52 protein-coding genes (2 of these 52 cut by a window edge) are annotated in these 57671 nt (G+C 46.8%); 19 read left to right on the plus strand and 33 right to left on the minus strand.

The window, feature by feature from the left end; all coding sequences use genetic code 11:
• The 15 genes from Q1Q15_RS02035 to Q1Q15_RS02105 form a co-directional block, all read right to left on the minus strand.
• Window positions 1-3018: the 5' portion of a hypothetical protein gene (locus Q1Q15_RS02035; RefSeq protein WP_300455944.1), read on the minus strand. 513 nt of this gene lie to the left of the window's left edge; the window shows 3018 of its 3531 coding nt (coding positions 1-3018); it begins with the start codon at window positions 3016-3018; its stop codon lies off the left edge, out of view.
• Window positions 3018-3608 carry a hypothetical protein gene (locus Q1Q15_RS02040; protein WP_300455947.1) on the minus strand — a complete coding sequence of 197 codons (591 nt, stop codon included), beginning with the start codon at window positions 3606-3608 and terminating at the stop codon, window positions 3018-3020. Before Q1Q15_RS02040 ends, Q1Q15_RS02035 begins: the two co-directional genes overlap by 1 nt.
• 29 nt (window positions 3609-3637) lie before the next feature.
• Window positions 3638-5044 (minus strand): hypothetical protein, encoded by a 1407-nt coding sequence (locus tag Q1Q15_RS02045; RefSeq protein WP_300455949.1) that lies wholly within the window; start codon window positions 5042-5044, stop codon window positions 3638-3640.
• Window positions 5041-5532 (minus strand): hypothetical protein, encoded by a 492-nt coding sequence (locus Q1Q15_RS02050; RefSeq protein ID WP_300455952.1) that lies wholly within the window; start codon window positions 5530-5532, stop codon window positions 5041-5043. Before Q1Q15_RS02050 ends, Q1Q15_RS02045 begins: the two co-directional genes overlap by 4 nt.
• 3 nt (window positions 5533-5535) lie before the next feature.
• Window positions 5536-6033, minus strand: a complete 498-nt coding sequence (locus tag Q1Q15_RS02055; RefSeq protein WP_300455955.1) for a hypothetical protein — start codon at window positions 6031-6033, stop codon at window positions 5536-5538.
• Between the two features lie 48 nt (window positions 6034-6081).
• Entirely contained in the window at window positions 6082-7746 is a 1665-nt protein-coding gene (locus Q1Q15_RS02060; RefSeq protein ID WP_300455958.1) for a phage tail sheath subtilisin-like domain-containing protein, read from the minus strand.
• A 40-nt stretch (window positions 7747-7786) separates the two neighbouring features.
• On the minus strand, window positions 7787-8293 hold the full coding sequence (locus Q1Q15_RS02065) for a hypothetical protein (RefSeq protein ID WP_300455960.1): 507 nt from the start codon (window positions 8291-8293) through the stop codon (window positions 7787-7789).
• Window positions 8294-8792: 499 nt separating this feature from the next.
• A complete protein-coding gene (locus Q1Q15_RS02070; protein WP_300455963.1) occupies window positions 8793-9707 on the minus strand; it encodes a hypothetical protein in 915 nt (304 codons plus the stop codon).
• A gap of 41 nt (window positions 9708-9748) precedes the next feature.
• Window positions 9749-10693, minus strand: a complete 945-nt coding sequence (locus Q1Q15_RS02075; RefSeq protein WP_300455966.1) for a M6 family metalloprotease domain-containing protein — start codon at window positions 10691-10693, stop codon at window positions 9749-9751.
• 43 nt (window positions 10694-10736) lie between these two features.
• On the minus strand, window positions 10737-11843 hold the full coding sequence (locus tag Q1Q15_RS02080; RefSeq protein WP_300455969.1) for an endonuclease/exonuclease/phosphatase family protein: 1107 nt from the start codon (window positions 11841-11843) through the stop codon (window positions 10737-10739).
• 95 nt (window positions 11844-11938) lie between these two features.
• Window positions 11939-13678, minus strand: a complete 1740-nt coding sequence (locus tag Q1Q15_RS02085) for a peptidoglycan-binding protein (protein WP_300455972.1) — start codon at window positions 13676-13678, stop codon at window positions 11939-11941.
• An 81-nt stretch (window positions 13679-13759) separates the two neighbouring features.
• A complete protein-coding gene (locus Q1Q15_RS02090) occupies window positions 13760-14872 on the minus strand; it encodes a hypothetical protein (RefSeq protein WP_300455975.1) in 1113 nt (370 codons plus the stop codon).
• A 61-nt stretch (window positions 14873-14933) separates the two neighbouring features.
• Window positions 14934-16712, minus strand: a complete 1779-nt coding sequence (locus Q1Q15_RS02095; RefSeq protein ID WP_300455978.1) for a PASTA domain-containing protein — start codon at window positions 16710-16712, stop codon at window positions 14934-14936.
• A complete protein-coding gene (locus Q1Q15_RS02100) occupies window positions 16709-19201 on the minus strand; it encodes a CHAT domain-containing protein (protein WP_300455981.1) in 2493 nt (830 codons plus the stop codon). The genes Q1Q15_RS02095 and Q1Q15_RS02100 overlap by 4 nt, the downstream gene beginning before the upstream one ends.
• A 91-nt stretch (window positions 19202-19292) precedes the next feature.
• Window positions 19293-19625, minus strand: coding sequence for a hypothetical protein (locus tag Q1Q15_RS02105; protein ID WP_300455984.1), 333 nt, complete (start codon window positions 19623-19625; stop codon window positions 19293-19295).
• A gap of 49 nt (window positions 19626-19674) precedes the next feature.
• Here Q1Q15_RS02105 and Q1Q15_RS02110 point away from each other — a divergent pair, with 49 nt between their 5' ends.
• Entirely contained in the window at window positions 19675-19905 is a 231-nt protein-coding gene (locus tag Q1Q15_RS02110; RefSeq protein ID WP_300455986.1) for a hypothetical protein, read from the plus strand.
• Between the two features lie 56 nt (window positions 19906-19961).
• Here the strand turns inward: Q1Q15_RS02110 and Q1Q15_RS02115 are convergent, their stop codons facing one another.
• Both Q1Q15_RS02115 and Q1Q15_RS02120 read right to left on the minus strand, forming a co-directional pair.
• Window positions 19962-21587 (minus strand): thiamine pyrophosphate-binding protein, encoded by a 1626-nt coding sequence (locus Q1Q15_RS02115; RefSeq protein WP_300455989.1) that lies wholly within the window; start codon window positions 21585-21587, stop codon window positions 19962-19964.
• A gap of 46 nt (window positions 21588-21633) precedes the next feature.
• On the minus strand, window positions 21634-22449 hold the full coding sequence (locus Q1Q15_RS02120) for a ZIP family metal transporter (protein WP_300455992.1): 816 nt from the start codon (window positions 22447-22449) through the stop codon (window positions 21634-21636).
• A 265-nt stretch (window positions 22450-22714) separates the two neighbouring features.
• On the opposite strand from Q1Q15_RS02120, the gene Q1Q15_RS02125 reads away from it, so the two are divergent.
• Window positions 22715-23512 carry a sugar phosphate isomerase/epimerase gene (locus Q1Q15_RS02125; RefSeq protein ID WP_300455995.1) on the plus strand — a complete coding sequence of 266 codons (798 nt, stop codon included), beginning with the start codon at window positions 22715-22717 and terminating at the stop codon, window positions 23510-23512.
• Between the two features lie 20 nt (window positions 23513-23532).
• Here Q1Q15_RS02125 and Q1Q15_RS02130 read toward each other — a convergent pair whose 3' ends face one another.
• Genes Q1Q15_RS02130 through trmB form a run of 3 tightly spaced genes read right to left on the minus strand, consistent with a single transcriptional unit; the run spans window position 23533 to window position 29623 of the window.
• Complete coding sequence (locus Q1Q15_RS02130; RefSeq protein ID WP_300455998.1) at window positions 23533-27672, minus strand: hypothetical protein; 4140 nt, start codon at window positions 27670-27672, stop codon at window positions 23533-23535.
• 23 nt (window positions 27673-27695) lie between these two features.
• The gene (locus Q1Q15_RS02135) at window positions 27696-28913 is read right to left on the minus strand and encodes an NAD(P)/FAD-dependent oxidoreductase (RefSeq protein WP_300456000.1); all 1218 of its coding nucleotides are present in this window, start codon (window positions 28911-28913) and stop codon (window positions 27696-27698) included.
• Window positions 28914-28963: 50 nt separating this feature from the next.
• Window positions 28964-29623 (minus strand): tRNA (guanosine(46)-N7)-methyltransferase TrmB, encoded by a 660-nt coding sequence (gene trmB, locus Q1Q15_RS02140; protein WP_300456002.1) that lies wholly within the window; start codon window positions 29621-29623, stop codon window positions 28964-28966.
• A 260-nt stretch (window positions 29624-29883) separates the two neighbouring features.
• Between trmB and rarD the strand changes: the two genes are divergently transcribed.
• Window positions 29884-30759, plus strand: coding sequence for an EamA family transporter RarD (rarD, locus tag Q1Q15_RS02145; protein WP_300456005.1), 876 nt, complete (start codon window positions 29884-29886; stop codon window positions 30757-30759).
• A 104-nt stretch (window positions 30760-30863) separates the two neighbouring features.
• Here rarD and nqrF read toward each other — a convergent pair whose 3' ends face one another.
• From nqrF to Q1Q15_RS02180, 7 genes are read right to left on the minus strand one after another with little or no spacing between them, the layout of a single operon-like run.
• Entirely contained in the window at window positions 30864-32075 is a 1212-nt protein-coding gene (gene nqrF, locus Q1Q15_RS02150; protein WP_300456007.1) for an NADH:ubiquinone reductase (Na(+)-transporting) subunit F, read from the minus strand.
• A gap of 16 nt (window positions 32076-32091) precedes the next feature.
• A complete protein-coding gene (gene nqrE / locus Q1Q15_RS02155) occupies window positions 32092-32700 on the minus strand; it encodes an NADH:ubiquinone reductase (Na(+)-transporting) subunit E (RefSeq protein WP_363320850.1) in 609 nt (202 codons plus the stop codon).
• Between the two features lie 9 nt (window positions 32701-32709).
• A complete protein-coding gene (locus Q1Q15_RS02160) occupies window positions 32710-33342 on the minus strand; it encodes an NADH:ubiquinone reductase (Na(+)-transporting) subunit D (RefSeq protein ID WP_300456013.1) in 633 nt (210 codons plus the stop codon).
• 14 nt (window positions 33343-33356) lie between these two features.
• Window positions 33357-34109 (minus strand): FMN-binding protein, encoded by a 753-nt coding sequence (locus Q1Q15_RS02165; protein ID WP_300456016.1) that lies wholly within the window; start codon window positions 34107-34109, stop codon window positions 33357-33359.
• The gene (locus Q1Q15_RS02170; protein ID WP_300456018.1) at window positions 34102-35262 is read right to left on the minus strand and encodes an NADH:ubiquinone reductase (Na(+)-transporting) subunit B; all 1161 of its coding nucleotides are present in this window, start codon (window positions 35260-35262) and stop codon (window positions 34102-34104) included. Before Q1Q15_RS02170 ends, Q1Q15_RS02165 begins: the two co-directional genes overlap by 8 nt.
• Window positions 35263-35265: 3 nt before the next feature.
• Complete coding sequence (locus tag Q1Q15_RS02175; RefSeq protein ID WP_300456021.1) at window positions 35266-36597, minus strand: 4Fe-4S dicluster domain-containing protein; 1332 nt, start codon at window positions 36595-36597, stop codon at window positions 35266-35268.
• Window positions 36563-36856 carry a hypothetical protein gene (locus tag Q1Q15_RS02180; protein ID WP_300456024.1) on the minus strand — a complete coding sequence of 98 codons (294 nt, stop codon included), beginning with the start codon at window positions 36854-36856 and terminating at the stop codon, window positions 36563-36565. Before Q1Q15_RS02180 ends, Q1Q15_RS02175 begins: the two co-directional genes overlap by 35 nt.
• Here Q1Q15_RS02180 and Q1Q15_RS02185 point away from each other — a divergent pair.
• Entirely contained in the window at window positions 36855-37238 is a 384-nt protein-coding gene (locus tag Q1Q15_RS02185; RefSeq protein WP_300456026.1) for a pancreas/duodenum homeobox protein 1, read from the plus strand. The two genes, Q1Q15_RS02180 and Q1Q15_RS02185, sit on opposite strands and share 2 nt — an antisense overlap.
• An 89-nt stretch (window positions 37239-37327) precedes the next feature.
• Here Q1Q15_RS02185 and Q1Q15_RS02190 read toward each other — a convergent pair whose 3' ends face one another.
• The 3 genes from Q1Q15_RS02190 to Q1Q15_RS02200 all read right to left on the minus strand — a co-directional run bounded on the left by Q1Q15_RS02190 (window position 37328) and on the right by Q1Q15_RS02200 (window position 39512).
• Complete coding sequence (locus Q1Q15_RS02190; RefSeq protein ID WP_300456029.1) at window positions 37328-37858, minus strand: peptidylprolyl isomerase; 531 nt, start codon at window positions 37856-37858, stop codon at window positions 37328-37330.
• A gap of 166 nt (window positions 37859-38024) precedes the next feature.
• Entirely contained in the window at window positions 38025-39287 is a 1263-nt protein-coding gene (locus Q1Q15_RS02195) for a PP2C family protein-serine/threonine phosphatase (protein WP_300456031.1), read from the minus strand.
• 102 nt (window positions 39288-39389) lie between these two features.
• The gene (locus Q1Q15_RS02200; RefSeq protein WP_300456033.1) at window positions 39390-39512 is read right to left on the minus strand and encodes a hypothetical protein; all 123 of its coding nucleotides are present in this window, start codon (window positions 39510-39512) and stop codon (window positions 39390-39392) included.
• Between the two features lie 286 nt (window positions 39513-39798).
• Between Q1Q15_RS02200 and Q1Q15_RS02205 the strand changes: the two genes are divergently transcribed.
• Window positions 39799-41034, plus strand: coding sequence for a Xaa-Pro peptidase family protein (locus Q1Q15_RS02205; RefSeq protein WP_300456035.1), 1236 nt, complete (start codon window positions 39799-39801; stop codon window positions 41032-41034).
• Between the two features lie 171 nt (window positions 41035-41205).
• Here Q1Q15_RS02205 and vapC read toward each other — a convergent pair whose 3' ends face one another.
• Window positions 41206-41613, minus strand: a complete 408-nt coding sequence (gene vapC, locus Q1Q15_RS02210) for a tRNA(fMet)-specific endonuclease VapC (RefSeq protein WP_300456037.1) — start codon at window positions 41611-41613, stop codon at window positions 41206-41208.
• A complete protein-coding gene (gene vapB / locus Q1Q15_RS02215) occupies window positions 41613-41846 on the minus strand; it encodes a type II toxin-antitoxin system VapB family antitoxin (RefSeq protein WP_300456040.1) in 234 nt (77 codons plus the stop codon). The genes vapC and vapB overlap by 1 nt, the downstream gene beginning before the upstream one ends.
• 690 nt (window positions 41847-42536) lie before the next feature.
• Here vapB and Q1Q15_RS02220 point away from each other — a divergent pair.
• The 14 genes from Q1Q15_RS02220 (at window position 42537) to Q1Q15_RS02285 (ending at window position 57492) form a co-directional block, all read left to right on the plus strand.
• Window positions 42537-42944 carry a RidA family protein gene (locus tag Q1Q15_RS02220; protein WP_300456042.1) on the plus strand — a complete coding sequence of 136 codons (408 nt, stop codon included), beginning with the start codon at window positions 42537-42539 and terminating at the stop codon, window positions 42942-42944.
• Window positions 42945-43254: 310 nt separating this feature from the next.
• The gene (locus Q1Q15_RS02225) at window positions 43255-43902 is read left to right on the plus strand and encodes a GntR family transcriptional regulator (protein WP_300456044.1); all 648 of its coding nucleotides are present in this window, start codon (window positions 43255-43257) and stop codon (window positions 43900-43902) included.
• A gap of 143 nt (window positions 43903-44045) precedes the next feature.
• Window positions 44046-45029 carry a TRAP transporter substrate-binding protein DctP gene (gene dctP, locus Q1Q15_RS02230; RefSeq protein ID WP_300456047.1) on the plus strand — a complete coding sequence of 328 codons (984 nt, stop codon included), beginning with the start codon at window positions 44046-44048 and terminating at the stop codon, window positions 45027-45029.
• An 81-nt stretch (window positions 45030-45110) separates the two neighbouring features.
• Window positions 45111-45632 carry a TRAP transporter small permease gene (locus Q1Q15_RS02235; protein WP_300456050.1) on the plus strand — a complete coding sequence of 174 codons (522 nt, stop codon included), beginning with the start codon at window positions 45111-45113 and terminating at the stop codon, window positions 45630-45632.
• A gap of 23 nt (window positions 45633-45655) precedes the next feature.
• Entirely contained in the window at window positions 45656-46957 is a 1302-nt protein-coding gene (locus Q1Q15_RS02240; protein ID WP_300456051.1) for a TRAP transporter large permease subunit, read from the plus strand.
• A 21-nt stretch (window positions 46958-46978) separates the two neighbouring features.
• Window positions 46979-48223 (plus strand): 4Fe-4S binding protein, encoded by a 1245-nt coding sequence (locus Q1Q15_RS02245; RefSeq protein WP_300456053.1) that lies wholly within the window; start codon window positions 46979-46981, stop codon window positions 48221-48223.
• 74 nt (window positions 48224-48297) lie between these two features.
• Window positions 48298-49296 carry a response regulator gene (locus Q1Q15_RS02250; protein WP_300456057.1) on the plus strand — a complete coding sequence of 333 codons (999 nt, stop codon included), beginning with the start codon at window positions 48298-48300 and terminating at the stop codon, window positions 49294-49296.
• A 37-nt stretch (window positions 49297-49333) separates the two neighbouring features.
• On the plus strand, window positions 49334-50875 hold the full coding sequence (locus Q1Q15_RS02255) for an AMP-binding protein (RefSeq protein WP_300456060.1): 1542 nt from the start codon (window positions 49334-49336) through the stop codon (window positions 50873-50875).
• A 240-nt stretch (window positions 50876-51115) separates the two neighbouring features.
• Complete coding sequence (locus Q1Q15_RS02260) at window positions 51116-53191, plus strand: hydantoinase/oxoprolinase family protein (protein ID WP_300456063.1); 2076 nt, start codon at window positions 51116-51118, stop codon at window positions 53189-53191.
• A 13-nt stretch (window positions 53192-53204) separates the two neighbouring features.
• A complete protein-coding gene (locus Q1Q15_RS02265) occupies window positions 53205-54941 on the plus strand; it encodes a hydantoinase B/oxoprolinase family protein (protein ID WP_300456065.1) in 1737 nt (578 codons plus the stop codon).
• Entirely contained in the window at window positions 54931-55734 is an 804-nt protein-coding gene (locus Q1Q15_RS02270) for an aspartate/glutamate racemase family protein (RefSeq protein ID WP_300456068.1), read from the plus strand. Before Q1Q15_RS02265 ends, Q1Q15_RS02270 begins: the two co-directional genes overlap by 11 nt.
• A 111-nt stretch (window positions 55735-55845) precedes the next feature.
• The gene (locus Q1Q15_RS02275; RefSeq protein ID WP_300456071.1) at window positions 55846-56637 is read left to right on the plus strand and encodes an alpha/beta hydrolase; all 792 of its coding nucleotides are present in this window, start codon (window positions 55846-55848) and stop codon (window positions 56635-56637) included.
• Between the two features lie 97 nt (window positions 56638-56734).
• Window positions 56735-57262: a hypothetical protein gene (locus Q1Q15_RS02280; RefSeq protein ID WP_300456074.1), complete on the plus strand. Its 528-nt coding sequence runs from the start codon at window positions 56735-56737 to the stop codon at window positions 57260-57262.
• Complete coding sequence (locus Q1Q15_RS02285; protein ID WP_300456233.1) at window positions 57205-57492, plus strand: molybdopterin dinucleotide binding domain-containing protein; 288 nt, start codon at window positions 57205-57207, stop codon at window positions 57490-57492. The genes Q1Q15_RS02280 and Q1Q15_RS02285 overlap by 58 nt, the downstream gene beginning before the upstream one ends.
• 95 nt (window positions 57493-57587) lie before the next feature.
• On the opposite strand, the gene Q1Q15_RS02290 is transcribed toward Q1Q15_RS02285, so the two are convergent.
• Window positions 57588-57671, minus strand: the 3' portion of a protein-coding gene (locus tag Q1Q15_RS02290) for a helix-turn-helix domain-containing protein (RefSeq protein ID WP_300456077.1). 912 nt of this gene lie beyond the right edge of the window; 84 of the gene's 996 nt are visible here — the last part of the coding sequence; its start codon lies off the right edge, out of view; its stop codon occupies window positions 57588-57590.

The following is a 57671-nucleotide window of genomic DNA, read 5'->3' on the forward strand; positions in this document are numbered from 1 at the left end:
AACAAACCCCTGTAATCGATTAACCGGACCGTCAAATGCGCTGAACGCGGTTGTGATGCTGGAAAATAAGTTGCTTATCGGTTTAATGGTATGGTCCTGGATGCTTTGCTTCATCATATCTTTAACCGTTTGTGACGTTGGATTATCCAATTGCAGGGCCCTAAAGGAGGAGTCGGTCCCAAAAAAACGATCCTCCCAATCGGCCAGCAGATTCTCTGTGTTGCTGAGTGTGGTCTGTAAACCGGTTTGGGTTTCCCGAAGCTTGCCAAATACCAGATTCACGGGTGGAGAAACCGGATTAAACCGACCCCGTATGGATAACAAGGCCGTCTTTTGCGGGCCTGGGGGCAAGACGTCAATTGCAGATGGATTCAACCGCCCATAAGCGGCTAACAAACGAGGGTGTATGGTTTGTGGGTCCAGCGTATCCAGAGCCGTTTGCAACGGTGTGACGGCTTGACTGATTTGAGACATAATCCCCGTTTTTTTTAGGGTGTCGACATTTTGTGACATCTGATTCAGTGTGATGTCAATGCCGGGTATTTCCGGCAGGTTGTCAACCTGGTCCAGCACCGGTTGTAACCATTGGGTTAACTGGGCTTCCGGATTTGCCAATTCAGTTACCATGCCTGTCAATGTGTCCACCAGACTTTTTATTTCAGTCACAATCGCCCGGGCGCTTTCCAGACCTGAAACGATTTTTTCCAATATTTCAAACACTGATTCTTCGGGTAATATGTCAAGAAAACTGGTGGTCATTTCATTTATCTTGTTGTTTATCGGCTCAACAATGGCGCTGGGATCCAATTGGGTTAATTGCTGCGCCATGCCATCGTACAAATCTTCCACTGGTTTTAGCAAAGTAACAAGATCAATTTGCCTGGAAATTTCTTCTTTTAAATGGGTGAGGGCAGTCTGGATGGGGGTTAGCACCGTGCTGGGTGTAAAGTCTGCCAGATCTTTGAGTAGATTGTCGTATTCCTTGAACAAATCATTCCCGATGAGTTTATCCGGAGAAATTTCGTTAAGCTGCGCAGCTAATGATTTTACGGGTTCCTGAAGTTGTAAGAGGAGCGCTTTGGGACCCTCTTCTATGAGGTTGTCCAACTCTGATGTCAGCGTATGGATCGGTTGTTCAAGGTCCTGTGGCAACGCGTTAATGGCCGTCTGGATCTGCTGTTTTAAATCATCGCTCAACAACGATGATGGAACCAGTTGGAAGACGTCTTTGACACCATCAATACCCGTCACAACACCATCCACAACAGGGGTAAATGATGCGGCCTGTAGTTGCTCAGTTATTGTCTCAATAGTGGATTTAATCAGATGAATCGCATCCATTACTTCCTGGGATGAAAATATAGCGGTCATCTGATCAATCATATCCTGTATCGTTGCTTTTATTTGTTCAGGATGAAAGCTGTCAACGGCGGATTCTATCAAATCAACAGCAGAGGTTACGGCAGTTCGTATGGGGGTAAACAATTGATCGATAACGGACTTGATCGTGTCGTGTATTTCCTGCAGCGCGTTCTCTACACTCTCTTGAAAAGTAACCGTGTCAATGAGGTCCAGCGCATTTTGGACGTCATCGAAAACTGCCGACACAGTGCTGGTGACTTGCAACATGGCGCTGTCAAAGGTATCCAGCGCATCACCCAGGCTATTTGTCACAGCGCTTAACGCATCCTTCACCACCGAAGTGTTCAGCAATGCAAGCATATCGGTCATCTGTTTAAACAGGTTCTCTGCCGCTTTGGTTAACTCTTGAATACCGGATTGATGGATTCCCTGTTGAATGAGATCATCAATGATGACGAAAAAATCAGCTGTAGCAGGTGGTTTCAATAATCTTTGCAATTGCAGCATGGACTGATTCAACCCGCTGCTTAATTTTGACAGGGACTGATTCAACTGGACCAGTTCATTTTCTAGTACCGTGTCACGGAGACTATCCAACAGCGGTAATAATATATCCAGAGACGTATCAACAACACGTAATTGGTCATCCATGCCCGTGATATCATTTGCTTCCAGCCCAGTGGCAATCTCTTCCATTGCACTGGCCACTTGTATGCTTTGAGTCCCTAATTCATTAAAGTCTATTTTTACCAGGATATCATTGACCTGTTTTGATAGGTCATGCACGGGTTTTAATCCGTCCCGATCCAGGGCAGTTGTCAATGAGGTGAGTGTGTTCTGAATATGGGTCTGTATTCCGGACGAATCCATTTCAGAAAATCCAACGCCTGTATTTAATAATAGAAATACGTCGTCATAAACCGGGACGTGGGACATGTTGACATTATCACGGGGTATCCCTTTTAAAACGTCTCGGAAAAACCCAACCGCATTTTCAGCATTAAAAGGCGTTGGAAAAGCACCCACTAACGCTGAAATATTTTTTGTTGCGACAACAGCGCCACTCGCTGAAGCATCCACTGATGCGCCGGCATTTGCCTCAGCAGTGCCGGACCCCTGGCTGCCCGAGTCTTCGGCCCCACCTTCTGACCCGCCATTTCCTGTTGCCAGGGGTTCACTTGCCGCAGGCCCACCTGCAGCGCTTGAACTTGTTGGGCTTTCACTGGCTTCTGCCAAGCTTGCCGGGGGGCTGCCGCTGGCAGTAAACTGAAAACGACTAAAATCCATTTCGATCAATACTGACAACGTCTCAAGACACTGGATAAACGCCTGGATGGAAGTTAAAACATTGACATCCAGTACGTTATTTATCCCGGACAACACGCTGTCCAGGCCACCGGTGATGCTATTGAAGTCTGTGGGGATGACATCGGATATACCGGAAAATCCGCTGATAAAATTATCCGGCAAACGGATATTTGTCAGAGAAATATTCGACAACCCTTTGATAAGGTCATCAATCTCTTCGGGGGGACTGTTGATCAGATTGCTCAACGTGGATGCAGCACTGGTTATCGACCCTATTTGGCCATCGAGATCTGCTAAGATGCCGCTGGAAGAAATCAGGCTTTGCAATTGCTCGGGTAAACTTGCCATTAGCTGCCACTCCCAAAAAGCGACTCCAGGGCGCTGGAAGCCGCATCCAAGGCACCCATGCTTTTTTTAACACCATCCAGAGCGGTCGCCAGGGGCGGTGAGGGATCACCAAAATCAGGGATAGACAGCAAATCGGGTATTTCCATCATATCAAACAAATTTCCTGCATCTATATCAAGTCCCAAATCCAGATCCGGCCCCAAATCGTCTAAGCCGGGGAATCCTTCGCCAAAACCGTTGTCGGTTGTTGGCTCAGGTGGGGGAACATATTGCCTGAGTTTTAATTGGTATAGAAATGGACTGTCAGTGCCGGCGACTTCCTGAACACGAATGCTTTCGATCAGGATCTCAAACACTTCTGTAGCCGTGACGATATCGGCAACAAAGTCCACTGGTTCAGCAGCATCGTACATCTCTCTGACGGATTCGAGAAATCCATCTCTTGCCTCATCTTTGGCCAATGATCCCTCTATAACAATGATGACCGACTCAGCCCCAAGGTCCTGACTTAAACCGCCTTCCAGTCCTGGAACCGGAATATCCACAATGCGTCGGTTTTGATCAGCACCAATACGCTGTAATCCAGGCACTTCCAAGTCACCTATCATGGGGTGAATATTCATGAGAGATCAACGCCTCGCAGCCTGGCTTGTCGGGTTAATACTTCCACCAGTTTATTTTCCACCTCTTCCTGTGCCATCCACTGCACGGCAGTCTGTAATTCTTCCGGAATCGTATTGGGACTGCTCTTTTGTGTCGTCACGGGTGTTTGATCTTGTTGGTCCTGAATTTGATCCGTCTGATTTTGTATGGTTTGGCCTCGTTCAATAACAGGCGGATTATTCTGCTTCGGTGTTATTCCCTTATCAGATCTGTTGAATGTTTCATCAAGTTTTTGATGAAATTTTGCCGTTGCCCTGGCTGGCGCCGTCAGTTTTTTTGTTTCTACTGGATTGTTTTCAATACCCTTACGATCAATACCTGTTTTTTTATTTCGTACCTGGTGAATGGATTCTTTTTCGCGTATAAAGTGTTTTATCTGCTCTGATACGATATCGCCGAATCGAATCGTGTCATTCTTTGCCGGCTTTTCTCTCCCTGCTATCTTAGTATTGGCCTGGGAGATGAGGGTTCCGATATTCGCCGGTTGTTTTTTTGTTAGGGTACCCTTTTTTTTATTTGACAATTGTTTTTCAAACACAAGTCTAACTTTGTCGTCTGCTATTTTTTTGGTGTCTATATTTTCTTGAGTGGTCGTCCTATCCCCAGATGCAACATTTTTGTGTTCCCTAATTGATCTTGACGCTATTTCATCCGTGTCTTTGGGCGTATGGATATCGTTCTGATGGTGTTTGATATAATTTGAATCAGCAATTAATTTGCTTTTTCCCTTTAATACATTCCCGTATACAGGATTCATATTCGTTGCCGGCCTTTTTTTCTCTACTATTTCTGCAGTGGTTTGGGCGATGTGTTTTTCGACCGTTGTCGGTTGCTTGTTTGTTGTGCTAACCGCTTTTTTGTTTGACAGTCCTTTTTTAAACAGGGTTCTAATTTTAGTGGCTGCTTTTTTTTTGGCATCTATGTTTTCTTGAGTCGCCGTCATAACTGCATCATTTTTCAGTTCAGTGATTGATCTTGACGCAATTTCATCGGTGTCTTTGGTCTTATGAATATTATTCTGAGGTTGTTTTATATGTTTTGAATCAGCAGTTAAGTCACCTTTTATTCGTTCAACTATGGATGGAAGGTCTTTATGAATTTCGTTTTTGATCACGTTCAATAAAAATAGTTGGGTCTCTTCATCCCCTTTGGAGGCAATTTTTTGCCCATTTTTATCGAGAACCGTATGTTTAAGACCATGGGCAAGCTTTTTAACTTCATCTAACAACGATTGCTGTCTTTTATCAATGGGGTTTTGTCCTAAAAGGGAAAAAATATCTTTAAAAAGCATTGATACATCCGCATCAAGGGCATTTTTCAGGTCACTTGGTCTGGCATTAAAGTTATGGAGGGTATGTATCATGGGTCCTGACTTTCAGATTGATTTTGACGGATCATTTCAATATACATCAACACCTGCCCCAGGGTGAGATCAGAAATTTGCTGGGGCGACCAGCCAAATTCTCTGGCCAGAATAAAACAGGCTTTTGCCATGGGTTCCTGAACTGCCTGGGTTAATTCATCTTCACTGGCCTTTAATCCACTGATTCGTTGAACTTCACCCAGGATGTAACGAATCAGTCCGCTGTTTAATTTCATCACCTCTTCATAACTCAACACCGGCTCTATCACTGACTCTTTCACCATAAGGGCTGACATCAATCCGTCGTTGTCCCGGGATGCTTTTAGAATACGCTGCACGGCATTCATGGACAAGGGTGTTAGCTTTATTTTTAATCCCGGGCCATTGCCAGGTTTCAATTGCCCGGGGTTAATTATCTCATCCGGTACTTCCATGTCATAACTGAGTGTACTGCCGGCCAGTAATTCTTCAGCACTTAAATAAGCCATTGCTTAAGCCTCTGCGTCTTCTATACCAACCCACAGTGCCTGAAAGCCGACCTTTTCCATGACAAAATCATCTTCCGGAATATCAAATGACCAGTTTTCCAGTTTTACACCGTATAGGGTAACGGCAGATGATGTCCCCTCCTTGGCCGGGTTTTCCAGCCGCAGATTCAAATTAAATGTCGGGCTGATAAAGGTGCCGGCCGGGCGACTTGATGCCGCGTCTCCAAGAAACATTTTCAGCAGGGCGCCGTTGATGAACGCTCGATCGATACTTCCATGAACATTGACATTCCCTGGTCGCAACTCGGTTGCATACCGCTGTCCCAACTCATGAAACGGTTTTAAATCAGATTCCACTGTCACCTGCACACCCGTCACCCGTCCCACCGGTGTTAATGCGTATGCATCAATTACAGACTGTGCACTGTCTCCTTCTGCGCCACTATCAACAGAAACGGATATGGAACCATCTGAACCTCTAAAAACATTAGTATTGGCCATTTAAACCTCTCCTTGTTATTTAAACCTCATATCAAAAGCGTGAAAAAATTATGACAAATTCATAATCACTTTGACATAATCGATACTGAATGTGGGTTTCAAGTAGAGTGTTACCAATGCAACTCCCGCAATTTCCTGTTCCCGGGTAGCCGTGACTTCCAATTGAAAATCTGTGAGCTGCTCATCGAGTACCATTTGCGACAAGAAACCATTCAGTGTGCCATACATGGCACCACGAACGCGAGCATTATTCAGTTTGCCGATATACGGCAGTGTGGCGCGACGCACCCCTTCCTTTGCATAATCAACAATACGACGAATAGAGACCTGTTTAAACGCACCCGTATCCGTGGTAATCCCTTTCACAACCCGATACCCTGCTTTTTTTTCAATCACCAACACCCGATTATTCAAGAGATTTTTAATTTTTCCGTCGTTATAGTCCGTAGTGATGCCGGGGATTTTTAAGGTTTTATTCGTGGGGCTGGCTTGAACGGCAAGGGATGCAACCAGTCCTGCCACCGCTGCTGCAGTATAAGCGGGTGGAAGATTGACTTGTCCACCACCGATTAAATCAACCGCTTTAATGCCGGGTGCGGTTAACACCACTCTATCATCTGCCATCTCATCTGCGTTTGCCGCAACCGCTGACGCTGAGTCTTCATCTGCACCAACAAATGTTAACCTTTCCCGGCCCGCGTTTTCGGCTTTTTCCGCATGAGCTGCCAGGGCAGCAGCGGCATCGCTGAAACCAAGCCCCGCTAACACAACCAGATTCACAGGCTCGGTATCCAGTTGTTCCAGGGACAGGGTATATTGTGACGTGCCGGCTGTCTCTCCGTTTGCACCCCCCTCCAATGCAAGTGCATCGGTCATTACATCGGGCAATCGAGGATCCGCACCGGTGACAATGGTGGCAGTCACAAGAATTGAAGCCTTATCAATATCCCGCTTCAGGTCGGTGGCATCTACAATGGTAAAGGTCTCTTTAACATTAAGGTAACTCATTTCAATATCACGGCATGCTGTCTGTAACACTTCGTAAGAAGCAGAGATTGAATCTCCGTCAACGGGTAAATCGTCTGCATGAAATGTCATGACACCTGTTACAAGGCCTACATGTACTTTTCCTTTTGCTGCAGACCCTGTGGTGGATAGTTTGAGCCTGAACGTCTGCCCTGTATCTGCCCTGGTTAACTTAACCGCATTCCGCGGCGATTCAGCAATATTTGCATGCAGTGGCTGTAGCGGGTCTGATGTAATGTTCTGACTACGGTTTTCAACATACCCATTTTGGGAAGCCGCTTTAACCCGAACATAAATATTATGTCCCCATGTTCCTTTCGTTCGCGCGGTTAACACAACGACATCGCCGGTACCATCTGCCAGCGCTCTGGAGGCAGCGGAGGCACTGTTTTTTGCGGTCCGGACGGCATATACGGTGGACCCCCCATTGGCAAACGCTTGCTGCAGCGCTCTCACCAGTGTCAACTCGTTACTGCTGCCATCTACCCATGCATCGTATTCGCCAAAAATTTCACGGGCTTCCGCAAAACTCGACAGCACGGCAACAGAATCAACAGCCCCTTTATTCGCGGTACCCACAATCCCAACATTACCTGTAGCGATACCACTAACCCCTATTAACCCTTCTGCTCGGACATCAATGTACGTGCCCGGAATAATCATTTCAGTAATTGATTCTGCCATCATCACTCTCCCTGTGATTTACGATTAATCGAATAGATTTTAATTAACTAACGATAAACGCTTCTTTTAATTCGCCTTCCAGGCTAACGGGAACCTGATGAATAACGCCGGTACCGGGGACTTCTTCAAACCGGTACGCAAACGTGACATTAATCCCGATAGCCATTCTCCATAATTTTCCATTATCAAAATAATCCGGCCCCCGAGATCCATTCAGGGCCAGATGCCTGAAAATTCCATTTACCGTAGTGGCACCCCCCATGTTAAAGACTTCCGTCATGAAAGCGCGAGATCTATCCACCACATTTTGAGTTTCTATGGACCAGAGATATGCATCAATACCTGCGAAAAATTGGCCGTGTACTATTATTTTGTTGGCTTTCGGATCTTCCTGGGTTACCCCGCCGATACCATTTTTTTCCTTTTCGATGGTCCGCAGGACAACAACGTCATCAGGTAATTTATTGGGGGCGCCGGCAGGTGAAGGAAGCGATCCCACAACCGTATCAAGGTGACCCAGCATTTCAGAAACTGCATCAGAAAAACTCATAGGAGGCACCCGCCATTATGGGCGTGTGGAGACAGAGAATCTTTTTTTCTGATAGAATCAGAAATTAGAATAAAATGATATGTCTGACATAGTGATTTGTGTTTTTTAATGGCAGTAAAGCAATTATTTTCATGCAACCCATTCATGAAGCCTATCCCCTCATCTGGATTAAATGGACTAATTTTTCCTGTTTTTAGTTGCTTTATTTTTTTTTAATGGCGTAATATAAAATATCTTTGTGCTAAGGACCTGTCAAGTAAAATTTAATTGTTGAATGATTTTGGGCCGTTGTCTTGGGGGTCCCGGATTCAAATAAACCCTGCACAGCAGAGTTACCAATGGTCTGCCATATGTTCAATCGGTATGCCTCATCCGGTTTATGGCGGCGATAAATCCAAATCGCCTGAATTCTGCAAGATCCTTTATGAAGTTCACCTATTGTGAGAACACTTGGTGTTACACCACGTCCTGTATTCCTTATTCGGTTTGTTTTTTCCTTTTAAACGAAAAATTGAAAATCGGTGGTAGTGGCCTTTTTCTTTGCATAATCCTGGTGCCATCGCAAAGGGACCGGCATTTGGGCATAAAGGGTTTTTCTCTCAGCCTCAAGGAGGCGGCGCGGCAGACCCATGAAATCCGCCGCGCACAATACCCTGCGACCGGATACGGCGAAAAGCCTGTTCAGCCACTGTAACCCTTCACGGTTTCTCATCAGGTGATGGTCGAGAATCAGCATGTCCACCGATCTGGCTAACCGCACTGCATTTTGCCAGGCCCGGTCACGTTGCCTTGAGGTCAGTTGTTCAAGGTAGAGCGGCGGCCCGTCGGCCAGCAGAATATCCGGCTGCCACTCAAGAACAAGATCCACTGTATCGTCGTCCAGAAGCTGAATGTCCGAGGCGTGCACAAACACGGTGTCATCTTCGATTCTGGTCATCATGACCTTTTCGTTTCGATCTGTTCGTTCGCCATGGGGTACGGGATCGGAAAAATGCAGTTGATGGCCGCCTGATCCACCATCCTGCCATTGGGCATCAAGTCTTTTTTTAAGCGCCGCCGATCTTTTATTTTCTTTGGCAGAAAGATATTCAGATGATTTGGCCCATATCCTTACCCCGGGATTCAGGTTCAGCACCCTGCCGACATCCAGTTGATAGGGGTTTGCATCTGCCAGGGGAACATGGTCGCCGTGAAAATGACTGAAAACAATATCCGTGGCAAGTGCCCATGTCTGTATTATCCTTTCCCGGATGGCTTCGCCCACTGCCACCTGAGCCGGATGGGGTGCCTGGCCGTTGCGAATGAACCCAAGGGCAATACCCGGATCAATGAGAATTTTTTTTTCAGCGGTGGTAACAACGCAGCATAATCCACGGACACCCAGTGATTCGGTTCCTATAATGTCTATTTGCATGTTGAAGATCCTTTTTTTCCTGCCCAGGACATCCAGTAGGATTAAAGGTTGCACAGAGTGATATAACGGTTGCGGTTGTTTTCCAGGCTGCGGGCCCCGTCAGCCTGGATCAGAGCACACTGGTAGTGCCTGTCGGCAGTTCCGCCCTGCCATTCATTTGATCCCAGGGTGTCACAATGGTAGACAGATAGACCGCTTGATCTGCAATACGTGTCAAGACCCAGGCGGGACCGGTTTTCAATGATGAAATATTCATTGGGTTTATTGGTGACAAAGTATTTATGGACAGTATTGTAATCCCCGTGTTTTGCCTGGTACCTGCCCGGGTTATTCAGGATGATTTCGTTGTCGGCCCACCCGGCAAGATGTCGCAGATAACCGGATACCGGGGAAGGATTACGTCCATGGTTCAAATGACTGCCGCTGGCCATGAGGCAGAAGTATCCCATGTCGGCGCTGACATCGGAATCTCCATCCCTGCTGCCGTAATCGTAAAGATCTGGGAAACGACAGATCAGATGTCCTGCCTCATGGCAGAATGTCCCGATTTTCATGTCCACGGGTTTTCTGCCCAGGCTCTGGATGGTATACAGATCCGTTCTCATACCGTTGTGCTCATAGTCCATGGAATAATTATGGGGCCAGAGCCATTCCTCGTAAAGGGTCTCTCCTGCGTAGAGGAAATTGATGGCATCCACCACACCTCTGTTTTTGCAGTCAAATTGGGCCAGATCCACCCCGAACTCTCTAACGGCAAGATCCAGGGCTTCTTTCATGCAGGGATGGTTGATATAATGTGTTCTGTTTTTTCGCAGGGTCACCGGTCCCGCCACCGTATTGGTATATTCAAGCCGGTTGCTGGATATGATGCTATAGTATTCCTTCACCGAGCAGGAATTGCCATAGGCATTGAAATTGTCACCATTGAGCAGCACATCCACATCTGCTTTACTGATTTGGGTGGTGACATCCTTGAAATTGATCAATATGGTCAGGCTCCTTACCTTTTAATCTATTGATGCCCTTGTTTCACCCCATCGCTGAAAGATTTTGACTCAGAAACAAGTCAGACGAGTCAATAAGAATTTCGATCCACACCGGGTTATGATCGGACACCTGATTCCGTTTCCAATACCTGTGATAATAGGTTCGAAATGCCGTATCAGATGTTAAATTACTTGCATCATCCTTTTGATGGATCATGACATCGTGATAGTCTCTTCTGGATGCTTCGGTAAAGACATGGTCATAGACATTAAACACATCCCCGTTTTCTTTTCCGTTTTTATGAATGAGCTGAAAGAAATCATTGGTTCGCAGGAAAATTCTGTCGTAGATTTCATTGTTGCTCACATTGGTGACTTTTCCTTCCAACCCTTCTGATTCCTTGAATTTGCTGTCATGGAACAATTGAATGATATCCTCATTGTTCCGGTAAAGGTTGGTATCCCCCAGGAGGATGATATTCTCGTTCCAGAGATGGCCCCTTTTGATTTTTTCTTCTATGGCCTTGATAAGAAGTCTGACCTCCTCCTTTCTTAAGGACTTGTCATCGGCATTGTTTCCGGGATGAAGGTGTATATTGATGATGATAAAGGATTTCCATCCAGCCTTAAACCCGGTGATGGCGGGGGACCGTTTCAATTGCCGGATGGGGGAGTCTTGTGTGATCTCATCCCACAGCGTGATTTCCCCGGACAGTCCGGACGGTATGACTTTCCTTTTGTCATAAATATAACCGAATCGTTCACTGTTGCCGTCATTTCCTTCGGTAACATCCGTGATCACATAGCCGAAATTATTATCCAGCAGTTTCATGACAATCAATAGATCTTTCAGCGTACTTTTGATCTCCTGGATGGCGATTAAATCAAATTTACTGATGATTTCGGCAATGTACATATACGATTCCGGAAGCCGTTTGTCCAAATGTCCGAACTCTTTTATATTCCAGGACGCAAGCAAAAGATTGTGATCATTTTTTTTAACCGGTATTCGCTCAGCCAGCGCCGCTCGCAAATGGAGCAGGTTGGGAAGGATTGCTCGTCTGTCATTGTCGGACAGCCCGGGGAATACCAGGGAATATTCTTTTCTGTCATGGTCTTTTTCGGGTCTTAGATCATTATACCAGGGCATGGGGCTTCTCCATCTGTTGTTTAAATGTGTTTATTTTTTCGGTTATTTTCTGGCAAATGCCCAGAAAAAAGACAAGTCAAGGGGACCGGCATGGGTTATATCCTGAAGGACCCCCGTGCATCGGAAATGAACCCATTTTCAAGATATGCCGCCGTCACTTCCGCCCGTCTGGAGGCATGGGTCATGGGAGATTTCCCATAGGTCTCCCGGATTTGAAGATAGTGTCGGATCAATTCTTTTTCCTCATTATCTCCCCAGGTTTCGGGATCTGGCAAACCGGTTCTTTCCAATGCGGTTGCCAGACATTTTTTTATATAGCCCGGGCGGTTGACATGGTTGTCTAGTATCAGCCCAACACCGTATTCCGATGTGATCAGATCTGAAATATAATATCCATTTACGCGGTGTGCTTTAGCCGTGTAGAAGGTATCCAGACGTGAAAGGGCATGTCCAATTTCCATGGTTTGTATCTGCTTGTCCTGGCCGGACAGCCAGAAATAAAAGGCCCATTCATGGGTGCGCAGCTTTTCCTTCAGGTCCGGGGTGGAAAGTTTTGTCCCGTTAAGGGACATATATCCGGTGGTGGCATCAGTTTCGGTGATATCAAGGCCGTGTCGCCCATAGTAGGTTTCAAACAATGCCGGATGATGATCTTTTATTTTTTTTAACAGGGCTGCAAGCTCTCCTGGACCCTTTCCTGCCCCCAGGGTCCATTGAAAAATACCAAAGGTCATGAAAGAATTGTCCCAGGTGTTGATGCCGTCAAGATTGCCTTCGTTTTCTGATACGGCCAGCATGACATTGATGGCTGAATTTGTAACCCCGGCACGGTTTAATTCAGCCGTGTTGCCAGTGATAAATTCTTTTGTTATCTGCCGGCCATAATAATACACCCCTTTTCTGAATTTGCTGAACCGGACGGTATTGGACAATCCATCGGAAATTATAATTTTTCTTTTCCCGTTCACCCGTGTCTCTGTTATGGTGATATCATTGATTTTTTTTTCGGGCAATTCCATATCCTGAGCCCAGTCATCCCCATAAAACCCCTGGAGCCGATCAATGAGTTTTTCTGCAATAGGCCGGGTCAGGCGCAATCCATCGCCGGGAACCCCCTGGTCTGAGGCAAAGGTGTCAACTGCATGGGCCGTACTTTTTCCATAATCCCCATCTGCCCCGTATTTTTCCCAGTTGAGCGCTTGGCCGTAGCCAAGTTCATTCAAGAGTGTCTGCAGGGAGATAACGGCCAGGGAATGGGGAGAGCCATAGCAGTAAAACGCTTCGAGGGTCCCATTTTTAAGGGCATTGTAAATATTTCTAAGATCATCCAGAAACGTCAGCCGGATCAGTATCTGTTCTGCAATGGCCCGGGTCACTTTTTCACCATTTGCTGTGAAACCATTTTTTACGGCAAAGGATCTCACCGCCCTTGCCGTGGACTGGCCATAATTCCCATCCGCACCAAAGGCATCCCATCTCATCACCGTGCCGAACCCAAGATCCTTGAGGATGTTCTGAAGGGCCTGCACGGAGGCTGTTGCACCTGATCCTGATTTTAAAACCGCTTCCACGGTGTCATTGTCGATCAGTTGCTGAATATCCAGGGCATCTTTGTTCTGTCCCGGTTCTTCGGCAACAGGGGATGATGGTTCCGGGAACACATAGGTGGCCTCCGGTAGAAAACACCATCCCGTGGATTTGTTCAGGTGGGGATTGTGCTTGGCGGCATTGTCCCGGAAGTCCTCCCAGGTAAGCATATCTTTAAAATGATCGTTCCAGACATCCCACCGGGAGCCCTGGATATGGTTTCTGCTGGCTGTCCAGGTGATGGCCATGATTTCTCCTTGTCAGATTAAACCGCTTTAATGAACAGATTTTTTCAGGGTAAGCCCCTATCACCCATCAGGGAATTGGGTTCAAAAAGTGGTAAAAAGTCCGTTGCCCAAAGCCGTTGTCATTTTTGCCGTTTTGTCACGGGGAAGGACCCCCATAAGGGTTTCGCCAACGTCCATGATGGCCTGGATTGACCCTAGGGCGGCTCTGCCATCCGTGTCTTCCTGACAGTGTTTAATGGCTTTTTTGAATTTTTCAAAGGTCAGGCTGGTGGGCAGGGCTTTTTTAATTTCATCTCCCAGGATTCCATCCACCAGGACGTCATCCCATAATCGGCTTTCCGTGATGGCGGTTTCCCGGGCCTGTTGCTGTTTCAAGTCGTGCTGCTTGTTTTTTTCAAATGTGACATCCCTGATGTCCTGACCCTGGTCACTGCTTTTGGCAAAATAAAACCCAAAAACAAGGGAAACAATAATTTTCACAATTTCAGGAACATCTTTCATCATTTCAGGGCCCAGGAAAAGGGAAAAAATAAACAGAAGGCAGATCATCAACGCCATTGTTCCCCTTATGGTTCCCACTGGCAGTCCAAAGCTTTGTTTCATTGCAAATTGGGCAAATTGATTTTTGTCCGTGGTTTCGGCCAAGACACGGTTCCGGGAATAAAGGGCCAGGCCGATTAAAAATAGGATTAATATAAAGCATCCGACTAATGCAAAGACTAATTTTGTTGAGCTCCGGAAGGACTTTTTTCCACTTGCAGATAATGCGTTTACCGAGGACTGGATCTGACCTGTTTTCCGTTTGAACCTGCTCATATCAGGTCTGTTGTCCAGAAAAGTAATATGGTCTCCGACATGGATAATGGACCCCAGGGTCTGGTAAATCAGGGGGGTATTTTTCTTTATGGATGTGTCATCCTGAAGTTGCTTTACAATACCGGACAGTTCCGAGGCTTTTTTCAACAGTATATTCTGATCCCCCTTGATCCTGAAAATAGTGTTTTGAACCGATGCCGGCGTCTCTGGGCTTATTTTTGGAATATCCAGGGTTTGGATAATTTTTTCCAGGTCCTTAACATTATTTGTAAGGGTATCAGCAAGATCCTGATCATAGGCATAGGCCAGTAACGTGGAGATGAGGAAGATCACCGCAAAAATAAGCGTTCTCCCATATTTTGTTGTCTTTTTGATCATGATACCGTTCCTTTTTCTAATCTGTTTTTTCCCATAAGGTGTTTGCTTCAGTCCATTGATATCAATAAATCGTTCCAATGCTGAGTTCTACCACACTGCCGCAACGGATTTTTTTGCCCGCACCCGGGGATTGCTTTGACACAAAATTTCCTGACATTCTCCGTGTGATGTTCCCCTTTAATCCCATTTTTCTCAAGGCTGCCAGGGCGTTTTTTTCATTCATGTTCATCACATTGGGCACGGTGCACCGTATGGCTTTCCCCGGCACAATGGTTAGGCCGGTCGGGGGGGAGGTGACAGTGGGCCTGATGACAGTGGGTTTGATGACAGTGGGTTTGATGACAGTGGGGTGCGGCACGATTCTCCCAGGGGGTGGAGACGCTTGAACTGGCGGTATCACGGAAATAACCAGATGAACCGGGGTTCCCTTTCTGACCAGTGAGCCGGGTTGGGGACTCTGGGATAAGACCGTATCAGCCCGGTGGCGTGAAGATTCCGAATGGGTCACTCTACCCGGAACCAGTCCCGCACCTCTCAGGATATCCACAGCGTTGGGAAAAGGCTGGTTTCTAATGGAAGGCACGCGCACACCCGCTGCTGTTATTGTCAAATTAATAACGGTTCCGGTGCGAACCCGGGAGCCTGCCGGAACGCTTTGATATCTTACCATTCCGGGTTTATACCTGTCGGTAAGGTCCTGTTTTATGACCCCCATAACAAGCCTTGCCGATGTGATACGGTTATGGGCAGAATCGATATGGCTGTTTACAAGCTGGGGAACAACAACAGATTCCGCCTCTAGAACGATATTGATTGGTGTTTGTGCCGGAACAACACTATGGGCAGCGGGTTGCTGTTCGATGATGGTATGGGGGGGCCATTTGCCAGTGACCCTGTGGCTTACGCTTCCCTGAACCAGGTTATATTTCCTCAGTAGGGTCACACTTCTTTCCAGCCGCAGACCGACCAGGGAGGGAACGGTTGCCGCTTCAGCCTCAAAGAAAAGAATGACGCCGGATTTTGTTCTCAAACGGTTTCCTGGAGCGGGTGTCTGCCGTACAATTGTCCCCACAGGGTGCTTTCCTGTAATCCGTCCGGTCATTTTCCTGACAGACAATCCGGTTTCACGGATAACCCGCTCAGCTTTGTCCACAACCAGACCTGTTACATCGGGCATCAGCAGCAGGGTATCCGAGCGTTGTGATGATGTTTCCATGCGGTTGACCCACTGAATGATATCATTTGCTTCATCCCGGCTGACAGTGTCTGATACCGGTGATTGCCCTGCTCGTATGCTTACCTTCCGGAACCTTGAGACCCTTACGGTCTGAAAACTTGAGGTTTTAGATGCCACCCTTACCGTTCCGTCCAGTACGGTAATCGTGGCAGTATCCCCCGGCTCAAGGGTAACTGCGAAACGGGTTCCTTCCGTCTCTGCAGAGACATATTCTGTGTTTATCTGCAGGGCGCCTTTTGATTCGATGAACAGTCGGCTGATGCTGTCTCCCAAACCGGATAAAAGATCAATGATATGATAGGGGTTTACCAATCGTATATGGGTATCAGACCCCACAAATACACGGCTTCCTCCCTGAAGCCAGATAATGGCCATGGCGTTGCTGTCGGTGATGATTTCATCCCCTGGTTTAAGCGCCATTCTCTGTCTTGCAGGCGTTCTCTCGTCTCCACTTAAAATCTGGACCTCGTGGATTTCCCCCTGGGTTGCCGGAATCCCATTTATCACTAGCTGCTCGATTCTTCCGGGGGCACAGCCGGCTTGAAGCACGCTGAAAAGCATCAATAAAAAAATGATTCGTTTATGGGCACAGATCTGTTTCATGTCTTTTCACCTTTCTGATAAATCGGTTTTGTGACGTCTGGCATTATTTTTTTTTCGAGTAAAGCGGTTGCCCCGTAAGACAGCCAGAAAGCACTCAGATGGTAGAGCGTGTTCAAGAGCAGACAATACCGGGCATAGAAAAAAATCGCACAGAAAAAATAAGCCGCATGAACCAACGCGGCGGCTGCCATTCTGGCCCAAACGGATGTCTGTATCATCCGGGATCGAAGAAATGCGCCGCAAATCCCAAGAAGAATCATGAAAATCATCTGTCCGGTCACGCCAACCGAACGAATGGCCACACCATTGACAAGGGTGTTCAGGGCTTCGGCATGAAATTCGATGCCGAAACGGTTTTCATCCTTGAATCCTCTGTTTTCACTGAATGTATCCTTCCCCAGTGCGCCGACAAGTACCATTTTGCCTTTGAAGTGCTGGTCGGCCTGGGGAAGCGTTCGTTCTATCAGGTCATGGTAGGAAAACTGCCGTTTCTTTTCTCTCAATATGTCAATGGGATACGGATCCAGAAGGATATCTGCAACACTGCTGCCTGCCCCGATGATACGGCATGCCTGTTTACTCTTTACCCTGGTTAATTCAGCAAAGTCTATTGTTTCCGTTCGGTTGTTTCCAGACAGGAGGCTGATCTGCATACGCTCCAGATCCGGATCAAGGATCTTCAGTCCTTTAAAAGACGTATAGGCCACAAGTGACAGGGAATAGAACGTGCCCGATGATGTTTCAGCCTCCCTGTTCTCTCCTGGAGACGCTTTCCTTACAACCGCCAGAGGTGCTGTTCTTGATCTCCCCAGCCTGCGGCCAATGCAGGTAATCCCGAACCCGGTCACCGCTTCCATGACAGGTTTAATCAGTTTTGGGCCATCTGCGTCAAGATCCCGGATGCCCACAACAACCTCTGTGCCGGCCCGCCTTGTTTTGCGTATGGCCTCGACAAAAGCGTTGTCAGCATCTGTGGGGGTTTCAAAAACCATGTCAAAGACAACGACACTGGCCCCGGCATGGGAAAGTATCTCGAGAAGCGCCGGAAGGTTTTCCTTGCGCCAGCCTGGGCCAAAGGACTCGTCTTCAATGGTGACAACAGCAATGTTTTTATTGAATGTTTTGTTCCTGAAATCGTCAGCAAAATAGAGCGTATAGGTTTCAATGGCAGTGTCCAGGTTGATCAAATCAAACACATTAACCCAGGATAAAAAAAACATAAAAATAACTGAAGCGGCCGTTGCTATCTGTGCATATTTTCGCAATCTCATCAGCCTTACCTGCCGGCTGAGTCCTGCTTCATCTTCAAGGGAGCGCTTGATTTTCAGATTGTCCCTGTACGTCTGGACGATGGCTTCTGATCTGTCCAGGGCCTGGCTCGAAAAGGGGATATCCAGTATGTCATTGCCAGTCACACGGTGAAACAGAACACCATTTTTAGCCCGCAGGAAAAGAACAGGGGTGCAGATTTCCCTTTGACTTGAAAATTCGCCGGCCAGACAATTCCTGGCATGGGCAATGGCAACATCCACCCTTCCGGTATCCCATCCTTTGAACAGCTTACGATAAAATTCCCGGGCAAAAAGTACTGCAGCCTGGTCAATGATGGGGTATCTCATGGCGATGACTGCCGGTATGCCCCGGTTCACAAGCCGGGGGGCCATTCCTGAGAAAGGGTCGATACTGGATGTTTCAGCTCCCTTGCACGAGTTCAGGACAACAAGCTTCATTGACGGGTGGTTCAAGAAAATATCCGAAAACCTGTCATCACCGACAACGTCAATCTCCCCATTTTCCGTATTGAGCACTATCATCCCTTGTTCATCTTCAAATTCACCATGCCCGATAAAATGGAAACAATGGTAAGGATGATCCATCAGTGCATCACTGATTCTGCCCAATGACACGATGCCATCAAGAAAAGTCAGGGTTACGTTTCGTCCCAATCCCTTTAATGCGGATTCAAGATGTTCCTGCTCAATTTTTGAATCCAGGTCAGGGTAGGGTGCGACACTGTCCGGGATCGCCACGAGTATCCGGATGGGAAATTTAGTTTCCAGGACGGGAATCGGCCGGTTGGTTTCAATGTACCGGACAAGTGAGGTGCGCCTGGAGGCACCCATAAAACAGTCGGCAGCCGTCAGGAAGATCAGTTCCCACGGCAAAACCGACATCTCGGGCGGCTGGATCCTCAGTCGAATCCTCAGGCCGGCATCTTTTTCTCCATGGATGTTGCCGTAACTTTGCTGGAAAATCGTTTCAATATCCCCCGCAAACAGCAGTTTGTACAGGTATGTTCCAAAACGGATCAGATCGTCTCTGTCCGTATCCCGCGTTTCAAGAAGGGTTAACTCCCTCTGTATCTCAGGTGAATCAGGACCTGTCTGCAGAAAGCTTCTGGCCTGGCCAAATACGGCTGAATCCGCCCTCAGGGGATATCCCCTGGGGGTCCGGTCATCAATGGAGATGTCAAAGTCAAGGTATTTCATTTTTCCCGGCGGTTATTCCTTGTTTTTCATAAATACGATTGAACAGCGAATTAATCGTCACAGGGTCATTTTTTGTCAGATATCGTTGACATCAATCTGACCGTTTTAGAACAAACTTCAGGCCGCCTCCTACCCCTACCTTTGTTCCGCTGCCCAAAAGGCACACTTTCCCTTCACCGGTTATCTGGGCAGATATTTCAACCTGCTCAACCCTGAATGATCCCACCCTGTCGCCACTGGTAACCAGAATTTCATTGAGCTGAGAAAAAAACGTTGTCACGTTTTTCTTGAGCTCTTGAACCCCCACGGCATTAACAACACTTTTTTTTATGGTCCCTCCCAAACCTCTTTCACGGTATTCGCCTTCCGGCTTTTCTTCCAGGGAACCGGATATCAAGATTTTTTCATTTTGTTTGTTATTCATAACCGCCCTCCATATTTTTTAATACGTTTTAACGGGGTTGGAACCGTTGATGGTTGGGAAAATAAATGAAATCAGAAAGGGTGAAGCACACAGGAAAAGGAAGGCTCAAGAAAGCAAATGGCCGCAGCTCCGCACCGTCGATTACAGAATAGGAGGTGGCGATAGCGAAAAAGGGGAAAATGATTTTTTATACTATATAAAAATTTTTTCATCAAATCAATCAGATATTGGCCTTCAGGACATCCATCATAGCGGAGATGAGAAATTTCGTAATTTTTAAATCGTCAATGCAAACGGGGTCCTGGAGAAACGTCGTAAGACCTTTGATCCCTCTAGTTATTTATTTCCTTTTAATACAAGGTTTTCATACTCTTCTGCATGGACAAAGGCTTCAATAATTACCGGGCCATTAGCGATAAAAGCCTCCTTCAGGGCATGGTCATACTGGCTGGCATCCTTTACCATAAACACGGGTACGCCAAACAGGGTATGGGGTGAGACATCGGTATCAGGGGAGGGCGTGGGTAGCGAGGTCCCATATGGGACATAGTTTTTCCTTTGCTGTTTGATCCGGATAAGAGACAGGTGTGCATCCATCATAACCACCACCACGATATTGACATTTAACCGCATGGCCGTTACCATTTCGCCTGCCATCATGTACAAGCCCCCATCACCGACAACACAGCACACCTTTTGTTCGGGACAGCAAAGTTTCGCCGCAATGGCAGCGGGAATAGCAAAGCCCATGGCGGAACATCCGTTGCTCATTAACTGACATTCGGGTGAATCGGTCTGCCACTGCTGCCCGATTAGGTGGGAATGCGCCCCCACATCACAGGTCATAATACCGTCCTTTGGCAATATTATTCTCAACGCCTCCAGCACCCTTCTGGGACCGAAGGTGCCCTTCGGCGCTGCCAGTTGAGCAAACATTGCCGTTTTACGGGCAGCCAGCTTTTCCATATCCCATTCTTTTTCCGTGCAATCCAGGGACAATAAACATTCCAGAGAAGGGCGTAATTGACCCACCACGTCGCAACCCAGTGTGTGGTTTTTCGTATTCAGATCGGCAGGGACCGTATCGATATGCACCAGCGGAACATGGGGCATCCAGTCTTCATAGTTCAATTCCACCGGATCAAAACCAATGCCGACCACAAGATCCGCCTGCTGATGGGTGATGCCGACCTGGTTGCCCAGGGCATGGCTCAATACGCCGGTATAACAGGGGTGATCTTCCGGCACCATTCCCTTGGCCATGGGCGTCAATACTGCCGGCACTTTGAATTTTTCAAGAATGTTAATCACCATTTCTTGAACATTGGCCCGCATTGCGGTGATACCCAACGCAATGACAGGTTTTTTCGCCCCCATGAAAAGGGATGCCATTTTCGCCAGCGCATCTGTATCAGCCGTTGAAATCTCTTCCCGATCCGGAACGGTTACGGATTCGTCGGCGGCTTCATCAAGGCCAATACCGCAGGGCAGACCAATGTAGACCGGCCCCGGAACTTCTGATGTCGCGATTTGCAGGGCGTTATAAAGGGTCTCTCTTACGTTGCAGGCCTTGAGGCGTGCGGTCCATTTCGTTATGGGTTTAAAAAGGGTTTGATGATCAATATTCATCTGTGAAATTCTATGCTGCAGCTTGGGGTTTACCTCATCAGAAAAGGCGATCATGGGAGACCGATCCAGATATCCGCCGCAAACCCCAATGGTCTGGTTGCAGGCGCCGGGGCCCATTGTCCCGAAACAGGCGGCCACCTTACCGGTCAGCCGCCAGCAGACATCTGCCATAAACCCGCCGCTGCCTTCATTGCTGACCAGGATAAATTCCAGGCCGTCAACCGCCTGAATTGCAGCCATATAATCCACCCAGTTTCCGCTGGGCACTCCGAAAATATAGTGAACGCCGAGTTCCTTTAAGGTGCCTGCCATTACCTGGGCCACGGTTGCCATGGGTGTCTCCTATATTGGTCCATTTACACAGGTAGGGTTAGACCCTTCATCCCAACGCCACATCAAGAATCATCATTACTGAAAAGCCGATCATGGTTGTCATGGTTACCAGGTCGATGGTCTTATAATTTCTTTGCGATTCCGGGATGAGTTCCTCCACCACCACAAAAATCATGGCCCCGGCAGCAAAACACAGGGCATAGGGTAGAATCGTTTGCATTTTCAGGACAAATAGTGCGCCTAAAACACCGGCAATGGGTTCAACAATGCCGGACGCCTGCCCCATGAAAAAACTTTTTCCTTTACTCATCCCCTCTCTTCTCAAGGGCACTGATACGGCTGTCCCTTCCGGGAAGTTTTGAATGCCAATGCCGATGGCCAACGCAATGGCGCCGCCAATTGTGGCAGACGGCAGGTTCGCCGCAACAGCGCCAAAAGCAACCCCCACAGCAAGTCCTTCAGGGATATTGTGAAGGGTTATGGCCAGTACCAGAAGGGTGCTTCGTTGCCACGAGGTCTTTATGCCTTCACTTTTATCGATACTTAAGCCGGGGTGAAGGTGGGGCAGGAATTTGTCCGTCAGTCGCATAAAAATCCCCCCCCCCATAAATCCAATGGCCGCTGCTAACCATGGGATATGGCCCAATTGCTCCGCCATCTCGATACCGGGTGCAAGCAGAGACCAGAAGCTTGCGGCAATCATTACACCGGCAGCAAAGCCAAGCATTGAATCCAGCAATTTTTGATTTACGTCTCTTGTTAAAAAAACCATTGCTGCACCAGCAGCTGTTAAGCCCCAGGTAAAGAGTGTTGCAAGGAAGGCCTGGGTGACGGGATTGAATTGTTGTATGAAATCGATCATTTTTACCTCTCTAATCGTGTGAACAAATTTGACTGCATCAGATATCTCCCGGAAGCTTTAAAAAGGGCTCTATTTTCAACTGGATTATCATATGGATTAAATTCAAAGTAAAGAAAATATTTCGAAAAAAGGCGATAAAAGAAGAGGGCCGCTTATGCCATATTCTTTTACGTTTCATCGCCTTATCTTGACTTGGTGTGTGAAATTTCCTACAAGTTTATTGGATCCGGCATCAAAACCGTAAGAATCAAGGGGCATAAAACAGATGAAATATGGCGCAATGAATTTTCCGATCAAACCGGTACTGGAAGAACTGGAGAAGATTTCAACTTTGGGATTTGATTATCTTGAGTTAACACTGGACCCGCCCTGTGCCCATTATACCCGTATCCTGGAGATGGAGACTGAGCTTGTCCAGGCCCTGGAGCACTATTCAATGGGGGTGGTGTGTCATTTGCCCACATTTGTGTATACGGCGGATCTGTCCCCGGGGATTCGCAAGGCCTCTTTAAGGGAAATGATCCATTCCCTTACCACAGCCGCAAGGATCGGTGCTGAAAAAGCGGTTCTGCACCCCAGTTTCATCAGTGGATTAGGGCCTTTTGTAATGGAAACAGCCACGGGCCATGCCCAGGAAAGCCTTTGTGCCATCATAACCGAAGCCCGTCATCTGGGCGTGGAACTTTGTTTTGAGAACATGTTCCCCGCATACCACTGGTTTTTTGATCCCAGCCATTTTGTACCGGTTTTCAGAGAATTCTCTGACCTGAAAATGACCCTTGATACCGGCCATGCCAATATTGATGACCCGGGTAAAACAAGACTGTATGAATTTATCCAGCGGTTTCCGGACAGGATCGGCCATATCCATGTCAGTGATAACGCCGGAAAAAAGGATGACCATGTCCGGGTTGGACAAGGCAATATCAATTTCAAAAAAGTGGTAACCCTGCTCAAACATGCCGGCTATGACGATACCATCACCTTTGAGATTTTTTCCCAAAATTCGGGTGATTTGCTTGAAAGCCGGGATAAAATCGCTGGATTGCTTACTCCGGATTAAGGTTTAAACCGATTCCTTTCTCAGTGACTCGACTCTGTTTCAGCGGCTTTTTCCCCTTTTTTCTTCTTTTTGATCCTGGGTGGCAATTTATACCAGATGGTTGGCGTTGTGAATTGCCGCCATCCCCATTTTAAAACGCCCACAAGCCAGAAGGATAACCAAAGGGCCCAGGCCAGCATGGCGATCCTGTAAATCAGCAGGGGAATTGAAAATACCCAGGCCCGGGGAAGTGCCGGCGCACTCACATCCTGATACCACCGTAAGAGACCACTGTTGGATCCGTTGCCGATGATGTTCATGTCCGGATGGCCCAGCAATCCCTTGGAAATGGCAAAAACCAGTGATGCCAGGGCCGAAAGGGTCAGGAGGACAATGCCGATTTGTATGACATTAAAATCGCGTCCTTTCCGGTTGACGGCTTTGCTTCTAAGATCCAGGGCGATGAGCCAGGCGGCAACCATAAGGCCTGCTGCCAGGTGACTCATGGACATACCGATGCCCAGTAAAAACCAGTGATAAAACTTGAGCGGGGTCCAACCGGTTTTAGATAACCCCCACGCCCCAATCACAAGGATGATGATAACGGACCAGAAAAGAACTGCGGGACCCACCAGTTGATCCCCCCCAACGAACAATGGCCAGCGGTTGGGCGGAAGATAAATGTCAACACCGGCATTGACACTGGGGGCACCCAGATCAATGCTGGAACTCTGGTATCGCGGGGTGATGCCGGTGGATTCAAGCCATTTCAACTCAAGGGTCTGTTGACCCGGTGTGATGGGAAGCTGCACATGCCGACCCTCCTGACGCACCGGTACAATTTTCCCGTTGATTTTGACCTCCTGTAACCGGGCCGTGGCAGGGAGGGTAAGGGTATGTTGTCCACCCTGGCTGCTTTTAATGGAAAGGACCATCCTTGCCGCTGTTGTTCGCTGGCCCGGGTGCAAGTCAAGCTGGCTTTTTTCAATGGTCAGGGTCTGCCCCTCAATTCCGGCAGGCCGGGAAATTTTCAGAAGGATTGATTCTCCCGGCCACGGATGCCATGTGGGATACCAGCGGGTTCCGGTTTTATGCAGGATCACGGGAATGCCCTCATACGCCAGATGGAAGATAGGACTGGCAGCGATTTTCCAGATTTCTGTCCAGGCACTTGTCTCTTTATGTTCCAGTAAGAGTTGGTCCGCCGGTTCCAGAAAAGAGTCCCAGTGAAGGTGGGTCTGATCGGCCCGGAGATGGACTTTGGCAACCCCCTCCATCACCCGGATGTCTTGTGTTGTCACTGATTCTCCGGGGATAAGGGGGATGTCCAGTACGATCCCGGCCCCAGTGGGGCTCAGGCGTTGAATGCGTGTTTGAATTTTCCATACAAGTCCCAACAGAATCGTTCGTTCAATGGATACAAATGGCGGGAGAATGCCGGTTTCCAGAATTTCCGGTTGTTTGTCATCCTGTTCCACCATCCGTTTGAACTGCAATTGGTCGTCAACGATACCGTTTGGATGGAGGCCTTCTACGGACCAACCTGCAGCCGTGATGGTGGCTCGATGGGGCTTCAAGGGGAACGGAACCTGCAGCAGGTTTTGTTTTCGAATCGCCCCGCTCAGGTGCACCACATGTTTGCCTGCCGGCACCAACAGCCATAACCCGTTGTTCGTTCGCAACAGGCCCTGGGCGGACATGCCGTCAATCATCACGTGTTGGGGCAGCCAGTGTTTCACATGACTTGGAATCGGGATGGCCACAGACAATTGTGCGTCGATATGGGCATCCATTGAGAGCTGATCCGGGTCAATTGTTATGTCAATATGTGACATATCGGCACAGGCAGGATAGCAGTCCTCTGTTTCCAGCAATCGTGCCTGTAAGGCATCCAGCAGTTGGGGAGAGGGAATTTCAGTGCTATGGGCCAGGGGGGGACTCCACAGGAAAACGATGAGAAACGGCAGTATTTTTATTGCTTTCATACCGGGGAAGCGAAATCCGTTCCCGGGCCGGTATCGGCCCCCCAGCATGCCCAGGGCCAGGAAAAGAATAAAAAATACCCGCATAACCGCCAGAACCAGGTTTGTTTTAGGCCCGATAAGGGTAAAGGAGATCTCCTGATCCCGGGTCACCGGTCCGGACCAGCTGAAATGAATGGTTTCAAAAGGAACCCATTGGGGGATGCCCGGTCCTGTCTGGGTAAGGGCTTTTGGATCATGCTCAAGGATCTGGGGCCTGGCATAAGAACCGGCATCCCTTGAGTCGGGAGACGATAACTCCCCCTTTTTTCTTTTGACAAGGGACTTGCCAAGCGTGACACCAGACGTGGATTCCATCTGTGCCAGGGGCATTTCCTGAATCCTGTCCATTTGCCGGGACATGGATGGGGCGGATGGCTGACGCAGGTCATATCCGGCCATGGACGTCCCGGGTTTGGCCAGTTGGGGATACATACCGATCCTGAGCGCATGGATGGTGTAGGGGATCACAATGACGACAAAGGATAAAATGGCCATGCCCTGGAAGACCTTGACGGCTTTTTTAAATGTGCCATCGGGCAGGTATTTGAGCAAAGCGAAACCGATCACCAGCACCAGCCAGATGTAGCGGGGGGCACCCGGTTCATGGTAGATCAATATCAGGGTTAAAAATGCAACTCCGGATAGGCGCTTTGTGAAGAGGTTGGCCATGACAATTGTAAACATCAGCACCATGAAAAAATCCAGCAGGGTCCATTGTTTGATCCAGGTGCGGGGAATATTGTCAATGCCGGTGGCATTTAAGAGTTTCCAGCCCGGTGGCAGGAGCAGGCGCCCTTTGACCTGTTGAAAATCATGGTCCCATCCGGTGGCGGGAAGGCTGGTAATGTTTCCATGATAAACACTGTCGGCTGTCAGGTTTAATTCGCCATTCCGGAGTTCAATCCCGGCCTTATCCGATCCTTTGCGTGTGGTGATAAATTGTTCGGTTCCATCCACAGCAACCCTGCCAAGGGTGATCGAAGGATCGATTTCCAATCGCCAATTGGTATTTTTCTGGCCGTTGATGGTATCCTGGATCGTATACCCGGACCCATCAAACCGCAGCCAGAGACTTCGGTTTAATGTCAGCTGGTCCGGTGCCGGCAATGGGTCCCCCCGTTTGATTTCCTTAACTGTCAGGGTATCTCCGGGTCCCAGTCGGTAGGCGGGATAGGGGTGCCAGTCGGCGGGCATTGAGGTCTGGAGCGGATCAATTGGTGCGCCCCCGGTAATTTCAACAAGCCTCAGGTCTGGCTGTGCTTGAAATGACCATATCTCCTGCCGGGGCCAGACACCCGTATCCGGTGGATGAAACGAGAGGTCGTTTAACGGTCCTTTATGCCGCAGATTCAGGCGGATCGCATATCGGCCGGGCTTCACCTGCAGGCGCATTCTGCCGTCCTGCTCGACCCTGGCGGGCAAAGCGCTGCTCAGTGACAACGGGGTGAAGTCTTCCGGGGGGTATAGGGGACCCAACGTAATTTCCCGGGCTGAACCAGCCACATCCAGCGTGAAATAGAGTAACACCCGGGCGGGTATTAAATCTTCTACCAGCCTGAAGCTCTCTATTTTCAAGCGGTTTTCCACCTTTTTCTTTGTCTGTAACTGCTTTACCCACAACCGACCGGATGCATCGAGATTTGGAAACGCGATGGGGGCATTATTGACGGTCAGGGACACAAGGGCGGATTCGGCTGGCACCTGCAGGTTTTCAGGCAGGGTGGACCAGGTAAAATGACCGGTTATCTGATGACGTCCGGGATACAGTTGAACGGCCGGTGCTGTGCCCTTCTGAACAAGTATCCGGGGTTTTCCATCCACTTGAACCTGCCGGGGCCACTGCCGGCTGTTGCCCGGCAGCGTCACCCAGGTGTCATAGTTTACCAGCCAGGACTGGCTGAAATATCCGCCATGATCATTCAATATAACCGCCAGCTCAGACGGCCAGGCACATTGATATATGTGGGAATTGTTATATCGCGGAATACAGGTCAATTGCTCTTCTTTACCATGCATCACCCAGTCAACCCACGGTTGAAGCAGGGCTGGAACATAGGGTGCCTTTTTTGCAGAACAGGGCGGTATAATGGTAAAAATAAAAATAAGGACCCATATCCATGTGCATGGGGTACAAAAAAAACGAAGTATTGTTTTCATAGGATGTCTCCCGTTAACCGATTCTATTCATGCAATTTACCGGCTATAAATGCAGTTGTCCAGGCAGCCTGAAAGTTATACCCCCCTGTAATGCCGTCAATGTCCATTACTTCTCCGGCAAAATACAGGTTTTTACAGACCCGGCTTTGCATGGTTTTTATGTCGATACTTTCCAGACTAATCCCGCCGCATGTCACAAATTCTTCTTTAAAAGTGGCTTTTCCTTTCACAGAATAAACGTCATTGGTTAAGATGGTCACCAATTTGTTCATCCCTTTCTTTCCAAGCTCCCCCCACTTTTTAGTCGCTGACAGGCCGCTTTTTTCAAGCAAATACAGCCATAATCTTTCCGGTAAAAAATAAGGCCTCACGTTTGACAGTAATTTATTTAAATGCCCCTTCACAATGCGGGTCAGTGTGTCCATAACAATGGCTGTGTTTTTTTCATTGACCCAATTGACTTGAATGTTGCAGTCATATCCTTTTTCATTCAACAGCCTGGCGCCTAAAGAGGACAATGTCAGGATCGCGGGCCCGCTCATCCCCCAATGGGTTATGAGCAAGGGACCTTGGGATTTAAGGGGTGTCCCCTGTATCCCCACCCGGGTGTTTTCCACCACGATTCCCATGAGCCGGGTAACCGATTCCGTGGGCATGTTAAAGGAGAACAGAGACGGCACCGGGTCCTGGATTTTGTGATTTAATTTTTCCAACCATTCCAGCCCCTCCCGCCGTGTACACCCGCCGGTGGCAACAATGGCCTTGTCAAAAAGTTTTGACGGCACTTGGGTGTCCATAAACGCCACTGCCAGCTGATTATTGAGGGGAGTAATGGTTTTTATCCCCTTCCCGGTTTCGATTTTTATCCCCAATCGATGGGTTTCCGTTAAAAAGCAATCGATGATGCTCTGGGATGTCTGGGATAAGGGGAAAACACAATTGTCCGCCTGGATGACCAACGGCACGCCCCGGCACTCAAACCACTGCATCGCATGGCTGGTGTTAAAGACTTGAAAGGCTTTCTTTAATGCGTTCCTTCCTCTGGGATAGGCGTTTGACAATTCTTTTATGTCGGTGCAGCCATTGGTGACATTACACCTGCCTCCCCCCGAGACTTTCACCTTGGCCAGCAGTCGGTTTGATCGTTCGAAAATGACAACCGTTGCATGGGGATAGGTTTCCTTTGCTGTAATGGCTGAAAAGAAACCCGCCGCTCCACCGCCAATGACTGCAATTTCCATCTGACTCCTTTATTCTGCTATAGGCCCATCCGTCAAGGGCGTGGGCTGTGTCAGTTCAATGTGAATGCCAGATATTTGATCGTTGTTCCCTGTAACCGCGCTGCGCTTTCAAATGCGGAAACAATGTCCCGGGCACCGGGTGTGCTGTCATCGGTACCATGGATATTCTCTGACGCTGTGAGCACTTGCCCGCCCCATTGTTCCACAGATTCCCGGGTATAATTGTAGAGCAGGTCGCTGTCTGTTTTTAGATATACGGTGCCCCCCGGTATGAGCAGGTGTGCATAGGTGTCGATAAATGGGGCGGCGGACAGCCGGCACTTGACGGCCCGTTTCTTGGGATGCGGGTCCGGAAAGGTCAGCCAGATTTCGTGTATCGTTTGTTCCATAAAAAATTCCCTGATGTGCTCAATCCGGGTACGAAGGAAGTGGACATTGTCAAGACCCCTGGCAATGGCCTTTTCTGCGCCGACACAGATGCGATGGCTTTTGCTGTCGATACCCACACAAAGGCTGCGGGGATCGGCTGCTGCAAAGGCAAGACTGTATTCGCCTTTACCGCATCCCAGTTCGAGAACCTTTTTCATGCCCGCATAACGCGGCGCATACCAGGGATATGAGCAAGGGGGTCGTGACTTGCCGAACAGGGAAAAGGTCACGTTGGTCAGGTGTTTGACCCGTTCATACTTGTGTCGTTTGTTTTTGGGCATGGTGAAACTTTTACCTTATCTGAAAAACGGGTACAAAACAGGCGGCGGCTTTTGTTTTCACGGTAACCCCCCCTCATCCCCATTTGTTTCTGTTCAAATGAATAGCATTGTTTTACATTATTTTCCAGATCTTGATTTTTTACGGTATTTAAACATTTGGTTCTGGATACCGCCTTTGACCTTTTTGGTCAAAACCGTATTTTTTGATTGCCAATACAGTGGATACTGTTACACTAATCTTTTTTATTGCAGGAGAACGTATGAACCAACAAGTTCGCGGTGTTATATTTGCTTTGGCCGCTTTTGCATCATGGGGGCTCCTTCCGGCCTATTGGAAACAGATGCAGCAGGTGGGTTCATTTGAAATCCTCTGCCATCGAATTGTCTGGTCCTGCATTTTTCTGATAGTGATCATCTCCCTGCAGAAAAGATGGGGGGAAGTCGGCCGTATCGTTCGAACACCGGTTAAATTAAAAGGCCTTATCCTCTCCGGGCTCATTATCGGGGCGAACTGGTTCATCTATATCTGGGCGGTGAACTCGGGCCGGGTGGTGGAAACCAGTCTCGGGTATTACATCAATCCCATGTTCAACGTATTGATCGGATATCTGCTGCTGGGTGAAATATTCAGCCGACTTCAATGCACTGCCGTGTTCTTTGCACTGGTTGGGGTGAGTTATTCTCTTGTGGCCTATGGTGCGCTGCCCATGTTTGCCCTGACCCTGGCCATCACCTTTGCCCTTTACGGCTATGCCCGGAAAAAGATCCAGGCCGAACCCATCCCGGGCCTGCTGGTAGAGACCATGGTGCTGTTTATTCCCGCATTGGTCTATATCCTGTACAGGCTGATGACGGCAGGCTCCTGTTTTATGAAAGATGTGGAATTGACCCTTTGGATGATCGGCGCCGGTGTGGTTACCAGCCTGCCATTGCTCTGGTTTGCCGCAGCAGCGAAACGACTGAACTTGTCCACCATCGGCATCCTGCAATACCTAGCCCCGTCCATTGCTTTTATACTGGGTGTCTTCGTCTATAAGGAAGCCTTTACCCGCCACCACCTGGTCACGTTTGGGTTTATTTGGATCGGGGTTTTTTTGTACGTCGGCGAGTCTGTTATAAAGCATGGAAAATCATGATCAGTGAAGATTTCTTTGGTGGGACATCCCTGTCCACGAGAAGATGACAGCATCGCTCTGCCCTGTCAGTCAACCGGTTATCATTGGAGATGTCTGGATACCCCTTAAAATTTATCAAAAAAGATCATGTCATCTTCCACCCCGAGATCGTAAAGGGCATTGATGGCTGAATCGATCATGGGGGGCGGACCGCAAAGGTAATATTCTATTTCGGTTGGATCCTCGTGCCGGCAAAGATAGGTGTTGCACAGATGGGTTTGGATGAACCCGACCAACCCTTCCCAGTGGTCTTCTTCAGCTGGCCTCGACAGGGAAACATGATAGGTGAAGGTATCATATCTGTTTGCCAGGTCTTTGAAATCGTCATCATAAAGCATTTCTTTTCTGGATCTGGCGCCATACCAGAAGGATATGATTCGCTTTGAATGGATGCCTTCCAGCTGGTGGAAAATATGACTCCTTAAGGGCGCCATACCGGCACCGGCACCGATAAAGCACATTTCTTTGTCCGTATTCCGGGTCATAAAATCGCCATAGGGTCCACTGACCATTACCTTGTCCCCGGGTTTCAGACCAAAGACATAGGAAGAGCCGAATCCGGGTGGGATGCCTTCCATTCCCGGTGGTGGTGTTGCGATCCTGACATTCATCATCAGGATGTCATTATTATGGGGTGGGTTGGCCAGGGAGTATGCGCGAAAGCCTGGTTTGATGCCCTTTGCCGTCAGTTCCAGAAAATTATATTTTTTCCATTCACTCACATATTTGCTGTCGATATGAAAGTCTTTAAAGGTCAGGACGTACTCGGGGACATCAATCTGGATATACGCCCCCGCCTTGAAATCAATGGGGGTTGCCGGTTTGATGACCAGCTCTTTGATAAAGGTCGCCACATTATCATTGGAGACCACGATGGCATCTACTTTTTTGATGCCGAATATGGCTTCGGGTATGGTGATCTCAAGGTTGTCCTTTACTTTCAGCTGGCAGGACAACCGCTTGCCGGCAAGTTTGTCTTTCCTTGAAAGGTGGGCCAGCTCTGTGGGCAGGATACTGCCGCCGCCGGCCAGGACTTCGCATTTGCACATGCCGCAGGCGCCTGACCCACCACAGGCGGAGGGCAAAAAAAGCCCTTGCCGGGACAGGGCGGATAACAGGGACGGGTTGCCGGAGACCTTGAGTGACTTATCTGCATTTCCGTTAATGGTGATATCAAATTCACCCTTGCTGGTTACCTTTGATTCAACAAAGAGGAGCACGGTGACAAGGATAAGAATCACACCGGAAAAAATCAGTATACTTAAGAGGTATAACACGGTTTAGCTCTCCTGATTAAAGAGTGATCCCTGAGAACATCATAAAGGTCATGGCCATGAGGCCGGCAATAATCATGGTGATGCCAAATCCCTGAAGCCCTTTGGGAACGTCCGAGTATTTGACCTTATTCCGTATGGCTGCCATGGAGACAATGGCCAGCATCCAGCCGGTTCCGGAGCCTGCCCCAAAGACAATGGATTCAACAAAGGTATAGTTCCTTTCCACCATGAACAGAGAGGTTCCAAGGATGGCACAGTTCACTGCGATCAAGGGTAAAAATACCCCCAGGGTGACGTATAACAGGGGTGAATATTTGTCTATAATCATTTCAACGGCCTGGACCAGGGCGGCAATGACGGCAATAAAGGTAATGAATTTTAAAAAGCTTAAATCCAGGTCGGGAAAGCCTGCCCAGGCCAGTGCTCCCGGCGCCAGCAATCCGTGATAAATGATCCAGTTGACAGGGCTTGTCACCGTCAGAACAAAAATGACGGCAAATCCCAGGCCTGTGGCGGTAGCCACATTTTTTGAGACCGCTATAAAGGAACACATTCCCAGGAAATAGGCCAGAAGGATATTGCCGATAAACACAGAATTTATAAACAGACTGAACAGGTCGCCCATCATGGCTTTTTACCTTTCTTCCTTTGATACACCGGGCAGACTGTTTTTCAGCCAGACCAGCAACCCGATAATAAAAAAGGCGCCGGGTGCCAGCACCATGAGCCCCATGTTCTGGTATCCGGCATCAAAGAAAAATTGTGGAATAATGTTGAAGCCAAAGATTTTGCCTGATCCTAAAAGCTCTCTTAAAAACGCCACAGCAATAAGGACCAGACTATACCCCAGTCCATTTCCAATACCGTCCAGAAAAGATGCCAGGGGTTTGTTGGCAAGGGCAAAGGCCTCGGCCCGACCCAGAACAATACAATTGGTGATGATCAGGCCGACAAAAATCGACAATTGCTTGGAAATATCATAAAAGAAAGCCTTTAATATCTGGTCGGTGACGATGACAAGGGAGGCAATAATGGCCAGCTCTGCAATAATCCGGATATTGGAAGGAATTTTTTTTCTCAACGCGGAGATGAGCATGCTTGAGAAGGCCGTGACCAGGGTCAGGGCAATGCCCATCACAATGGACGTCGACATTTTGACCGTGACCGCAAGGGCGGAACAAATGCCCAATACCTGGTAGGCAACGGGATTTTCCTTCCAGATACCTTTGGTCAAAATTTCTATATAGTTTGTGTTCTCTTCTGACATGGACCTTCTCCTGTCTAGTTGATACCCGCCGGGGTCGCGGCTTTCTGGGGACCCTTTTTTACGGCGCCGGCTTGTTTCTGCCGGAAGGTAATGGACACGGCATCATACGTGACCAGGGTCTGTTGTATGCCTTCCGACAGGTACTTACCTGTCAGTGTGGCACCGGAAATGCCGTCTACATAATGCGGCTGTAGATCCTGGGGAAGATTTGCGGCTTTTCCTTTGGCAATACCCACAGAAACAAATTTGTTCTGGGCATTTAAAATTTTTTTCCCTTTAAAATTTTTTTGAAACCAGGCACTTTCTATCTCGCCACCCAGGCCCGGGGTTTCAGAATGACTGAAAATCGAAAATCCGGATATGGTCTGGCCGTCCTTTTCAACAGCCAGATACCCTTGTATTTTTCCCCATAACCCCCGGCTGTTGATGGGAAGGATATACCCTTGGATCTCCCCATTCTCCTGGTACAGATAGAGGTTCAAAGACCCTGGAACACCCGGGGTTATTATTTTTCCCTGATCATCAACCATGACGGCCTTGATATGGGCATCATAAAGGGCATTGATTGTTGTTTTGTCGGGTTTTTTGCTGTCCACCAGATCAGCCGCTTTAAGGATATTAATTTTTTTATCCAGTTCCATGTTGGCCAATTGAAAGCCCTTTAATCCGACAGCAGCAGCTGAAATCATCAGGCTGCAGATGACCGAGAGTACCAGGGCAAACAGGATAACCGATTTTTTACTGGCTTTATCTGGTCGTTCAGACATTGGGAATCCTTTTGGATGCGGTATATTTAATCACTATATGATCCAGCAGTGAAGCAAACACATTCATAAACAGAATGGCCAGCATGGCGCCTTCCACAAATGCCGGGTTTACCACCCGGATGGTAACGGTTAAAAAACCGATTAACCCTCCGAATATCCACCGTCCCGGATTGGTGCCGGGGGCACTCACAGGGTCGGTGGCCATAAATGAGATGCCAAAGAGAAACCCACCGGCACACAGATGGTATAAAGGGCCTGCATCGGACCAGGTATGGCTGCCCCCGGGAATCAGGTAAAAAATGGTGGCGGTGAGGATTAAACCGGCAATACCGCCGATAATAATCCGGAAGTTGGCAATCCGGGTGATTATCAAAAACGCTGCCCCCAGGAGACAGCATAAAGCAGACGTCTCTCCGATACTTCCCGGTACAAATCCAAAGAAAAGATTGGACAGGGTGAACCCGGAATCGGAAAGCAGGGTGGCCAGGCGCTCCCCTTCCGGGGCCATAATGGACAGGGCGGTTGCGCTGCTGACACCATCCACGGTTGTTTTTGCCGCCACCCAGACATCTCCGGACATGGACAGGGGGTAAGAGAAAAACAAGAACGCCCTCCCTGTCAGTGCCGGGTTTAAAATATTTCTGCCGGTGCCGCCAAACACTTCTTTCCCAATGACCACACCGAAAGAAATCCCCAGGGCCACTTGCCATAAGGGGATGGTGGCGGGCAGGGTCAACGGAAATAAAAGACCCGTGACCAGGAGCCCCTCACTGATTTTATGGTTCCGCAGGGAGGCAAAGAGGGTTTCCCAGAAAAAGCCCACCCCATAGGTGACCAGGATAATGGGCAGAACATATCGTGATCCGGTTAAAAAAGACCTGAAAACCGTATAGGTTTCACCTCTGGCAAGCCCGGCCTGAAAACCGGTATTGTAGATGCCAAAGATCAAGACCGGTATAAGGGAAAGGAGAACAAAACTCATATATCGTTTCAGGTCAAGGTTGTCCCTGACAAAGGGGACCTGTTTGTTCCTGGGTGAAGGAAACAGAAAGATGGTCTTTATGGTATCAAAAAGCGGTTCCAGGGAATGAAATCTTCCTGATTCCGTAAAATGCTTTTCACTGGACTCCAGGAGTTTTTTAAAGGGATTCATGGCCTATTCTTTGTCCTTGTAATGCGCGTCCATTCCATGGGACAGTATGTTTGTCAGTTCAATTTTTGACGGGCAGGTATAGGCGCATAACCCACACCGGCAGCAATCCAGGAGGCCATAACTTAAGGCATCTTCAATGTCATCGCTCAGCAAGGCCTTCATGATAAAATTGGGTGCCAGATCCACGGGGCAGATCTTGGTGCAATACCCGCAGTTAATGCAGGCCCGTTCTTCGCCATGAAGATTGCAGTCAAGCGTTTTGGGTGCCCGGGTCAGGCAGGATAAAAATGTTTTAGATACCGTGGGCCGGGTCATCCCGGGATGAAGAAATCCCAGGAATTCTTCTGTTTGCGGGTCAGGGAGAATGGTCAAGGTGGTTTCAAAAAATCCCAGGTGGGATTGGGGATCAACCGATCTACCGTTAAAAAGGCCGGTGGTGATGAGGCTGGTATCATCCAGGTCCCCCACAAGGTGGTTTACAGGTGCGCCCTGCCGGGTAATGATATGGGGTCTTTTGTCTGTTGACCGTGTAACGGTTACCACCCTTTTTACAGGATATGTGCCCGTCAAGAGAAATGTTGCTACCAGCAGGAGGTGCTCTGCAGAAATGCACCAGGAGCGGTTCTCTTCCTGGGTTTTTTTCAGTTGATAAAGGACAACACCAGGGTCCCATGCCGGATAAAAGTCAGGAACCGTATGGGTGATATGGGGGTTAACCCCGTTTAATCTTTCCAGGCTGTCCTGTCTTGAGGTCACAATGACCCGCTTTGAGAAACGGTTTAACAAGTTTATGCCAAAGTCAAATGCCTTGGTTTCATTTTCCAGCACCACCTGGGGGTGAGGGGAAAACGGGTCATTCCCATTTAACGACACAATGATCATGGGGGGGGCATGGGCTTCATCGGCAGTGTCTTTTGATGGAAATTCCCGGAAACACTGCCAGAGTCCCCCCTTTTGGAGCTGCTGGATGAGAGTGGTCCTGGGAACCGAATCCAGACTGTTGGAAGACAGGGGCTCAAACCGGATAAACGCTTCTTTTTTTTCCAGGGCAATCACCACTTCTTTTAACCGCCGCCGCTCCCCGAAAACAATCTGTTGTACCGTCCCGGTCCCGGGTGACACATAAACGATACACGGATTGCGTTTGTCACAAAACAGCGGGGTCCCTGTTTTAACAGGCGCATTTTTTTTCACCAGGAGCCTGGGCCGGATATAGGGGATGTCCATGGCAGACACGGCGATTGTTTCAGGCTCCGGTATCTGGACACAGCTCAGATCCGGCATCCCTGAAAGCAGCGTTTTAAATCCTTTTGAGAGGCTGATGTGTTTCATCATTCATAACATCCATTTTTAAAAAACTGGGGTGAAAGGTGTCACCGTTTTGGGATGTTTTACCATCCTTTTCTGACCGATTGAGCGAAACAACCGTTAACTTACCATAAATGGTGTCAGCGTTCAATAAATTGCGTATTCCTGCATAAAGAGTCGATTGCCAGGGCATGATTTTGTTCTTGATTTTCATTGTAAAGTTTATTAAAATCAAAGCTTTACTCTTTTTGAAAGAATTAGCTAAAATAAGGATAATGCTTATCATGAATCAATCTGCATTAGATCAGGTCTTTACCCAGGATTATCTTGACACACTTTTACCAAAGGAAACAAGTGATCATTTTTTTGAAGCACTATACGGGGATGCATCAGATGGTGCCTATGATATCCATCTTGAGTTTATCTCTGCCCATGATAAGCGGATTGTCCTGGCATTCAACCTCATCAAGCGACCCAAAAAATGCCTGGTGTGCAGTCTGACATACGGACTTCCCACGGTGTTTACCCGCCATCCATTGATCAACATAAAGGGGATGGTAAAAAAAATTGAAGAACAAGGGATTAAGATAAAAAAGTGGCAATTGGGAGATACGGAAGAAAATAGTGACTCACTTCATGTCATTCCCTTTTTTCTGGATATGGAATAACGCCACGTATAGGATTGAAAAAGGCCGGATCTGTAACATACGGATCCGGCCTTTTTTTATGTTTTTATCCTGTTGGCACAGAGGATTTTTTATGCTTTGGGCAGTTTGGGAAATTGTTTGGATACAACCTTGTTCCATTCATCCAATTGGGGTTTGATCTGTTTGAACAATGACCCGGAATTGCCTTTAATGGTGATTTTTTCAATAACATCCCCCTGGGCAATACTGTTTACAACTTTCTGGTCTTCATCACTTTCAACCACGCCAAATACGGTGTGCATACCGTCCAGGTGGGGGGTTGGGCCATGGGTGATGAAAAATTGGCTGCCGTTTGTTCCAGGACCGGCATTGGCCATGGAAAGGATGCCGGGTTTGTCATGCTTCAGTTCTTTTTTGAACTCATCCTTGAATTTATAGCCAGGATCACCCATTCCATTTCCATAAGGGCACCCGCCCTGGATCATGAAGTTGTCAATGACACGGTGAAATTTAAGACCGTTATAGTACTCTCTTTTGGCAAGGTTAGCAAAATTACCACAGGTAAGCGGGGTCTGGTCTGCAAATAATTTTATATTGATGGTCCCTTTGCTTGTTTCCATAATTGCGGTTAAATCAGGCATGTTTTCTCCTTTTTTTAGTAAAAAATAAATATGGTTGAAAATTAAGCGTTTGTTTTTATTTGTCAAATAAAAAAAAGAAGGGGCTTAACAAGTTTAGATAGTGGCTCCGGATGTCCTGCCGCCCCCAGTTATTTATCCCGCCCAGAACCACCGTTTTTCTGAATTTTCATGGCTGCCATTTAATCGCAAGCATGGTGATATCATCACTCTGGGGGGCGTCTCCAATAAATGTAAACAGATCTGTTTTAATGGTTTCCAAAAAATTCTCAGCAGAACGCGTAAAATGTATATTCATCAGATCTTCCAGGCGGGCCCGGGTATAAAATTTCTTTGTTTCTGATCGTGCTTCTGTAATCCCATCGGTATAGCTGAAAAGCATATCACCTGTTTCAAGTTGGATGGTTTTTATGTCGTATGAAGCCCCCTGGATGGGCCCTAAAGCGGGTCCGGTGCCGGTAAGCGATTGCTTTATGCCGTTTTCTCCTATAATAAAAAGCGGCTCATGCCCACCATTGACATAACTTATTTTGCCCGTTAACGGATCAATAACACCAAAAAACAAGGTGACAAACATGCCATCTTCGCCATGTTCTTTTGCCAGATACTCGTTGGTTAAAAAAACAGTTTTCAAGGCATCTTCCGGTGTCCAGCCGTTAAGGCTATCAGCGAGTCTGCATGAATTGTTGCCATCGTCGAATGATCCTGAAAAAATGCGCAAAAGACTTCGGGTCAATGCCATGAACAGTGCAGATCCGACCCCCTTGCCACTGACGTCTCCAACAACAAAGCCGACATGATGATCCGGTAATTCAAACACATCATAAAAATCACCGGACAATTGCAAGGCAGAATGAAAATACGATGCAATATCACAATTTTTAATTTTCGGCAGGTGGCGGGGTAAAAAATCATTTTGGATTTTTTTCCCTCTCTCCAATTCATCATTCAGTGCCTTGGAATATTTCAATCGTTCTTCGGAAATATTAAGGATGGTTTTAAGCATCTTTGATCTTGTGGTTACAATGGTTGCGATTTCATGGGGAGAATTTTCAGGGAGGTCAATATGGTCGACAATGGAAATATCCGCCTGTATTTGTTTGTTTGATGATGCAATGGCTTCTAATGGGGCAATGATGTTCTGGGCCAGAAACCTTTTCAAGGTTACCATCATAAAAGCGATAATGATGACCACAACCACGGTTATTCTGACACTGTACCAGAACAGATCCATGGAAGTGGCATCTTCTGTTACCCATTTATATCCCAGGGAACACACAAGCAAAACCCCTTCGATAAAGAGAATGCGCCAGAAAACACCCCATAGGAGAATCTCTCTGACGCTTTTTTGCTTTGGGTTTTTAATATTATTCAATATATCCTTTACCCTGGCAGTCAGGACATTCAATATCTGGTTCACATTGACAGTCATCCAATTCGTTGTCCTTGTCCATGCTTCTCCATTCAGCATTGCATTCACAATTTCCGACTATAATCTTTTTGCCTTTGCATGTGGAACATACCTTTTGAGAGATCATTTATTCAATTCCTTTCCCAATGGTTTATGAATGGCCATGTTGCCATTATCAATACCGCATTTTCCGACATCCGGGAAGATGGATTTTATTTTCTCACATATTTTATTTTTCTGATACATGGGACCTCCTTTTTTTGAGGGTTAATAGAGGCACATAACTATATAATAGTGTTTCTTTGTCCATTGTAAAGCAGCATACCCAGGGCAAAAGTGTCAATAACGCAGGCCTGACCCCGTCCATTAAAGCGAATGACCGAAAGTTGAGTTATAATGAGAATTGCTGATAAAATTTTAAATTGATACCCAGACCGTTTAAGGATATATAGAATGCTTGCAAACGGGTAATGCGTTGTAAAAACATAATGACCGAAAGTTGAGATAGTAATCAAATAGAATAGAGATCATCATGAATAAAAATAATTCTGAATCCTTTGACACAGTGGAACCAATCCCCCCTTTCAGGGTCCCTTTATCTGAAATCAGTCGACGAATCAGCGCCATCCAGCAGGTCATGCAAGCAAAAGGCATGGATGCCCTGGTGATTGTCCAGCGGGTGGATCTGTTTTATTTTTCCGGTACATCCCAGAATGGGTATCTGTATATCCCGGTCCAGGGTAATCCAACACTTTTTATCCGGAAATATATGCCCAGAGCTGAGGCCGAATCTCCCATTGAAAAAAAAATAAAAATAGGATCAGTCAAAGAATTGCCAGGGCTGATTGTTGATATTTACGGTAAGCTTCCGGATGTGATCGGTTTTGAATGGGATGTGATGCCCGTGCGGGAGTTTTATTATTTCCAAACGCTTCTGGCGCCAAAACACTGCATGGATTGCTCATCGCTGATTCTTGGGGTAAGGATGATCAAATCCGACTGGGAGATTGAGTGTATGGCGCAGACAGCGGAACTATCCCATAAAATTTTTAATTATATTCAAACTCAAATGCGACCGGGACTGACAGAAATGGAATTCTCCGGCATATATGAGGCCTACGCCAGGAAAATGGGACACAGTGCCGGACTGCGTGTGCGGGACTACCAGGCAGATATTTGCAACTGGCATATTCTCAGCGGGACGAGTGGCGGGGTCGTGGGACTGGTTGATGCCCCGGCTACCGGTCAGGGGACATCTGCGGCCTTTCCATGCAGTGCATCCTATAAAAAACTCATGCCCAAGGAGCCGGTCATGGTCGACATGGGTACGGTCATCAATGGATATCATTTGGACGAAACCCGCATGTTTTCCATCGGTGCCATGCCTGACACCGCACAAAGCGCCTGTGAGGCGGTGATCGATATCCATAATGCCGTTATTGAAATGGCAAAACCGGATGTGACCATGGACGAACTGTATCAAAGGGCTGTTGACATGGCGGACTCCCGGGGCTATGCAGAGCAATTCCTCGGTCCGTCCGGAAATAAAGTGACGTTTATCGGCCATGGCGTGGGTCTTGAACTGGTGGAGCCGCCTTTCATCGCCCGGGGCAGAAAAGATCGCCTTCAACCGGGAATGACCCTTGCCCTTGAGCCCAAAATGGTGTTTGAGAACCAATTTTCCGCCGGCATAGAAAGTGTTTTCACGGTCACCGAGACGGGAGCACGATTACTGAGCCGGGTCCCGGTGGATATTTTCATCTGCTAGCACGAGGCGTGCAGGGTTGTTCGTAATCTATATTGACCATGAATTTGGGCAAAAGAAGTCCTCGTCTCAAACACTTCGGTTTGATCGGCCAGATTTATATATCAGGCATCCAATAACAAAGACAGGAAAATTTATAGATAAACATATTGATTGCTTTGGAATCCCCTATCCCTATTCTGTTTCAATCCAATTTTCCAACCGCAAACCCTCGACTCTCACAAACTCACGCATGTTGTTAGTGACCAGGATCAAAGATTCACTTCGGGCATGCCCGGCAATGTGCAAATCATTGACCCCTATAGGAATGCCTTTCTTTTCTAAATCCGCTCTGACATTTCCATAATGGGCAGCGGCATTATTGTCATAGGGCAAGACCTCCAAACGGGATACAAAGTCCTCAACTTTGCGTAGGTTGTGAGACACCATAGCGCTTTTTTCAACACCATGTAATAATTCTGCCAATGTGATTGAACTAATACACATTTGTCCTGCATGGGCGTTAAAAATGTCTAATACTTGGATTGGACGACGCTTAATCACATAAATAACAATATTGGTGTTCAACATATACTTTAACATCAAAAAGATTCCCTTTCAGATTGTTCTTGTGAAGCACGTTCCGTCATAAAATCATCAGACACCCCATCTTCGGAAAGAAAAAAGCTATCCCATGTATTTTCTACTGGTGAAAGTATACGGTCTTTACCGATAATACGAACAACAACTTTTTTCACATTTTCTGGAAACCTGCTGCTAACAGGCAACCTTACCGCTTGGGTTCTATTATTCACAAAGACGGTTCCTACATCCATAACTCAATCTCCTATATTCAATTTGTTATATATGAAGTATATAGCATAGGTATGTATTCAGCAAGAGTATATAGCATTGTTCTTTTAACATATGGTTTATCCCCAGACATTTCCATTTTCTTTTTTTGGGCTTCCATGGCCTTTAGGTGAATTTCTGTGGTCGTGGTCGAAGAATGACTCAGGAGATCAGAAATTAGGTCTAGCTCCTCGATTTACTGATTCGGTACCGGACTGTAAATCCGAGCAGGCCGATGGTAATCCCGGAAAGATGCAGTCCAAAACCCTTGTAAATAAAATGGGTTGCCGTAAGGAGCGCGATAACAGCCACACCGAATAAAAGGCCGAGATAATCACGCTTGCGAAAAAGCTGCTTTGCAGAGCTGGATGCTTGCGATCCTGTAACAGGATATTGTGAATTCAGGAATGTGGCTTGTAGAATCAAAAAGGTGTCATAAATAAAAAAAAAAAACTGAGAATAGTGTATTTGAATCTTTAACCCTCAACTTTCGGAGTGGGTCATTTTTACATGGGGTCAGGCTTTCCTTATGGCACTTTTTACTCGTATATTTTATGAAATAGTGATAAAAAACACAATAAAAAAGCCTGACCCAGTCGATTAAGGCTAAAGTCCGAAAGTTGAGTTAAATACATACAGATCGTAGATCTGTTTCAATAATAAAGGAGTAGAACATGAGTATTGAAAAAGAAATTATTCAGCCGGATAACTGGCAGCCGGCACGAGGGTATGTCAACGGCATCCTCGTTCGACCCGGGAAAATTCTGTTTATGGCCGGGCAGGTGGGCTGGGATGAAAATGAAAAATTTCAATCCGCAGAAATGGGCCCCCAGTTTGCCCAGGCCCTGAAAAACATACTGACACTGGTGGAAAAAGCCGGCGGAAGTGCCGAACACATCTGCCGGATGACCTGTTTTTGCAAAGACAAAGATAAATATATCGCGGCCCGCAAGGAAATCGGTAAAGCATGGAAGGCACTGCTGGGAAAAAATTATCCCGTCATGAGCATGATATTTATTTCCGATCTTCTGGTGCCCGGGAGCCAGATTGAAATCGAAGCCACTGCTGTGATTCCTGAATAATAAGTCAACCCTTCGGCTATAGTGTCCCTTGCCCGGGGCGTGTTGCCGCCGTCAAAATTATTGTTGCATCCCGGGTTTTCATAGCCGCCGTCATTGATCCTTTTGGTTTGTTAAGCTCAGTCAGATATCCACCAAGTCCACAGTTCCCGTTTGTTTGGCATCAGCAGTATGCTCATTGGTATTTGGACTATCATTTTCTTCACCGTTAAGATGCCTCCTGTAGTTCAATTTTTTTCTTGACAAAAAAAATGAATTCAATATAATTGTCGACATTCTTACTGTATACTGTATACGACAATGGGAGAATGCGATGGAATTTCCCGGACTGACAGAAAATTTAGTTGATCTCATTAGAAAAAAAATAATTATAGGCGAATTCGAGCCTGGTCAGAAAATCAATGAGATAGGGCTCGCCAAAAGCATGAACATCAGCAGATCACCGCTTAGAGAAGCGTTGAGAATACTGGAAACTGAACACCTGGTATCCTATACACCTCGAAAAGGGAATTCAGTATCCACCATCTCTTTAGAGGATCTTTCTGAAGTCTATCGGATAAGAGAAATGATAGAATGCTTTGCCATTGACTTATTAGAAGAAAAACAAATTCAAGCATATGAAAATTTAGCGCTTTGTCTGGACCGCATGGTCGTATTAGAAGCACCACCTAAAAGTGCAACGTCGAAGGAAAAACTCTGCTATGTTGAAACGCTGGCTCAATTCCATCTGGAAATGATCAAGTTGACGGGTAATAAGAGATTGATTGATTCCTATATGACAATATACTTCAATATAAATCGGTATGTTTTTTTATATGCATTTACCAAGGGGGCTATAGAACACAGCGTTGAGGATCATGTTCAAATTGTAAATTATCTCAAAGAGGGAAAATATCAAAAGGCCCGCCAGACCGTCAGGGATCATGTTAGAAGGGCCTGTGAAGACTGTAAGAGATCTTAAGGCCTGCAGGCAGCGATACTGACATGGTTATAGAAAAGCAATTCTTTTACTTTGCAGTCTTATGATTGGGTTGCATTGGAAAAAATAGGTTAGGGAGAGGACTAAAATTAACATGCTTTATTTAAAACAAGGGGATTAATAAAATGAAAAAGTTTAGATTCTACTCACTCTTTATTCTGTTTATGGCTGTTTTTATCCTGGGAATAAATTCTACCGTCATGGCAAAACCAAAAAAGCTGTCTGCGGTAAGTTTTTTGCCGAAAGATCATCCATTGTGTGAAATGATCCATGTATGGGTGGATCGGGTGAACAAGGAATGCGGTGAGGCCATAACGATCAATTGGTTAGGTGGAGGAGAAGTGATTCCCGGTTTTGATCAGGCCGAATCTCTGCAGAACAACATTGTCCAGGTTATCTTCAACCCGTCTGCCTATTACGCTCCCCTGGCGCCTGAAGTGAATGCATTCTCGCTATCCAAGCTGACCATGGCTGAGGAACGCAAACCGGGCGGGTTTTATGATTACATGGATGAACGCCATAAAAAAATCGGGATGAAATACATCGGGACCTGGCTGTACGATCCTTTCTATCTTAGAATAAACAAACCGGTAAAGACCCTTGAAGACCTCAAAGGGGTAAAGATGAGGACGTCTGCACTGTATGACCGTTTCATGAAAAAACTGGGCATGGTGCCGGTGACCGTAAAATTCGGCGATACGTTCACATCTCTGGAAAGGGGTCTGGTTGACGGATTCGGTTTTGCAACCCTGGGTCCCAGAGACTGGGGGTGGCTGAAAAACTGCAAGTATATTATTGATATCCCGTTTTATACAAGACAGAATACCTTGATTTTAATGAATCTCAATGTCTGGAACGGCCTGGATAAAACCATCCAGGATAAAATAATGGATATTACCGTAAAATTCGAACCGGAAATGGAGGCACATTTCAAAAAGATGATAGTGGAAGAATGGAAGAAATATGATGAGATGGGTATCACACGTATTAAATTTTCACCGTCAGAAAATAAAAAGTACTATGACGCAGCATATGAAGCTGAATGGGAAGACCTGGCTAAAAAAGTGCCGGCCCTTATCCCGGATCTCAAAAAATTGACAGGGAATTAATTTTCACCAATTGAAGCATTGGCCATCCGGTTCTTTTTTGGGAAGGTTAATGCTTCATCAAATCATAAAGGGTTGAAAATAATGAAAAACCCAGTTGAAATAATAGATCGAATCCAGACAGCAATGATCATTTTAGCCGGCATTATGCTGATTTTCATAATGCTTTCCGTCTGCCTTGAAGTCGTTTTACGAAATTTGTTTAACACGTCATTAATTTGGATTACAGAGGTCACCGAGGTATTGCTTTTATATATTACATTTTTGGGTTCAGCATGGGTACTCAAAGAAGGGGGGCATGTGAAGGTGGATATTATTTTAAGCCGCCTTAGCCCCCGGAAAATTTCTTTCCTGGGAATATTCAGTTCCATTATCGGTATATTTGTTTGTCTCATTCTAACTGTTTATGGGTTCAAACTTACCATGGCATCTTTACAAAATGGACTTTATACGACAAGTGCCTTAGAAATTCCGATGTGGATAATATTAATTATTATCCCCATCGGGGGATTAATGCTCCTGATCCAGTTCATGAGGAGAACCCTTCGGTTTGTTACTCGTTTCTTCATCGAATCGAAAAAAAATAACACTCAATTTGAAGGATAAAAGGCGTTTCTATGGAATGGTGGATGATACTCATAATTATTTTTTCTTGTTTAATGTTACTGTTTTTGATCGGGGTTCCGGTAGCCTTTTCATTCCTTTTTATTAATATCGTAGGTGTCTATGTTTTCTGGGGAGGTGAAACAGGTTTTGATCAGCTAATCAGAAGCATTTACAGATCTATCGCCTCGTTTGCCCTGCTTCCGGTTCCTCTGTTTATACTGATGGGTGAAATCATGTTCATTTCCGGCGTTGCTAAAAACATGATGGACACGTTGGACAAATGGTTGGGACGAATTCCGGGCCGGCTGAGCATGCTTGCCATTGGCGGTGGCACATTGTTTTCTACGCTATCCGGATCAGCCATGGCCGGATGCGCCATGCTCGGTTCAGTATTGGTACCGGAAATGGAAAAAAAAGGGTACAAAAAACAGATGAGCATAGGGCCGATATTAGGCAGCGGCGGGCTTGCCATTATGATCCCACCAAGCGCCCTGGCTGTATTGCTGGCATCCCTGAGCAGAAATTCAGTTGGAGAGATGCTCATGGCAATCATTGTACCGGGAATACTGATGGCATTTCTGTACATCGCTTATGTGGTCATCAGGTGTATCGTTCAACCTGAACTGGCACCGTCTTATGAAGTGGAGAAAACGGATTTGGCTGAAAAGATTTTTTTATTCTGTAAATATGTCCTCCCCCTGGGAGTCATTATTTTTTTAGTCATCGGCCTGATGTTCATAGGCATTGCGACACCCACCGAATCAGCAGCTGCCGGTGCGCTTGGATGCTTTGTGCTGGCCTTTATTTACAGGGGATGGAATTGGGGAATTATCACCAAGTCGATATCCAATACGCTTAGGGTCACCGTCATGATGTTTATGATCATGGCCGGGGCAATGGCATTTTCTCAAATTCTGGCATTCAGCGGCGCAAGTACCGGCATGGTCAATTTAGCCGGGAGCTTGAATCTTCCCCCTATGTTTATTTTAATCTTTATGCAGCTCATTCTTCTGTTCATGGGAATATTTATGGAACCCCTCACCATCATGATGGTCACCCTGCCGGTTTATATGCCGATCATTAAAAATTTAGGGTTTGACCCGATCTGGTTTAATACCATCATGCTGTTAAACATGGAGATGGCGACAACGACACCTCCGTTTGGCCTCGTCCTTTTTGTAATGAAAGGGGTTGCTCCCAAAAACACGACAATGGGTGACATATACAGAGCCGGACTGCCTTTTTTGGCCTGTGATGCCGTTGTGATGGCCCTGATCATGGCATTTCCTGCTATTGCATTATACCTGCCGAATTTAATGAAATGAAAATAATAAAGGACATATGACATGGCAGACCTGCAGGTTGAAATCGGCGGATTAAAGCTGAAAAATCCCTTTGTTGTTGCATCCTCTGATATTGGTTGTCACATTGGGCAGATAAAGGAAGCAGAGCACTATGGGGCAGCGGCTTTTATCACCAAAGGCTGCATACCGGTTCCCGGTGCCGTCGGGCTGACGAGAAAACCACGCTTTCGTGTGGATCGCAAGAAAGGCATACTGAGTGCCATGGCTGGTTTCAGGAGACTTGGCCTGGAGGACGCCGAAAGATTAATTTCAGCGGCGAAAAAGGAGACCAGGATTCCCATTGGCGCCAATGTTTTTGTCATGCTGCCAACCCCGGAAGAAAAAGAGCTTGTGACAAACGCTTGCAAAAGGCTTTATGAAAGCGGGGCTGATTTTATAGAATTGAATACCACCGGCAATCTGCCGGTTCATTTTGGCGAGACGGAACAGGAGACGGAAACCGTTGATTGTTTTGTTGATGAGATGTCAATAAAGTATCCAAGGTTTGTATATGAAACCATCAAAAGCGTTAAACAGGTTGTCGATGTTCCCATAATGGGAAAAATTGCCTATGAAAATATAAATGTGCCGGCGTTAATCAAGGCCATGGAAATGGCAGGCATAGATATCGTTGATATCGGTAATGCCGGAATGGGCCTGATGCCCAATGCCGTAAACATATACGATACCGATAGGATGGGAGACAAATTTGTCAGTGCTGATAAAAATTTATCCCTGTGTTTGACAGGGGAACCGTTGAGAATGATCGCGGAAGGGTACATCCTGCGGTCTGCGAAATCTTTAAAAATCCCCATACTGGGGTGCGGCGGCATAACGAACTGGGAACACGCCGTGGAAATGATCATGTGCGGCGCGTCCGCAACAGCCGTTTGCTCTGCATTTATGATTTATGGTTTCGGGATATTAAAAGGCCTGCAGAAAGGATTGGAAAAATTCATGGCTGACAGCGGCTACAGCTCTATTGACGATTTCAGGGGGATTTTTCTGGACAAAGTCGCGTTGACACCCTCTGAAATAAAGGTTCTTGATGCTGTCGCCGTCATTGATGCTGAAAAATGCAATGGTTGCGGTTTATGCACAAAACCAGCGCACTGTGGCCTGGAACGAAGAGCGATAACTATGTCGGACGGGAAAGCGGTTATTGATGATGAATCACAATGCATAGGCTGTGAAACATGCGCTAGCATATGCCCCACCGATGCCATTACCATAACGTTAAAAAATTAAAAAGACGGGTTCTTTCCTGAAGTGGGGACTGTTGAAAAAAAGTTCTTCAGGAAAATGGAGAACAAGGAGGAATAATGTCTGAAAATTCGATATTGAACACCCTCAAGTATGACAAAAATACAGGGGCATTGACCTATAAGGATATCCGTTATTTGTTAATCCGGCCTGAAACAATCCATGAATTTCAGGTAGAAATGGAAAAATCTCTAGGCGTAAAAACAAAAGAAATTTTCTATAAAGCGGGATTCAAAGGCGGATACCTTTCTGCAAAAAAGTACAAGGAAGTTTTCAATTTTTCTGACAGACAGATTATTGATTTTATGTTGGAAATGGGTACAGAGATTGGGTGGGGTCGTTTCTCGTTAAATGATTTTAATGAAGAAAAAGGGATCTTAAAAATTTGTGTGGATAATTCCCCTTTTATCTTACCGGGTAAAAAAACAGAGCAATCTGCGTCTTATCTGGTCATGGGGGTCATTGGCGGATTGGCTTCCGTCATATTCGATCAACACTGCCCCTATTCTAAAGTTAAATACATTTCACAGGATCTGGATAAAAGTATGTTTATCGTGGATCTGGATTTAACGCATTTCAGTATTCTGGAAGGGAAAAGAATTCTGGCCGTTGATGATGAGCCGGATATCGTCGATTCTATTGAAGAAATACTGGACGGCTGTATTGTCGATAAAGCCGTAGATTTTGAGACCGCAAAGAAACGGTTACAAACCCAATCTTATGATGCGATCATTCTGGATATAATGGGCGTAAATGGCTACGAATTATTGAAAATCGGGAAAAAAAAAGGGCTGCCTGTATTGATGCTCACAGCCAACGCCCTTGATTCCGATCATTTTACCCGGACCATAAAAAACGGCGCCCAGGCGTATGTACCCAAAGAGAGTCTTTTTGAGATTAATACGTTACTGGCAGATGTTTTAATCCATTATCAGGAAGGCATACCCAGGAACAGTAAATGGTTTGTTAAACTCGACCGGTATTTTAATCATAAATACGGTTCTAATTGGAAGGATCGATTGGATCCTGATTTTTGGGAAAAAAATTTTTATAATTAAAGCGCAACAACTACAGGTTTTTATTTGAGGAGATCAAATGATAAAGTCAATGAATATTGCATGGTGTGTACAACGCTGGGCTGAACTTCACCCTAATAAATCTGCGATCATCTTTGAAGAGCAGACCATCAGCTACAAGGAGCTTCTTGATCGGGTAGAAAGAACCAGTTACTGGCTCCTGACAATTGGTATTGAAAAAGGGGATAGAGTAGCTGTGATGCTGAATAACTGTCCTGAGTTCATGGAATTATTTCTGGCGTGTTCCAAAATCGGAGCCATTTTTACGCCGCTGAATTATCGTATCGCATCAGTGGAGCTTGATTATTTTCTCAAGGATTGTCGACCGAGACTGTTCATTTATGGGAGTGCTTTTCAAGAAGCGGTAGAATCAATTGACTTTGAGATTTATCTGCCCCCAATTTCAAGGTTTGCCATTGGGGAACACATGGGTGACAATTCCCGTGATGATTATCGTGCAGCGGTATCAGATTTTGAAGGGAAAAAAGATATGCCCAAAGGCTTCATCGGCCCAACAAGCCCTGAAGAACCGCAGGTCATCATGTATACTTCGGGAACAACGGGACGGCCCAAGGGAGCTGTTCTGACTCACATGAAAACCTTTTTCAACTGCTTGAATGCAGATATGTTTTTTGAACTCCAGTTCAGTGACAAGATGCTGATTGCCCTGCCCCTTTTCCATTCAGGCGGGCTTTTTATCCAGGCGGCGCCTGTTTTATTCAAGGGCGCGACCATCATTCTTCACCGAAAGTTCCAACCTTTAAAAATTTATAACGATATTGAAAAATACAACATCACCAAATTTCTGGGGGTTCCCACAGTTTATAAGGAACTGCTGACAATTCCCCCTGAGGAAAGAACCGATATTTCCTCCTTAAAAGTCTGTGCCGGAGGTGGTGAAAAACTGACGAAGGATTTGATTGAACAATGTACTGATGCAGGCCTGGCATTTCGCCAGATTTTAGGACAGACAGAAACATCCATCCTGTTGTGGTCTTCTGAAAAGGACGCTTTAAAAAAACCGGGAACAGTTGGCAGACCCGTGTTTCACGCTCAAGTCTCTATTCTTGATAAAGACGGAAAAACCGCCAAACAGGGTGAAATAGGGGAAATTGTTGTCCAGGGGTCCACCATGATGAAGGAATACTGGCAGGATCCCGTAAAAACAGAACAAACCATAAAAAACGGATACCTGCACACTGGAGATCTGGCCTGGATGGACGAAGACGGTTTTTTCTACCTGGCAGGCAGGGCCGGGGATATGTATATATCAGGGGGGGAAAACGTTTACCCCATTGAAGTGGAAAAAACACTGAAAACCCATCCCGATATTGAAGAGGTAGCGGTTATTGGTATTCCGGATGAAAAATGGGGAGAATCAGGCCATGCCTTTATTATCAAAAAACCGACTGCCAGTCTAGGCCAGGAAGATGTCATCAATTTTTGTCATGGAAAATTATCAAAATACAAGTGGCCTCAAAAAGTGACGTTTATGACGGATTTTCCCCGTACGACAACGGGTAAAGTAAAGAAAAAAGAGCTGGAAGAAAACAATATCTGATCTGTCATCAGCCCCGGCTTAAAATGAACCCGCAATATCCATATTTTTGGATAATAAAGATCTCAACTTTCGGAGTCGGCCATTTTTACATGGGGTCATTACATGGGGTCAGGCTTTCCTTATGGCGCTTTTTACCCGTATGATCATGAAATAATGATAAAAGCACAATAAAAAAAGCCTGACCCCGTCCATTAAAGTTAAAGACCGAAAGTTGAGTAACGATAATATCAGGAGGAGATCATGAAAACTTTTCGAATAGGCGTTGATGTTGGCGGTACTTTTACGGATGTTGTGATGGTAAATGAGTTAACAGGTGAATTCCATTATACCAAGACTCCGACAACGCATGATGACTTAACCGAAGGTGTCCTTAAAGGCCTGGACGAGATACTCCAGATCGGAAATGTTGAAATGAAGGATATTGATTATATTATCCACGGCACAACGATTGGGACCAATGCCATTATTGAAGGCAAAGGCGCTCTGGTTGGCCTAATAACCACAGCCGGGTTTGAAGATGTGCTTGAAATTCGTCGGGTTGCCCGCCCGCAGGAGGCAGCCTTTGACTTCAGCTGTGACAATCCTGCACCACTTGTGCCAAGGCACCTTAGAAAAGGCGTTATCGAAAGGGTGAACAGCAAGGGTGAAATTCATACGCCGCTGGATGAAGCGTCTGTTCTTTCGGTCATCCAGGTTTTCAAAGAAAATCATGTGGATGCCATTGTTATCTCGCTTCTTTTCTCCTTCTTGAATCAAACGCATGAAAAACGAATTAAAGAAATTTGTAAAAAAGAACTTCCAGGTGTCTCTGTCTCCATTTCTTCGGAGATCTGCCCGGAATTCAGAGAATATGAGCGAACCTGTACAACGGTTATGAACGGATACCTTGGCCCGGTCATTAAAGAATATATGGACAAGCTGATTGATTGCCTAAAATCCAAATATGGTGAGGTAACGCTTCACATTATCCAAAGCAGCGGTGGAACGATGGCCGCCCATGTTGCCGGTGATTACGCCGCCCATTTGATAAATTCAGGCCCTGCCGGCGGGGCCATCGCAACCGCATTCATCAGCACCTTGACCAAGAATGAAATGGCAATTGGCGCAGATATGGGCGGAACCACGTTTGATATTTCCATCATTGACAAAAATATGCCCAAAACAACTACCTGGGGGGGTGTCAGTAACTATCCGATCAAATTGCCAATGGTGGATTTAAAAACCATCGGCGCAGGCGGCGGCAGTATTGCCTGGGTCGATGTTGCAGGCGCACTCAATGTCGGCCCTGAGAGTGCGGGATCAAATCCCGGGCCTGCCTGTTATGGATGGGGGGGGGAAAAGCCGACGGTTTCCGATTGCAACCTGGCGCTTGGCCGATTAAATCCTGAGTTTTTTTTAGGCGGGAAACTGCCTCTTTATCCGGAAAAGGCGCATTCAGCCATAAAAAATTATATTGCAGACAAAATGGACATCAGTGTCGAAGGGGCGGCAATAGGTGTTTTAAGAATTGTGAATGCCAACATGGCCAAAGGAATCAGCAGGAACTCCGTTGAAAGGGGGTATGATCTCAGGGAATTTTCCCTGGTTGCCATGGGGGGGGCTGCCGCTCTCCACGCCGTGGATATTGCCAGAGATTTAGGCATGGCCAGGGTGATTGTCCCCTCAATGAGCGGTAATTTTTCGGCAGTCGGTTTTGTTGTGGCGGATATTCAACATGATTATGTAAAAACATTTATGAAAAAGGATCATGAAGTCATTCCGGAGGAATTTTTACAGGCATTTTTGGAAATGGAGAAGGATGCTTTGCTGCAAATGGAAAACGAAAAGGTGTCGGTACAAAACATCGAACTGACATGGTCTGCCGATCTTCGATATGAGGGACAGTCGTGGGAACTTAATGCGCCCATTGAACTTTCCAAAAAAGTGGATGTCGACTACATTAAAAAAATTGCGCAAGATTTCCATCAACTGCACCAGACAGTTTACTCGTATTCTGAACCCATGGAAACAGTGGAGTTTGTAAATTTGAGGGTTAGAGCCAAAGGAAAGAACCGGCCCATCACTTTTTCATCGGAGAAAACCCAAATCACGCCGGAAAATTCCTATTTAAAAGGGAAAAGAAACGTCTATTTTGAACATACAGGATGGGAAATGATCCCTGTTTTTGATCGCTATCAGCTGCCTGAAAAAGAAAGAATAGTCGGCCCGGCCATTATTGAAGAAGCCATCTCCACAACATTGATCCCACCGGATTCTTCCGGTGTGATGGATGAATTTGGAAATATCATAATTGAATTTGAAACCGAAAATGACTAAAGTTAAGGAGATAATGATGAAATATAAAGCTGATGCTGTAACCATGCAGGTCATAAGATATGCGTTGGAAGCGGTTGCCGATGATATGGGGTATAACCTGATGAGGATGGGGCGAACGACAATCGTCAAGGAAATCATGGATATTAATTGCGGTGTACTGGCTGCTGACGGCGGGATACTGGCACAGGCTCACCTTTGTCCCTTAATGATTTTTAGTCTTCCGGAAACGGCTGCAAATATGATCAGGCAGGTTGAAAAATTTAATGACGGGGATATCATTATCTCCAATGATCCCTATCTTGGCGGACAACACCTTCTAGATGTACAGCTTTTTTCTCCAGTAATCATAGAGGATAAACCCATCGCATTTGTAGCGAATATTGCCCATCAGCTGGATATGGGGGGGGCGGTTCCCGGGGGGGTTGCCGGGGGGCTGACTGAAATTTATCAGGAAGGCCTCAGGATTCCGTTTGTTAAATTGTATCAGAAAGGGGAAGAAGACCCTCAGATTTTCAGTTTTATATCAAACAATATCCGTATTCCGGAAAAAACCATGGAAGATATAAGAGCCCAGGCAGCAACAACCATGATCGGAGTTGAAAGAATCAAAGCACTGGTTTTGAAATACGGTCAGGATGTTTTTCTAAAATGTACTTCCATGCTCAATCAATATAGTGAAAAAAAGGTTCGGGCCTTTATTGAATCGGTTCCGGACGGGGATTACACAGGCATTGATTATCTGGATGACGATGGCATTGTGGATACCCCTGTAAAAATTCAGCTTAACGTCCACATCCGGGGGGATGAAATGGCTGTTGACTTTGACGGGAGCAGCCCCCAGACAAAAGGAAATGTGAATTGCCCATGGTCATGTACCAAGGGCGGGGTTTTTTATACCATGGTAGGCATCGTTGATCCATATATGGCGCTCAATTCAGGGACGTTTGCTCCCATTAAGGTATCCAGTAAAAAAGGGCTTGTCACAAATCCGAACCTGCCGGCAGGTGTTACTGCCAGAAGCCAGACCATGACCAAAATCGTGGAGGCCATGCTGAGGGCAATGAGCGGGGTTGTCCCGGATAGAATAGTTGCAGGAAGCCATGGCCAGGCCTGTACGAATAATTTTTCAGGCATCCACCCGGAAACGAACAAGCGGTTCAGTTATATTGAAATACAGGGTGGCGGCGGCGGTGCAAGACCTGACAAAGATGGTCCCGACGGACAGGACCTTCATCTTGGCCGTTTCATGAACACCCCTGTGGAGGCGGCGGAGATAGAATACCCTGTAATGATAGAACGATATGAATTTATAAAAGATTCAGGTGGTGCCGGTAAATACAGGGGGGGGGTCTCCACCCGCAGAGATATCCGGTTTCTCACAGACGTGACCTGGGCCCGATATTCCGATCGGCAAAAATTCAAACCCCTGGGTATTTTTGGAGGAAAAGACGGCAGTACGAGCAGTCTAATTTTGAATCCGGGTACTTCAGAAGAACAAAAGTGCAAATCAAAGGGGGTTGACCAGATTAAAGCCGGTGATCTTTTAAGTATCTGTTTGCCCGGTAGCGGGGGATACGGCCCGCCCGAAGAAAGGCAATTACAGGCAGTTCAAGCGGATGTGATCGCCGGGAAAATCAGTGTTCAATCCGCCCTGGAAGATTACAAAGTCGTCTTGGATGAAAATTTAAATATTGACAAGACTGCAACGGATTTTCTCCGATCTAAAAAAGAGGCGCTGCATGAAGCTTGATAAAGAGAAATTTCAACAGTTTAAAATGATGACCGCGCCTCCGGGGTGGCGGTCAAGAATCGGCATCATTATCCCCTCATCTGAACAGGGAATTGCCGTTCGTGAACACGAGATGATCTTTCCTGAGGGTGTGGTGCCCATTGTAACCCGTATGATGCTCACCCAGACAACCGCCGAAGCGCTTATAAAGATGGGAAAGGACGCTGAATATGCAGCCGAGCTGATTGCGACTTCCCATCCCAGCTGCGTGAGCTATTCATGTACATCCGGTGCATTTTTAAAGGGGGCTGAATTTGATGAGAATCTCATCAGAAAAATAGAAAAAATAACGGGCACCCCCGCAACAACAATGGCGAAAGCTGCATTGGAAGCCCTTAAACAGGTGGATGCAAAACGGATTTTACTGGTATGTCCATACAACCGGGAAATTGTAAAATCGGAATTGTCATATTTTAAAGATTCCGGAATAACGGTGGTTCACCATAAAGGTCTCGGCCTGTCGGATACGAACAAAATTTACCGAATCACACCATGGGAGACCTATCAGCTGGTCATGGAGGCATTCAAAGAAACCCCCGAAGGTGAGGCTGATGCCATCTTTATCAGCTGCGGTGGGTTACGCGCCCTTGAAATTATTGAATATGTTGAAAAAGAGACCGGGATACCGTGTATTACAAGCAACCAGGCCAATGCCTGGCATTGTTTGAAGCTCTCGGGGATTCAGGATTCGATCTCAGGTTTTGGCGCGCTGCTCGAAAAGAATCAGGAGGGAATCAAAAAAACGAAAATGTAATCCATACGATTAAATGGTTTGGATGGGAATGGATTCGCTTTACGGTTGCTTGAAAAAAGAAATAAGACGGAAAGTTGAATTGTTGACGGATACTTTTTAAAGGAGAATAAAATGGCAGACCATACAATTCACAGGGGATTTGTTAATACCCCCAACGGTCAAATACATTATGCCGAAGCGGGTCAGGGTGAACCAGTACTGCTGCTCCATCAAACCCCCAGATCCTGGACCGAATATGAGCAGGTACTTCCCATTCTGGGAAAGAGATTCCGGGCGATTGCCATGGACACCATCGGCTTTGGAGATTCATATCGCCCACGGGTAAAGGCGAGTATCGAACATTATGCTTCCGGGGTGGTCGATTTTTTAGACGCAATGGAGATAGACAGGACGTCCCTGGTGGGTCATCATACCGGTGGGCTGATCGCCTTTGAATTCGCAGCGTCCTGGCCTCAACGAGTCTACAAACTGATTCTTTCTTCTTGTCCCTTTACAGACGAGGCGGATCGTGAAAGGCGAAAAACCCGTCCACCTATTGACAAAGTGACCTTTTCCGCCGACGGTTCCCACCTGACTGAGCTCTGGAATAAACGGCAGCCATTCTATCCAAAAGGCCGTCCCGACCTTATCGCCAGATTTATGCTGGATGCCCTGAAAGTGTTGGACCAGGTTGAAGAAGGGCATCATGCGGTCAATGCCTACAAGATGGAGGAAAAAACGCGAAGCATAACCTCACCCACGCTTATCATGGCAGGCACGGAAGACCCGTTCGCCTATCCCCGCATGGATCCGCTGTCCAAAGCTATTAAGGGAAGCTTAACCGCTGAGATCGAAGGGGGAATGGTCCCCATGCCGGAGCAAATGCCGGATGTCTTTTCACAATGTATTCTTGATTTCATATAACACACATGTCGGCCTGCCGACACAACGAATAACGAAAATGGTATTATGCCGACCCCGAAAGTTGAGTATTTAACAATCAATGATGATTGGAGGAATAGTGTCCGAGAGAATCGAAAAAGGGATTTGCGGTATCTGCGGGGCCGGTTGCGGTGTGAGCATCGGCCTTGAAAACGATCGAATCACCAAGATCCTACCCTGGAAAACCCATCCCCAGTGTATCGCCTCTTTTTTCGGCCGGGGAAACTTTGAGGAGTCTATCTGGAAAATGTTCTCTCCCAATGAACAAGGCTATACCATTCCGAACTCGATTTTTATGCCTTTGGGCTCACCCAATGCCTTCTCCATCGGCACCATTTGTCATCTTTCCCACGCATTTGTCGCACCGCTTACAACATTTGGTGCGTCTGGCGGTATACTCCAGCCGGATCTCGAACATGCTGATATCATTTTTGTCTGGGGAGCCAATCCAGCCACAGGTTCACCCTTACAGACCTTTCTCCGGCTAAAAAAGGCCAGCACCAGAATATTCCAAACCTTGTCAAGCTCCAGCCGAATGCGGAAGCCATTCTGCATCCCCATGACGCCGGACCCCGAAAGATCTCCAGCGGTGATAAGATATGGGTAAAGACGGCACGGGGTAAAATTAAATTTGTCGCCCGGGTCACCGAAAAGATCGCCAAAGGAGTAGTGGAGGTAAACCAAGGCGGGGGGGTATCCAATCAGGCCGACGGATGGAAAGACAGCAATGTCAATTTCCTGACTGACGATCAAAACCGGGATCCCATCACCGGATTTCCTGTCTTCAAGGCGCTTCTTTGTGAGTTGGAGAAGGTTGATATATCTCAAAGCACGTGATGTTAAACCTGAGGTATTGCTTACGCCGTGATAACGATGTCCAAAAAAATTACTCACATCATTTTTCTATGGCGGTGGTGGTTGAAATGACAGGATCATTTCAATACGGGTTTGGCAGCGTATCCTGAAAACCGTTGTTGATATTCTTTGGGCCGCAGGCCCGTCAGCCTGACAAAGAT

Origin of the sequence: Desulfobacula sp. (assembly GCF_030145145.1) — a bacterium.
Taxonomy (GTDB): Bacteria; Desulfobacterota; Desulfobacteria; order Desulfobacterales; family Desulfobacteraceae; genus Desulfobacula.

Bases quoted from the DNA above. Each gene is read 5' to 3' on its own strand.
- Q1Q15_RS02045 (WP_300455949.1), bottom strand. From the start codon at position 5,044: ATGATACATACCCTCCATAACTTTAATGCCAGACCAAGTGACCTGAAA.
- Q1Q15_RS02050 (WP_300455952.1), bottom strand. From the start codon at position 5,532: ATGGCTTATTTAAGTGCTGAAGAATTACTGGCCGGCAGTACACTCAGT.
- Q1Q15_RS02055 (WP_300455955.1), bottom strand. From the start codon at position 6,033: ATGGCCAATACTAATGTTTTTAGAGGTTCAGATGGTTCCATATCCGTT.
- Q1Q15_RS02060 (WP_300455958.1), bottom strand. From the start codon at position 7,746: ATGATGGCAGAATCAATTACTGAAATGATTATTCCGGGCACGTACATT.
- Q1Q15_RS02065 (WP_300455960.1), bottom strand. From the start codon at position 8,293: ATGAGTTTTTCTGATGCAGTTTCTGAAATGCTGGGTCACCTTGATACG.
- Q1Q15_RS02070 (WP_300455963.1), bottom strand. From the start codon at position 9,707: ATGCAAATAGACATTATAGGAACCGAATCACTGGGTGTCCGTGGATTA.
- Q1Q15_RS02080 (WP_300455969.1), bottom strand. From the start codon at position 11,843: ATGCCCTGGTATAATGATCTAAGACCCGAAAAAGACCATGACAGAAAA.
- Q1Q15_RS02085 (WP_300455972.1), bottom strand. From the start codon at position 13,678: ATGGCCATCACCTGGACAGCCAGCAGAAACCATATCCAGGGCTCCCGG.
- Q1Q15_RS02090 (WP_300455975.1), bottom strand. From the start codon at position 14,872: ATGATCAAAAAGACAACAAAATATGGGAGAACGCTTATTTTTGCGGTG.
- Q1Q15_RS02095 (WP_300455978.1), bottom strand. From the start codon at position 16,712: ATGAAACAGATCTGTGCCCATAAACGAATCATTTTTTTATTGATGCTT.
- Q1Q15_RS02100 (WP_300455981.1), bottom strand. From the start codon at position 19,201: ATGAAATACCTTGACTTTGACATCTCCATTGATGACCGGACCCCCAGG.
- Q1Q15_RS02105 (WP_300455984.1), bottom strand. From the start codon at position 19,625: ATGAATAACAAACAAAATGAAAAAATCTTGATATCCGGTTCCCTGGAA.
- Q1Q15_RS02110 (WP_300455986.1), top strand. From the start codon at position 19,675: ATGGTTGGGAAAATAAATGAAATCAGAAAGGGTGAAGCACACAGGAAA.
- Q1Q15_RS02115 (WP_300455989.1), bottom strand. From the start codon at position 21,587: ATGGCAACCGTGGCCCAGGTAATGGCAGGCACCTTAAAGGAACTCGGC.
- Q1Q15_RS02120 (WP_300455992.1), bottom strand. From the start codon at position 22,449: ATGATCGATTTCATACAACAATTCAATCCCGTCACCCAGGCCTTCCTT.
- Q1Q15_RS02125 (WP_300455995.1), top strand. From the start codon at position 22,715: ATGAAATATGGCGCAATGAATTTTCCGATCAAACCGGTACTGGAAGAA.
- Q1Q15_RS02130 (WP_300455998.1), bottom strand. From the start codon at position 27,672: ATGAAAACAATACTTCGTTTTTTTTGTACCCCATGCACATGGATATGG.
- Q1Q15_RS02135 (WP_300456000.1), bottom strand. From the start codon at position 28,913: ATGGAAATTGCAGTCATTGGCGGTGGAGCGGCGGGTTTCTTTTCAGCC.
- trmB (WP_300456002.1), bottom strand. From the start codon at position 29,623: ATGCCCAAAAACAAACGACACAAGTATGAACGGGTCAAACACCTGACC.
- rarD (WP_300456005.1), top strand. From the start codon at position 29,884: ATGAACCAACAAGTTCGCGGTGTTATATTTGCTTTGGCCGCTTTTGCA.
- nqrE (WP_363320850.1), bottom strand. From the start codon at position 32,700: ATGGGCGACCTGTTCAGTCTGTTTATAAATTCTGTGTTTATCGGCAAT.
- Q1Q15_RS02160 (WP_300456013.1), bottom strand. From the start codon at position 33,342: ATGTCAGAAGAGAACACAAACTATATAGAAATTTTGACCAAAGGTATC.
- Q1Q15_RS02165 (WP_300456016.1), bottom strand. From the start codon at position 34,109: ATGTCTGAACGACCAGATAAAGCCAGTAAAAAATCGGTTATCCTGTTT.
- Q1Q15_RS02170 (WP_300456018.1), bottom strand. From the start codon at position 35,262: ATGAATCCCTTTAAAAAACTCCTGGAGTCCAGTGAAAAGCATTTTACG.
- Q1Q15_RS02175 (WP_300456021.1), bottom strand. From the start codon at position 36,597: ATGATGAAACACATCAGCCTCTCAAAAGGATTTAAAACGCTGCTTTCA.
- Q1Q15_RS02185 (WP_300456026.1), top strand. From the start codon at position 36,855: ATGAATCAATCTGCATTAGATCAGGTCTTTACCCAGGATTATCTTGAC.
- Q1Q15_RS02180 (WP_300456024.1), bottom strand. From the start codon at position 36,856: ATGATAAGCATTATCCTTATTTTAGCTAATTCTTTCAAAAAGAGTAAA.
- Q1Q15_RS02190 (WP_300456029.1), bottom strand. From the start codon at position 37,858: ATGCCTGATTTAACCGCAATTATGGAAACAAGCAAAGGGACCATCAAT.
- Q1Q15_RS02195 (WP_300456031.1), bottom strand. From the start codon at position 39,287: ATGACTGTCAATGTGAACCAGATATTGAATGTCCTGACTGCCAGGGTA.
- Q1Q15_RS02200 (WP_300456033.1), bottom strand. From the start codon at position 39,512: ATGTATCAGAAAAATAAAATATGTGAGAAAATAAAATCCATCTTCCCG.
- Q1Q15_RS02205 (WP_300456035.1), top strand. From the start codon at position 39,799: ATGAATAAAAATAATTCTGAATCCTTTGACACAGTGGAACCAATCCCC.
- vapC (WP_300456037.1), bottom strand. From the start codon at position 41,613: ATGTTAAAGTATATGTTGAACACCAATATTGTTATTTATGTGATTAAG.
- vapB (WP_300456040.1), bottom strand. From the start codon at position 41,846: ATGGATGTAGGAACCGTCTTTGTGAATAATAGAACCCAAGCGGTAAGG.
- Q1Q15_RS02220 (WP_300456042.1), top strand. From the start codon at position 42,537: ATGAGTATTGAAAAAGAAATTATTCAGCCGGATAACTGGCAGCCGGCA.
- Q1Q15_RS02225 (WP_300456044.1), top strand. From the start codon at position 43,255: ATGGAATTTCCCGGACTGACAGAAAATTTAGTTGATCTCATTAGAAAA.
- dctP (WP_300456047.1), top strand. From the start codon at position 44,046: ATGAAAAAGTTTAGATTCTACTCACTCTTTATTCTGTTTATGGCTGTT.
- Q1Q15_RS02235 (WP_300456050.1), top strand. From the start codon at position 45,111: ATGAAAAACCCAGTTGAAATAATAGATCGAATCCAGACAGCAATGATC.
- Q1Q15_RS02240 (WP_300456051.1), top strand. From the start codon at position 45,656: ATGATACTCATAATTATTTTTTCTTGTTTAATGTTACTGTTTTTGATC.
- Q1Q15_RS02245 (WP_300456053.1), top strand. From the start codon at position 46,979: ATGGCAGACCTGCAGGTTGAAATCGGCGGATTAAAGCTGAAAAATCCC.
- Q1Q15_RS02250 (WP_300456057.1), top strand. From the start codon at position 48,298: ATGTCTGAAAATTCGATATTGAACACCCTCAAGTATGACAAAAATACA.
- Q1Q15_RS02255 (WP_300456060.1), top strand. From the start codon at position 49,334: ATGATAAAGTCAATGAATATTGCATGGTGTGTACAACGCTGGGCTGAA.
- Q1Q15_RS02260 (WP_300456063.1), top strand. From the start codon at position 51,116: ATGAAAACTTTTCGAATAGGCGTTGATGTTGGCGGTACTTTTACGGAT.
- Q1Q15_RS02265 (WP_300456065.1), top strand. From the start codon at position 53,205: ATGATGAAATATAAAGCTGATGCTGTAACCATGCAGGTCATAAGATAT.
- Q1Q15_RS02270 (WP_300456068.1), top strand. From the start codon at position 54,931: ATGAAGCTTGATAAAGAGAAATTTCAACAGTTTAAAATGATGACCGCG.
- Q1Q15_RS02275 (WP_300456071.1), top strand. From the start codon at position 55,846: ATGGCAGACCATACAATTCACAGGGGATTTGTTAATACCCCCAACGGT.